At 38.0% G+C, this 57,671-nt stretch carries 53 protein-coding genes, 2 tRNA genes and 1 pseudogene (2 of these 56 cut by a window edge); 11 read left to right on the forward strand and 45 right to left on the reverse strand.

Features of this window, described 5'->3' with window-relative positions; all coding sequences use genetic code 11:
• Both CBG10_RS06905 and cls read right to left on the reverse strand, forming a co-directional pair.
• Positions 1–2,342, reverse strand: the 5' portion of a protein-coding gene (locus CBG10_RS06905; protein WP_094512119.1) for a PD-(D/E)XK nuclease family protein. 1,441 nt of this gene lie to the left of the window's left edge; 2,342 of the gene's 3,783 nt are visible here — the first part of the coding sequence; it begins with the start codon at positions 2,340–2,342; the stop codon falls past the left edge of the window.
• 114 nt (positions 2,343–2,456) lie between these two features.
• Positions 2,457–3,920: a cardiolipin synthase gene (gene cls, locus CBG10_RS06910; protein ID WP_094508128.1), complete on the reverse strand. Its 1,464-nt coding sequence runs from the start codon at positions 3,918–3,920 to the stop codon at positions 2,457–2,459.
• A gap of 97 nt (positions 3,921–4,017) precedes the next feature.
• Here cls and CBG10_RS06915 point away from each other — a divergent pair, with 97 nt between their 5' ends.
• Positions 4,018–4,644 carry a GNAT family N-acetyltransferase gene (locus tag CBG10_RS06915; protein WP_094508126.1) on the forward strand — a complete coding sequence of 209 codons (627 nt, stop codon included), beginning with the start codon at positions 4,018–4,020 and terminating at the stop codon, positions 4,642–4,644.
• 75 nt (positions 4,645–4,719) lie between these two features.
• Here CBG10_RS06915 and CBG10_RS06920 read toward each other — a convergent pair whose 3' ends face one another.
• Positions 4,720–7,638 (reverse strand): coiled-coil domain-containing protein, encoded by a 2,919-nt coding sequence (locus CBG10_RS06920; protein ID WP_094512120.1) that lies wholly within the window; start codon positions 7,636–7,638, stop codon positions 4,720–4,722.
• A 765-nt stretch (positions 7,639–8,403) separates the two neighbouring features.
• Between CBG10_RS06920 and menC the strand changes: the two genes are divergently transcribed.
• Positions 8,404–9,507, forward strand: a complete 1,104-nt coding sequence (menC, locus tag CBG10_RS06925) for an o-succinylbenzoate synthase (RefSeq protein WP_035151925.1) — start codon at positions 8,404–8,406, stop codon at positions 9,505–9,507.
• A gap of 69 nt (positions 9,508–9,576) precedes the next feature.
• On the opposite strand, the gene CBG10_RS06930 is transcribed toward menC, so the two are convergent.
• Together CBG10_RS06930 and CBG10_RS06935 are read right to left on the reverse strand one after the other, a co-directional pair.
• Positions 9,577–11,814: an ATP-dependent Clp protease ATP-binding subunit gene (locus CBG10_RS06930; protein WP_094512121.1), complete on the reverse strand. Its 2,238-nt coding sequence runs from the start codon at positions 11,812–11,814 to the stop codon at positions 9,577–9,579.
• Between the two features lie 117 nt (positions 11,815–11,931).
• Positions 11,932–12,153: a hypothetical protein gene (locus tag CBG10_RS06935; RefSeq protein WP_003669553.1), complete on the reverse strand. Its 222-nt coding sequence runs from the start codon at positions 12,151–12,153 to the stop codon at positions 11,932–11,934.
• 506 nt (positions 12,154–12,659) lie between these two features.
• On the opposite strand from CBG10_RS06935, the gene CBG10_RS06940 reads away from it, so the two are divergent.
• From CBG10_RS06940 to CBG10_RS06955, 4 genes are all read left to right on the forward strand, one after another.
• Entirely contained in the window at positions 12,660–13,847 is a 1,188-nt protein-coding gene (locus CBG10_RS06940) for an aminotransferase class I/II-fold pyridoxal phosphate-dependent enzyme (protein ID WP_094508118.1), read from the forward strand.
• A gap of 1 nt (position 13,848) precedes the next feature.
• Positions 13,849–14,844: a D-2-hydroxyacid dehydrogenase gene (locus tag CBG10_RS06945; protein ID WP_094508116.1), complete on the forward strand. Its 996-nt coding sequence runs from the start codon at positions 13,849–13,851 to the stop codon at positions 14,842–14,844.
• A gap of 67 nt (positions 14,845–14,911) precedes the next feature.
• Entirely contained in the window at positions 14,912–15,340 is a 429-nt protein-coding gene (locus CBG10_RS06950) for an OsmC family protein (RefSeq protein WP_019252088.1), read from the forward strand.
• Between the two features lie 150 nt (positions 15,341–15,490).
• Entirely contained in the window at positions 15,491–15,676 is a 186-nt protein-coding gene (locus CBG10_RS06955; protein WP_003665308.1) for a hypothetical protein, read from the forward strand.
• A gap of 188 nt (positions 15,677–15,864) precedes the next feature.
• On the opposite strand, the gene CBG10_RS06960 is transcribed toward CBG10_RS06955, so the two are convergent.
• The 10 genes from CBG10_RS06960 to CBG10_RS11225 form a co-directional block, all read right to left on the reverse strand.
• On the reverse strand, positions 15,865–18,015 hold the full coding sequence (locus tag CBG10_RS06960; protein ID WP_094512123.1) for a peptide cleavage/export ABC transporter: 2,151 nt from the start codon (positions 18,013–18,015) through the stop codon (positions 15,865–15,867).
• 275 nt (positions 18,016–18,290) lie between these two features.
• On the reverse strand, positions 18,291–18,452 hold the full coding sequence (locus CBG10_RS11210; protein ID WP_168353405.1) for a hypothetical protein: 162 nt from the start codon (positions 18,450–18,452) through the stop codon (positions 18,291–18,293).
• 41 nt (positions 18,453–18,493) lie between these two features.
• Positions 18,494–18,652 carry a hypothetical protein gene (locus CBG10_RS11215; protein WP_162859767.1) on the reverse strand — a complete coding sequence of 53 codons (159 nt, stop codon included), beginning with the start codon at positions 18,650–18,652 and terminating at the stop codon, positions 18,494–18,496.
• Position 18,653: 1 nt separating this feature from the next.
• Positions 18,654–18,821 carry a hypothetical protein gene (locus tag CBG10_RS11220; protein WP_153706895.1) on the reverse strand — a complete coding sequence of 56 codons (168 nt, stop codon included), beginning with the start codon at positions 18,819–18,821 and terminating at the stop codon, positions 18,654–18,656.
• Between the two features lie 226 nt (positions 18,822–19,047).
• On the reverse strand, positions 19,048–19,815 hold the full coding sequence (locus CBG10_RS06965; RefSeq protein ID WP_094512124.1) for a LytR/AlgR family response regulator transcription factor: 768 nt from the start codon (positions 19,813–19,815) through the stop codon (positions 19,048–19,050).
• Between the two features lie 7 nt (positions 19,816–19,822).
• Positions 19,823–20,635 carry a sensor histidine kinase gene (locus tag CBG10_RS11515; RefSeq protein ID WP_225361545.1) on the reverse strand — a complete coding sequence of 271 codons (813 nt, stop codon included), beginning with the start codon at positions 20,633–20,635 and terminating at the stop codon, positions 19,823–19,825.
• A 496-nt stretch (positions 20,636–21,131) separates the two neighbouring features.
• Positions 21,132–21,263, reverse strand: a complete 132-nt coding sequence (locus CBG10_RS11725; RefSeq protein ID WP_257496822.1) for a hypothetical protein — start codon at positions 21,261–21,263, stop codon at positions 21,132–21,134.
• Between the two features lie 26 nt (positions 21,264–21,289).
• Positions 21,290–21,478 carry a hypothetical protein gene (locus tag CBG10_RS11050; protein WP_136000786.1) on the reverse strand — a complete coding sequence of 63 codons (189 nt, stop codon included), beginning with the start codon at positions 21,476–21,478 and terminating at the stop codon, positions 21,290–21,292.
• Between the two features lie 99 nt (positions 21,479–21,577).
• The gene (locus CBG10_RS06975) at positions 21,578–22,972 is read right to left on the reverse strand and encodes a L,D-transpeptidase family protein (protein WP_094509198.1); all 1,395 of its coding nucleotides are present in this window, start codon (positions 22,970–22,972) and stop codon (positions 21,578–21,580) included.
• Positions 22,973–23,161: 189 nt separating this feature from the next.
• Positions 23,162–23,821, reverse strand: a complete 660-nt coding sequence (locus tag CBG10_RS11225) for a hypothetical protein (RefSeq protein ID WP_179225383.1) — start codon at positions 23,819–23,821, stop codon at positions 23,162–23,164.
• Positions 23,822–24,036: 215 nt separating this feature from the next.
• Here CBG10_RS11225 and CBG10_RS06985 point away from each other — a divergent pair, with 215 nt between their 5' ends.
• A complete protein-coding gene (locus CBG10_RS06985; RefSeq protein WP_094509196.1) occupies positions 24,037–25,383 on the forward strand; it encodes an Lreu_0056 family protein in 1,347 nt (448 codons plus the stop codon).
• Between the two features lie 194 nt (positions 25,384–25,577).
• On the opposite strand, the gene CBG10_RS06990 is transcribed toward CBG10_RS06985, so the two are convergent.
• The 4 genes from CBG10_RS06990 to CBG10_RS07005 form a co-directional block, all read right to left on the reverse strand.
• Positions 25,578–26,813 carry an ABC transporter permease gene (locus CBG10_RS06990; RefSeq protein WP_094509194.1) on the reverse strand — a complete coding sequence of 412 codons (1,236 nt, stop codon included), beginning with the start codon at positions 26,811–26,813 and terminating at the stop codon, positions 25,578–25,580.
• Entirely contained in the window at positions 26,800–27,498 is a 699-nt protein-coding gene (locus CBG10_RS06995; RefSeq protein ID WP_003675520.1) for an ABC transporter ATP-binding protein, read from the reverse strand. The genes CBG10_RS06990 and CBG10_RS06995 overlap by 14 nt, the downstream gene beginning before the upstream one ends.
• Position 27,499: 1 nt before the next feature.
• The gene (locus CBG10_RS07000) at positions 27,500–28,582 is read right to left on the reverse strand and encodes an efflux RND transporter periplasmic adaptor subunit (RefSeq protein WP_086142446.1); all 1,083 of its coding nucleotides are present in this window, start codon (positions 28,580–28,582) and stop codon (positions 27,500–27,502) included.
• A gap of 201 nt (positions 28,583–28,783) precedes the next feature.
• Positions 28,784–30,157 (reverse strand): NAD-dependent succinate-semialdehyde dehydrogenase, encoded by a 1,374-nt coding sequence (locus tag CBG10_RS07005; protein WP_094512126.1) that lies wholly within the window; start codon positions 30,155–30,157, stop codon positions 28,784–28,786.
• 300 nt (positions 30,158–30,457) lie between these two features.
• Between CBG10_RS07005 and CBG10_RS07010 the strand changes: the two genes are divergently transcribed.
• Both CBG10_RS07010 and CBG10_RS07015 read left to right on the forward strand, forming a co-directional pair.
• On the forward strand, positions 30,458–31,270 hold the full coding sequence (locus CBG10_RS07010) for a pyrroline-5-carboxylate reductase family protein (RefSeq protein WP_019251834.1): 813 nt from the start codon (positions 30,458–30,460) through the stop codon (positions 31,268–31,270).
• Between the two features lies 1 nt (position 31,271).
• Entirely contained in the window at positions 31,272–32,048 is a 777-nt protein-coding gene (locus tag CBG10_RS07015; protein WP_035156678.1) for a VOC family protein, read from the forward strand.
• A gap of 114 nt (positions 32,049–32,162) precedes the next feature.
• Here CBG10_RS07015 and CBG10_RS07020 read toward each other — a convergent pair whose 3' ends face one another.
• From CBG10_RS07020 to yycF, 13 genes are all read right to left on the reverse strand, one after another.
• On the reverse strand, positions 32,163–33,026 hold the full coding sequence (locus CBG10_RS07020) for a GRP family sugar transporter (RefSeq protein WP_003665279.1): 864 nt from the start codon (positions 33,024–33,026) through the stop codon (positions 32,163–32,165).
• 243 nt (positions 33,027–33,269) lie between these two features.
• Positions 33,270–34,442: an iron-containing alcohol dehydrogenase gene (locus CBG10_RS07025; protein WP_094508981.1), complete on the reverse strand. Its 1,173-nt coding sequence runs from the start codon at positions 34,440–34,442 to the stop codon at positions 33,270–33,272.
• A gap of 218 nt (positions 34,443–34,660) precedes the next feature.
• The gene (locus tag CBG10_RS07030) at positions 34,661–35,203 is read right to left on the reverse strand and encodes an NADPH-dependent FMN reductase (protein WP_019251837.1); all 543 of its coding nucleotides are present in this window, start codon (positions 35,201–35,203) and stop codon (positions 34,661–34,663) included.
• Between the two features lie 73 nt (positions 35,204–35,276).
• The gene (locus CBG10_RS07035; protein WP_094501663.1) at positions 35,277–35,489 is read right to left on the reverse strand and encodes a hypothetical protein; all 213 of its coding nucleotides are present in this window, start codon (positions 35,487–35,489) and stop codon (positions 35,277–35,279) included.
• 143 nt (positions 35,490–35,632) lie between these two features.
• Entirely contained in the window at positions 35,633–36,112 is a 480-nt protein-coding gene (rlmH, locus tag CBG10_RS07040; protein WP_011953354.1) for a 23S rRNA (pseudouridine(1915)-N(3))-methyltransferase RlmH, read from the reverse strand.
• Between the two features lie 468 nt (positions 36,113–36,580).
• Positions 36,581–36,745: an ABC transporter substrate binding protein gene (locus tag CBG10_RS07045; RefSeq protein ID WP_225359314.1), complete on the reverse strand. Its 165-nt coding sequence runs from the start codon at positions 36,743–36,745 to the stop codon at positions 36,581–36,583.
• 256 nt (positions 36,746–37,001) lie between these two features.
• Positions 37,002–37,499: a phosphatidylglycerophosphatase A family protein gene (locus tag CBG10_RS07050; RefSeq protein ID WP_011953352.1), complete on the reverse strand. Its 498-nt coding sequence runs from the start codon at positions 37,497–37,499 to the stop codon at positions 37,002–37,004.
• A 228-nt stretch (positions 37,500–37,727) separates the two neighbouring features.
• Positions 37,728–39,005: a S1C family serine protease gene (locus tag CBG10_RS07055; protein ID WP_094503720.1), complete on the reverse strand. Its 1,278-nt coding sequence runs from the start codon at positions 39,003–39,005 to the stop codon at positions 37,728–37,730.
• A gap of 103 nt (positions 39,006–39,108) precedes the next feature.
• Positions 39,109–39,915 (reverse strand): MBL fold metallo-hydrolase, encoded by an 807-nt coding sequence (locus CBG10_RS07060; RefSeq protein ID WP_094501657.1) that lies wholly within the window; start codon positions 39,913–39,915, stop codon positions 39,109–39,111.
• Positions 39,916–39,932: 17 nt separating this feature from the next.
• Positions 39,933–40,775 (reverse strand): two-component system regulatory protein YycI, encoded by an 843-nt coding sequence (locus CBG10_RS07065; protein WP_094503722.1) that lies wholly within the window; start codon positions 40,773–40,775, stop codon positions 39,933–39,935.
• Between the two features lie 12 nt (positions 40,776–40,787).
• Positions 40,788–42,083, reverse strand: a complete 1,296-nt coding sequence (locus CBG10_RS07070) for a YycH family regulatory protein (protein WP_019251844.1) — start codon at positions 42,081–42,083, stop codon at positions 40,788–40,790.
• A complete protein-coding gene (gene walK / locus CBG10_RS07075; protein WP_003665258.1) occupies positions 42,061–43,926 on the reverse strand; it encodes a cell wall metabolism sensor histidine kinase WalK in 1,866 nt (621 codons plus the stop codon). The genes CBG10_RS07070 and walK overlap by 23 nt, the downstream gene beginning before the upstream one ends.
• Positions 43,927–43,939: 13 nt before the next feature.
• Positions 43,940–44,647 carry a response regulator YycF gene (gene yycF / locus CBG10_RS07080; protein ID WP_029507856.1) on the reverse strand — a complete coding sequence of 236 codons (708 nt, stop codon included), beginning with the start codon at positions 44,645–44,647 and terminating at the stop codon, positions 43,940–43,942.
• 175 nt (positions 44,648–44,822) lie between these two features.
• Here yycF and CBG10_RS07085 point away from each other — a divergent pair.
• Positions 44,823–44,895 (forward strand) — tRNA-Lys (locus CBG10_RS07085).
• Positions 44,896–44,990: 95 nt separating this feature from the next.
• Here CBG10_RS07085 and CBG10_RS07090 read toward each other — a convergent pair.
• Positions 44,991–46,685: pseudogene (locus CBG10_RS07090) on the reverse strand (ABC transporter ATP-binding protein).
• Between the two features lie 87 nt (positions 46,686–46,772).
• The gene (locus CBG10_RS07095) at positions 46,773–47,207 is read right to left on the reverse strand and encodes a MarR family winged helix-turn-helix transcriptional regulator (protein WP_094512127.1); all 435 of its coding nucleotides are present in this window, start codon (positions 47,205–47,207) and stop codon (positions 46,773–46,775) included.
• A gap of 149 nt (positions 47,208–47,356) precedes the next feature.
• On the opposite strand from CBG10_RS07095, the gene CBG10_RS07100 reads away from it, so the two are divergent.
• Positions 47,357–47,429, forward strand: a tRNA-Lys gene (locus CBG10_RS07100).
• Between the two features lie 42 nt (positions 47,430–47,471).
• Here CBG10_RS07100 and CBG10_RS07105 read toward each other — a convergent pair.
• The 11 genes from CBG10_RS07105 to gyrA form a co-directional block, all read right to left on the reverse strand.
• Complete coding sequence (locus tag CBG10_RS07105; RefSeq protein ID WP_225361451.1) at positions 47,472–48,773, reverse strand: Fic family protein; 1,302 nt, start codon at positions 48,771–48,773, stop codon at positions 47,472–47,474.
• 377 nt (positions 48,774–49,150) lie between these two features.
• The gene (locus CBG10_RS07110) at positions 49,151–50,035 is read right to left on the reverse strand and encodes a PPK2 family polyphosphate kinase (RefSeq protein ID WP_179225353.1); all 885 of its coding nucleotides are present in this window, start codon (positions 50,033–50,035) and stop codon (positions 49,151–49,153) included.
• Positions 50,036–50,132: 97 nt separating this feature from the next.
• On the reverse strand, positions 50,133–50,459 hold the full coding sequence (locus CBG10_RS07115) for a hypothetical protein (RefSeq protein WP_094503729.1): 327 nt from the start codon (positions 50,457–50,459) through the stop codon (positions 50,133–50,135).
• 12 nt (positions 50,460–50,471) lie between these two features.
• Positions 50,472–51,674, reverse strand: a complete 1,203-nt coding sequence (locus tag CBG10_RS07120; protein WP_094503730.1) for an MDR family MFS transporter — start codon at positions 51,672–51,674, stop codon at positions 50,472–50,474.
• 119 nt (positions 51,675–51,793) lie between these two features.
• Complete coding sequence (dnaB, locus tag CBG10_RS07125) at positions 51,794–53,185, reverse strand: replicative DNA helicase (RefSeq protein WP_035152014.1); 1,392 nt, start codon at positions 53,183–53,185, stop codon at positions 51,794–51,796.
• A 33-nt stretch (positions 53,186–53,218) separates the two neighbouring features.
• Entirely contained in the window at positions 53,219–53,671 is a 453-nt protein-coding gene (gene rplI, locus CBG10_RS07130; protein WP_003665243.1) for a 50S ribosomal protein L9, read from the reverse strand.
• Positions 53,672–53,676: 5 nt separating this feature from the next.
• Positions 53,677–55,695: a DHH family phosphoesterase gene (locus CBG10_RS07135; RefSeq protein WP_094512128.1), complete on the reverse strand. Its 2,019-nt coding sequence runs from the start codon at positions 55,693–55,695 to the stop codon at positions 53,677–53,679.
• Between the two features lie 215 nt (positions 55,696–55,910).
• On the reverse strand, positions 55,911–56,147 hold the full coding sequence (gene rpsR / locus CBG10_RS07140) for a 30S ribosomal protein S18 (protein ID WP_094512129.1): 237 nt from the start codon (positions 56,145–56,147) through the stop codon (positions 55,911–55,913).
• Between the two features lie 33 nt (positions 56,148–56,180).
• Entirely contained in the window at positions 56,181–56,744 is a 564-nt protein-coding gene (gene ssb, locus CBG10_RS07145) for a single-stranded DNA-binding protein (protein WP_094512131.1), read from the reverse strand.
• A 37-nt stretch (positions 56,745–56,781) separates the two neighbouring features.
• Positions 56,782–57,078, reverse strand: a complete 297-nt coding sequence (gene rpsF / locus CBG10_RS07150) for a 30S ribosomal protein S6 (protein ID WP_003665235.1) — start codon at positions 57,076–57,078, stop codon at positions 56,782–56,784.
• Between the two features lie 201 nt (positions 57,079–57,279).
• Positions 57,280–57,671, reverse strand: the end of a protein-coding gene (gene gyrA, locus CBG10_RS07155; protein WP_094512132.1) for a DNA gyrase subunit A. 2,113 nt of this gene lie beyond the right edge of the window; only the last 392 of its 2,505 coding nucleotides appear in the window; the start codon falls outside the window, past its right edge; its stop codon occupies positions 57,280–57,282.

Below are 57,671 nucleotides of genomic sequence, written 5' to 3' on the forward strand. Positions count from 1 at the left end.
TCATCACGAATTTGCCGGCTAACTTCAACTAACCGGTTTATTGTTGCAAGCGGGGCACTAACAAAATCAATAGCATTCTCTTGTCCGGCCTTGCTAGTAGCTAATGGATATTCACGAACTGGTTGACCAAAGTAACGAGCCATATCATGCATATATGGCGATATACTGAGTTCCTTATCATCACTATCAGTTTGCGGTGCCGAGAAAATCAACCGTTCCTTAGCGTTCATAAAGCCAGTATAGTGGACAAATGGCTCATCAATCAGTTGGTCAATTGCCGTTCCAGGAAGGTATTGGAAATCTTCATCAAGATAAGTACTCAAAATATCCTTATCTTGGTCCGTTAGCAAACTATCACTTTCTTGCATCTCAGGCATCACATCATCAGTTGACCCAATCATAAAAACTACTTTTCGGTTTTCACTTTGGACAATTCCAGTTTCAGAGACTACCACTTGGTCTAACGTTGCCGGAATCTGAGAATACTGGGCCGCCGCAAAACCTGCCTGGAGCAATTCACTGAAATCTGCAAGGACCTCACTAGTTCCGTTCCGTAGTTCTTGTTGGCCCAAGATTTCCACATATTCTTGGAGAATTTGGCAAAAGGTAGTCCAGACTTGTTGTGGTTGGCGTGCGAGGTCTAAATCTCGGGTACTTTGGTATTGCTGCCAAGCATATAACCGGTCTGTAACTCCCATGGCAGCTAAGAACTGGTATAACGCAGTGGCAAGTTCTTGTCCTGTTTGCGCTTGTTTAAACTGGTCGAAAACTGGCAGTAAGTGGTTCGCAACAAAATCTTTTACCAGGGCTAACTGGTCATTTAATTTTTCTAAACGTGACTGTTCATACTTTGGATCTGTCAGGTTCGTTCCGGGCACCTGCCATAATTGCTTAATCTTTTCTGGATCATTAGTTGTCCAAGCATTTTTTCCCTCAATTGCCTGCTTAAGGCACCAATTCTCAGTAGTAAAAACTGCTGCTTGGAAATCACTTAGCCCCATCAGGTCACCAGTGCCTATCCGTGGAACAAGTAACCATGTCTTCAGCAATTGGATGATGTCTGCTGTTCGATAGCCTCGCTGCGGTAATTCTAATAGTGTTGTGAGCAGTGTTACTAGCGGATGGTTATCCATCAATCGTTCATGATCATTAAAAACTGGAATATTATGCGCAGCAAAAACCGGTTCAATCATTGTTTGATAGCCGTCAAGGTGGCGACTAAGAATAAGGAAGTCACGATAACGATATTTACCACTAGCAACTAATTGGCGAATCTGGGTAGCCACATTATTCAATTCAGTCATCCGATTAGTGGTTGTCATAAATTGAATATTTTGGGGGCAAGAAAGTTCTTCCCGCTCGCCGGGGCTAATTGGTTCGCTTGCATAACGCTTAAAATACGAATCAACTTGTTGTAATTCCGCATCAACGCGAGGAATCGTCGCAAACGCTACATTTTGCAAAACCTTCACTTCTTTTTGATGCATTTGGCCAAATTTCCATAAACGGTGAAATTGCATCGCGGAGGAATAAAACAGATTATTTTTAGGAGGAAGTTCCTGGGGATTTGGATGATTCTGGTCTGGGTAGCCACGATCAAGAGTTAAAGAAATAGTTGTCGATGCGGCATTCGTAATTAATGCATCCACTACCTGTTGTTCATTTGCAGTAAATTGAGCAAAACGGTCAATAAAAAAGTGCATCTTAGCAACTTCTGGTGATTTTTGAAGGTAAGACACTAATTGCCGGTACAACTCGTTATTACCAATGTATCGGTCACGCAACCGCTCTTCATAAGCATGATATATAATTTCAACATCATGCATTTTAGCTAGCCACGCCTGATTAGCTGCTGGGTCATTCGCGGACTTCACCTGGGAAATAATATCGGTTAAGTCATCGGCGGTTATGTTGGCATTTTTTAATTCTTCAAGCTGGGCTGTCATCTTTTGAATAAATCCAGCTTGTTTTACTTCGCTCGCATATAAACGGAGCTCACTTGCCTGTTCTTGAACAACTTGGGAAGTTAGCATCGCCATCCCAATTTTAGAAAGGTGTTGTTTTTGAAATGCTGGAGTATCTCGTAAAAGGTACCAAGCAAGCCGGCTAAACGAAAGTACCTGTACGCGTGAAGAGGCGAACCGGTCACTTCCGCTAAGTCCTTGACGATCACGAAGACCAGCAAGGACATTAATTTCAGTTTCAAACTTAATATGGTTAGGCACCAAATAATAAAAGCTCTCATCATCAGATGCATTCTTTATCTGGTCAACTAATTGATCAATCAACACTTGCTGATGATCCATCGCTGCTGTTCCTAAAACAAATCCCAGTGTTCCCATAATCTTTAATCCTTTCTATCGCTTAAATTGCTCCTCTAATTTTATCATAAAACGAACATATATTCTTTAGCTAAAAACGAGTAGGCATGTATTTCATTCCTACTCGTTTTATCATTATAAAATTGGGGACAGCAGACGTGACACCGTTTGCTTAAACTTCAACCAGCGCGGTTGCTCAGCAAACATTGCAGGTGTAATTACCCGGCAGTCGCGGATATCATTAACAAAAATCTGCTCAAGATCATCTACTGTAGTTTGATTATAAATAAAGGCATTGATTTCGAAATTTAATTTAAAACTCCGAAAGTCAAGGTTAGCAGATCCAACAGAGGCCATTCGACCGTCAATCATCATTGTCTTAGCGTGGAGAAAACCCTTCTGATAGTAATAAATTGTTACACCATGATTAGCAAGCTCACGAGCATAATACTGTGTTGCCCGATATACAAAGGCATGGTCAGGCATTGAAGGAATCATTATCCGTACATCGATTCCTGAATGAGCAGCCACTTTTAGCGCATCCAAAATACTATCGTCGGGGATCAAGTAAGGAGTTTGAATCCAAATATGATCCTGCGCTGCATTAATTAGCCGTAAATATCCCATTTTAATTTTTTCCAAAGGCGCTTCAGGACCACTAGAGACAGTCTGCAACGCAACATTCCCATGAACCCTAATTGGTTGGAAGTAAGGATGATAATGAACAATCTTATTTTTATCCTTTTTCATTGATGCATTCCAGTCGCCGATAAACCGTCGCTGAAGCCCATAAACGCCACCGCCGATAATTCGAAGGTGGGTATCACGCCATGGACCAAATTTAGAAACACGCCCTAGGTATTGATCCCCAATATTAAAGCCACCAACATAACCAATCTCACCATCAATAACAACGATTTTCCGGTGATCCCGGTAATTTATCCGAAAATCAAAAAAATTACTTCGTGACATCAGGAACGGAGCCGCATAACCACCGACTTCACGTAAATGATCATAGAAACTTGGCCAGACTCCCATCGATCCCCATGAATCATAGAGAACTCGCACTTCTACTCCCTCAGCCGCCTTTTGTTCAAGCAGAGTTCGTAACTCATTACCAATTTGATCATTATAAATTGTATAAAATTCAATATGGATACTCTTTTTCGCTGCGGCAATATCATCAAACATTTGCTTAAAAAGCACATTGCCATTTGTAAAAATATTAACGGTATTGTGCCGCGTCAAAAACGAGTCATCAATACTTTGAAAAAGCATGATGGTTCGTCGATAAATCTGAACGGTTTGGTCTTTGGGCTTCGGCATATTGATGAATTGCTGCTTTTGCTTTTCTAGTGCTTGTTTTAATTTTAGCTGCGTTTGTGATTTTATTCGGGCTAATTGTTTATGCGGTAATTTTCGCCCAAAGAAAGCATATAGAATAAAACCAACCCCAGGAATCAGCATTAACACCAACAGCCATGCCCAAGTTGCGGCAATATCCCGTTTTTCACGGAAAACAGTATAAATGGCTGCAATTTCATTGACGAGAATAACCAGTAGCAAACACCACCAAATAATTGTCCATGTTAATGCCATCGCTTATCCTCCATTCATCTCATTGCTTTTCATTCTAACGCAAACTACTTCTTTCTGAAATATAATCTCGCCTATTTTCTCCGCTGAATAAGGCTAAATGTCGTACAATAGAAATATTATTAATCAAGGGAGGATACTAATGGCAGAAATATATTTGCGCCGCGCCCAGACCCAAGACTTAGCGGCAATCATGAAGATAATTGATGATGCAAAGAACCTTCTAAAGAAAAATGGCAGTCCGCAATGGCAAAACGGTTACCCAAATCGAGAAACTTTTGCTCAAGATATTGCAACGCAAACAAACTGGGTATTAATTAATGGTAATAAAGTAGCGGCAACTGCGACTCTTCAGCTCACCCCAGAACCGACCTACCGTAATATTACACAGGGACAGTGGCAACAACCAGATGAACCTTACGCTACCATTCACCGGGTTACCATCAGCAGTAATTATCGCGGACAAGGACTTAGTAAATTGCTCTTTTCTAACTTGCTAACAGTTGGCCAAATGCAAGGAATTAAGAATTTTCGGGTTGACACTCACCGCAACAATAAAGCGATGCAACACGTTGTCGAAAATTTCAACTTTAAAAGACGAGGAATCATTAAAGTTAATGACCAAAATGATCCCGAGCGATTAGCCTATGAGCTAAACTTAGGAATCCATCATAAGCTTACTCGAATCAATAATAATTTTATGCAACCATTGATTGACAAGCTATAAGAATGACAGTTTAAAAATAACAAAGAGGTTGGGTGTTTCCCAGCCTCTTTGTTGTATTTATTTAACCGTTTCGGATTAGTTGTGGCGCTTCTTTGAGCTGTAAGTGATACCAAGTGTACCAAGTAATGCAGTGGCAGCTAAAGCAATAATTGACATAGAAGATTGATCGACCTTTTGTGATGATTCACTCTTCTTAGCAGGAGTTTGCTTCTTAGCAACAGTATCAGCTTTTACAACTGACTTCTCACTGTTGTCTGCTTTAGTGGCTTTATTATCAGCAGTAGAAGCAACCGGTGTTTGTGTACCATTATTTGTAGTAGCAGCAACTGCAGCAGTTTGTGCTACAACTGGAGCGGAACTTTCATTACTATTAGCAGTGTTTTCAGCAGCATGATTTACTGTAGCAACAACTGGTGCAACTGTAATTGGTGTTTGTGTAGCTGTCTTTACAATCAATGGTGCTGAAATTGGTTGAACGCGTCCAGTAGTTTCAGCTTGTAGACGGTTTGTAACCGTTGGGAAAGCAACAGTATCAACATTGCCGTCATTAGCTGCGTTCACTGCTGTAGGAAGAACAACAGTATTATTTGCTAACCGAACTTCATTAGCTCTCTTAGCGTCTTCACGTTGTTGAATAGCTGCTAATTGAACGTTGAATTGTTCAGCAAGTTTGTTATAAGCAGCCTTGTTTTCAGCCTTTAATTCAGCAAGAACAGCATCACCATGGGCAATAACTGCTTGGTGTTGATCTTGCAATTGCTTGATTTGTGGGTCAATGCTTGGAACAAGTTCATTAATCTTAGCATTAAGCTTTGCATTTTCAGTTTTCTTGATATTAGCGATCTTAGCGTCACGATCAGCAGCAAGCTTTTGTGCGGCTACTTGATCAGCCTTTACTAAGTTTTGGTAGGCACTGTCTAATTGAGCCTTGTAAGCTTGAAGGTCAACAGCTCCAGTAGCCTTAAGAGCAGCATCACGAACACTAGTTGCCTTAGTTACTGCAGCATCATAGTTAGCCTTTACTTGAGCCTTCGCATCATTATATTGTTGTTCAAGCTTATTTAAGCTAGCTTGGTGGGCACTAGCTAATGCATCAAGGGATTGTTGTGCTTGTGCCTTAGCATCAGCTAATTTTTGTTGTTCACTAGCAGTAGCTTTTTGCACATCAATAGCAGTTGGTGTAACTGTCTTTGTACCTGGTACCTTATTAACGTGATATTGAGCAGTCTTAATAGTATTTAATTGTGCATCAACAGTTGAAGTACCCCATACATTACGATTTTGAACTTCTTTAGTTAAGTTAGCATCATGATCAATGTTAAATCCGACATGATCAAATGTTACAGCATATGATGGGTTCTTGCGATCAGAAACACCTGATCCACTCTTAGCAGTCATTTCATCAGTTAGCTTTTGGAAGCCAATTCCCACAGTGCGAACACCAGCACGAAGAAGATTGACTGCATGTCCACCGATGTGTGTTGGGTTTACCAATTCACCATAGTACATACCCTGCATTGAGTTGTAGAGATTAATAGCGTAATTTAGAAGAGTTGGCGTTCCAGCTTGCATAGTAGTTAAGTTTTCATTAACGTCAGTGTAAACTGTCTTACCATTAAATTCGCTTGTTAAATTCTTTTGCAAGTTTTGGGTGACATTATTAATAATGCTACTATAAGTTGCTTCGGTAGGCATTCCACTGTCTTTAACAGTATGGCTATTATTATCAACATTGTACTTTGTCCGGTTAGCAACAACTTGGTTAGCAATGTCATCAGTAAAGTCAGTACTTACTAAATCAACTGGAGCAACGTTTACAAAGCCATCATTCTTATTAACCGCATTGTAAAATTCACGGTAGTTTTGGAAAACATTGTTACGGAATCCATTTTCCCATGAAAGAGCTAATGCCCGTAATACTTGAACTTGAGCAGCTGTTAATCCATCAGCAGAAACTTTTTCTGAATGATCATTTTTAGCATCGTAACTTAATAGACCTGGTTGGAAATCTAATGGCATCTCCGAAATATCATGTGGAGTTGATTCAGCAGCCTTGTTTGTAATTACTACACTATCAGGATATTCACCATAGTAAGTATTAGCAAATTCAGGATAAGTATAATCAGAAACAGGAATAGCACCATTATAGCCACGAACTTCTAGATGAATTCCGTATTTTGCTACATAATCAGGAACCTTAACATCTGTTTGTGGTTTAGCAACTCGGCCAGTAACAGCAACCTCATTAGTAGTTGCGACTTCATAAGGCTTGTTAGCATTAGTAGTTGCGGTTGCAAGAGATGCTTCAGCATTTTTAACATTTTCTGCATTAGTTGCTTGTTGAGCAGATAGCTTACCTTGATAAGTATCATTTTCCTTAGCAACAGCTGAGTTATAATTATTGGCAGCAGCCTGTGCTCGGCTTGTTTGCGTATTAGCTGCATCACTTAAAGCTTGTTGATATTGTGCATTGATATCAGCAACAGCTTGTTGATTTTCAGCAGCTTGACTAACAGCTTGTGCGTACTGTTGATCATTTGCTGCACGTTGAATGGCTTCGTTTTGTTGTTGTGCGTTAATTTGTTGTTGGTATTCAGCATTAGCAGCTGAAGTTTGTGCTTCAATAGAAGCAGCAGTAGAAGCTTGTGCTTGTGCAATAGCACCGGCTTGTTCTTGTTCTCGAGCAGCATGACTAGCTTTTAATTGATCAATTTGTGCGTTGGTTTGTGCAAGATCCGCAGCATTTGATTGCTCGTTGGCCGTAGCTTGTTGAGCTTCTTTACTATCATTAGCTGATTGCAATTGTGCAAGTTGCTGATCAGCAGTTGCCCGAACTTGGCTATAAGTAACTTGGTCGTTACTTACTTGTGCATTATTTTGACTATTATCAGCGTGTACATCTGTCGTTGAAGTGGTGGTAACGACACCTGCTGTCAAGATTGCCCCCGCAATCAAAGCAGTTGAACGCCAATTATTTGTATTCGAATTTCTCATTTTAATAAACCCCCGTTTATGAAAAAATATTCAAAAGAAAATAAATTATTCATGCAAGGTTTATTGCTTAATGACTTAACAGTTCCTACTATATCAAGGTTTTGAGGGATTACAAGCGCTCGAATTTTTCAAACGATCGTTTTTGCATTTTGGCTATTCACCTGTTAAGTGTCCATACTTATAAGCTAAATTACTATTCATTAATCGCGTGAACAAATTTTTGTTTATAGCAAAAATCCCGTCATTTCAATATTTGTAAACTAATTACACGATTAGTGAAATAAAGTTATTGTAAATCCAAATTCTTGTTTCCTAAATAACATTTAGAATTAAAAAAAAGTTTAAAAACTTTAAACCCGTTCCAGTGATAATTATAGGTCATTAAATCACCTTTTATTTACTGCTAAAAGCACCTAAAAATCACTAAATTTTGATTTAACATTTCTTTATTTTTGTCTTATTTAAAGACGTTTGGTGGCTAAAGCAGCAGTTATTTCTACTATATTTTGTCTAATTTTAGCTCATTATTTAACAAGTGGTAACTTCATAAATCCTTGATATATAGGCATTCATCCAGCTTACAATTCATAAGGGCCTATCGATTGAATTGTCTTTCGCCAAATAAACAGATGTGCTGATAAGTCAACGCTAGATTTAAGCTGATTTTAGCTTCATTTTCGCTCGTTTTATGCATATTATCATTTACAATTCTTCCTATTTACCCCAAACTAAAAGTAAAAGATTATATTAAGGAGCTGACTTTAAATGAGGGTCACGTCTGCAAGTCTCTATAAGATTAATTTACCCCTCCAGTCAATTTTTAGGACCAGTTTTGGTCAAATGAAAACAAAGGACTTTATCCTGGTTGCCCTTCAAGACGAGGATGGTTTCACTGGTTACGGCGAATGTTCCGCATTTAGTATCCCTTTTTATACTGAGGAATTCAGGGATAGTGCCTACCTCTTACTACAAGATGTTCTTATTCCGACATTACTCAATCAAGAAATTACTACACCTGCACAGCTAACCACGGCTTTTCACACAATTAAAAGGAATAATATGGCTAAAGCTGCTATTGATACTGCAATGTGGGATCTGTACGCAAAAAGAAAACACCAATCACTCGGAAAAGTAATCGGTGGCAACAAAAAAGAAGTGTTAGCAGGCATTAGTATCGGAATCCAACCCTCGCCTGCAATATTAGTGCAAAAGGTTCAGCAAGCAGTTAAGGCTGGTTACCAGCGAGTCAAGGTTAAAATCAATCCAGAAGCCGACTATCAATATCTCAAAGCAGTACGAAACGCGTTTCCACAGCTCATGCTAATGGCCGATGCTAATTCTGCCTATCAGTTAAAGGACGCTGACCGCTTAAAAAAGCTTGACGAACTTGGGTTACTAATGATTGAGCAACCATTAGAAAGCGATGACCTGCTCCATCACGCACGCTTACAGCAACAGCTAACTACTCCTATTTGTCTAGATGAAAGCATTAATAGTCTCGCTGATGCGCAAGCAATGTATCAACTCGGCAGCGGGCGGATAATTAACATCAAAGTTAGTAAGGTTGGCGGCTTGACTATTGCAAAGGAGATTCAAGCATTTGCGCAAAGCCATCATATAGATTGCTGGTGTGGGGGAATGCTCGGTTCTGGAGTTGCTCGAGCTGCTGATATTGCTGCCGCCTCACTCCCCGGCTATACCCTCCCAAATGATATTTCCGCCTCCCAGCGTTACTTTGCTCATGACATTATCAAACCCTTAATCAGTTTAAATAATGGGAGATTAAAAGTCCCTATTTCTCCCGGTCTTGGGTTCAATTTAGATTGGGACACCATTCATCGCTATACTATAGAAGAAAACAAACTTTAAAAGACAAAAAGCATGAACTAACCCCTTTGAGTTAATTCATGCTTTTCTAGTTCTTATTAAGAAGGAAAATTACTTTTCATCTTTCTTATCTTCGTCAGACTTCTTGTCTTCTTCCTTCTTATTGTCTTTTTCTTCATCCTTCTTTTCAGATGGTGAGGTATATTCTTTACTATCGTCTTTTGAGGCGTCCTTAGCGTCAACAATTACAAGTTGGCCATCCTTCATTTCAGCAACAAGGTTCTTTGCATCGAGGTGGTCAAGGTAGTAATCAGTTACCTTATCACGGATTTCACGTTCGATAACCCGACGAAGAGGACGAGCACCCATGGCTTCATCGTAACCTTCATCAATAAGGTATTGCTTTGCAGTATCAGTAACCTTAACGTCCATGCCCTTCTTAGCCAATGTCCGGTTAACTTCAGCAAGCATTAAGTCAACGATTTGCTTCAAGTCTTCCTTAGTCAAACTGTGGAATTCAACAATAGCGTTGAACCGGTTCAAGAATTCAGGACGGAAGTAAGTAGTCAACTTCTTAATTAAGTCTTCTTCATCTTCGTTCCGACCCATCTTGACTGGAGCATCGTTGGAGTAGCCGGCATTTGATGTAGCAATGATAACAGTATTCTTAAAGTCAATAGTGTTACCTTGTCCATCAGTTAACCGACCATCATCAAGTACCTGAAGCAAGAGGGTGATAACTTGTGGGTTAGCCTTTTCAATTTCATCAAGAAGAATAATTGAATAAGGGTGACGACGAACCTTTTCAGTCAAGGTATTACCGTTGTCTTCGTAACCAACATAACCAGCAGTAGCACCGATCATCTTAGATACGGCTGTCCGATCAGAGTATTCAGACATATCTAACCGAATGATGTCATCCTTGCTGCCAAACATATCAAGGGCTAATTGCTTAGCAAGTTCAGTCTTACCAACACCAGTAGGTCCAACAAAGAGGAAGCTACCAATTGGTGAATCACCTTCGTCAAATCCGGCACGGTTACGACGAATAGCACGAGCAACTGCTTCAACAGCTTTATCTTGGCCAATAACCTTGCCTTCAAGCCGCTTGTCCATGTCCTTTAGACGTTCAACGTCACTAGCACCAATCTTAGAAACTGGAATACCAGTCATTTGTTCAACTGCCTTAGCAACGTCTTCTGGAGTAGCAGTAACCTTGTCAGATTCAGAGTTTTCACTCAATTGCTTCTTCAAGTCAGCAATCTTTTCCTTGGCTTCTTGAGCTGTCTTGTAGTCTTCTTTCTTAGCAGCAGCCTTTTGCTTCTTTTCTTCTGCTTCGATGTCCTTTTCAATTGCCTTAGCGTCCCGTGCGGGGTGCTTTGCTGCAAGGTGAGCAGCAGTCATATCAATTAAATCAATTGCCTTGTCAGGTAATGCGCGTTGCGGCATGTATTGAACAGAATAATCAACAGCTGCTTGAAGAACGTCATCTGGTAATTTTACATTGTGGTGACGTTCGTATAAGTCACGAATGCCTTTAAGGATAGCAACCGTATCAGCCTTGCTTGGAGCGTTAACAGTAACAGAATTGAACCGCCGTGCCAATGCTGCATCCTTCATAATTGTATTACGGTATTCGTCTTGTGTAGTAGCACCGATAACTGTTAGTTCACCACGAGATAATGCTGGCTTAATAATGTCAGACATACCCTTAGAACCGCTAGCGTCACCAGTTGAACCAGCACCAATAATTTGGTGAATTTCATCGAAGAAGAGGATAATGTTCCCTGCCTTCTTGACTTCATCAACTAATTTTTGCATGTTTTCTTCAAAACTACCACGATATTGAGTACCTGCTTCAAGGCCAGAAATATCAATACTAATAATTTCCTTATCCTTAATAGCAGCTGGTACGTCGCCAGAAACAATTGCTTGTGCTAATCCTTCAACAACAGCAGTCTTACCAACACCAGCGTCCCCAACTAATACAGGGTTGTTCTTTGTCCGCCGGCTTAAAATTTCAGCTGTTTCTTGGATTTCCTTGTTCCGCCCAATAACAGGGTCAAGTTCATGTTCACGTGCTTCTTGAGTTAAGTTTCGACCTAACTTGTGTAAGATACTATCCTTACCAGCGTTAGGTTGAGGGCCAGGTTGGCCACCTTGTTGAGGATTTGCACCGCCTGGCAATTGACCAGTTCTACGATATTCAGCAAATTCTTCTGGTGTTACTTCACGACCATTGATTAGGTAACGCCGATTATCAGAATTGAAACCATTCATGCCACCCATTAATTGATTAAAGATGTCATTCATGTCGTTGTCAAATGGATTCATTGGGTTTTGAGCCATATGCAATCCCTCCTCAATTAAATATAATATTTTGTTTTCTAAGTTTCGTAGTCTAAGTATTCTAGAAGTTAAAAGTTAACGCATTTAACTTCCTATGGCTACAGCAAAGCCACAATCTCATTCGAGGTAATGCTCTTCTAGTTCTTTAAGGACCTCCCACATGCTCTTGTCCTGAGCACGAGCCAAGGCATCAAGATCACGCAGGTTAAGCGAGGTCGAACTAGACTGTGGTTTGTTAAACGATTTGTGTAAAGTCGTGTAGCCGTAACCGGAACGCTTGGAAACTTGATAAATGGTCAAGTGGTTAACTTCCAAATAATGTTTGATGTCGATCCGCATTGCTACCCACTTCCTTTACGATTAATATTATATCACATTTGTGGAGTAATACAACAAAAAAGACACCAAAAAAATTAAAAAAATTGTAGAATATAAATTTAATATTAAATTAAAGGCGAAATAATAATCACAAACATTTTTGAGCTTTATTATATTTACATTTGTCATTAATAAATAATTTTGTAATTAATAATTTTTCTCAATCAACCCTTGACAAAGATTAAAAAATAATTAGAATAATTAATAATCAGTTAATCAAAAGGAGGACACAATGATGAGCACTGCGACAATTCACTTGAATCAAGCGTATGTCTTCTGGTTTAGCGCGATTACCGTCCGCTAACCAGCAGTGATTTTATCATTGTGATGTTCCCGGATGACCCCCAAACATCCGAGAGCCTCTTTTATACTCATTCCAATCTGATCAAGAAGCCCTGGATGTTTTTCCTATAGCATTCAGGGCTTCTTTTTTTCTAAATCTACATATTATATAGGAGGAATTTATCATGCCAACTACTAAAAAAGAAATCCTTAGTCGTCTTAACAATAATTTCGCTAAACTCACTCCTGGTGGAATCCGCGAATTTGATTATCAGGTAAACTCAATCCCTGGCATCATTAAACTAACATTAGGTGAACCAGACTTTAATGTGCCAGCCGCAATGAAGCAGGCCGCAATTGATAGCATCAATGCCAATGATTCACACTATGCTCCGGGAAATGGGACCTTAGTACTCCGTCAAGCAATCGCTCACTTCATGCAAGATCGTTACCAGCTTGACTACGATCCAGAAAACGAAATTGCGGTTACAGTTGGCGCAACAGAAGGAATTTTCGCTTCTCTTTCAACTATTATTAATCCTGGCGACGAAATTATCATTCCAACCCCAACTTTCCCCTTCTACATGGCTGTCACAAAGATTCTTGGTGGAATCCCGATTGAAGTTGATACAAGCAGCGATGGTTTTGTCCTCACACCAGAAAGACTCAAAAGCGTACTAGAAGAACATCCTAACGCCAAGGGACTAGTTCTTAACTACCCCTCTAACCCAACTGGTGTTACTTACACCCAAGATCAAATTAAAGCACTAGCTGATACGGTTAAATCAACTAGCCTGATTGTAATTGCCGATGAAATTTACTCTGAACTTGTTTATGGAGCTACTCATACTTCCATCGCTAATTACATCCCCGAACAAACGCTAATTTTAAATGGTGCCTCAAAGTCACATGCAATGACTGGTTACCGAATCGGTTTTATCGCTGGTCCGCAAGAATTGATGAAATCGGTCAGTGCCATTCACGCGATGTTAGTGACCGCTGCTTCTAATCCAGCAATGGCCGCTGCAGTCGCCGCATTTGGTACTGACGAAGGAAAAACAGCTACTCAAGAAATGAAAGATGCTTATGAGCAACGACGAGACTTTGTTGTTAATAACCTCCAAAAATTAGGGTTCGAGCTGATTAATCCTCAAGGAGCCTTCTACGTTTTTGCCAAGATTCCTGAACAATATGGTAATGATGACCTTAAATTTGCGACAGATCTTGCCAATGAAGGAAAAGTTGCTGTGATTCCTGGTTCCTTCTTTGGAGCTGGCGGCCAAGGATATGTTCGAATTAGTTACGCCACCAGTATGGAAAATCTAACCGGAGCTCTTGATAACATTGCGGTCTTCATTAATAAGGAGGATTAACATGACGAAAATCTTGATGACTAGTGTGCGGGATGATGAACAAACCGCCATTAATGAATACGCAAAAGAACATAATATCGAAATCATCACAATGCCGAAATTGATTGACGATGCTGTTGAATTAACGGCCGATGTTGATGGACTCGTGATTCAGCAACGCAGTAAAGTTCCGGGTGATATTTATGAAAAGCTACATGCCAATGGGCTCAAACAGATTGCGACTCGGACAGCTGGTTTTGACATGGTCGACATCAAAAAGGCTAATGAAAATGGCTTAGTCGTAACCAATGTACCAGCATACTCACCGCGGAGTGTCGCCGAGTTTGCATTAATGCAGATTTTCCGGTTGCTTCGGAAAACTTACCGCTTTGATCACCAAGTCGCCGAAAATGACTTCCGCTGGTTTAGCGATGAACAATCAATTGAAATTCATACTGCCACGATTGGGATTGTTGGTGTTGGACGCATTGGCGGAACCCTGGCAAAGCTTCTTCATGCATTAGGTGCTACCGTTCTAGGATATGACACGAATCCGCGCACTGACCTCGATGGAATTGTCCAGTTCGTTTCTAAAGAAGAATTACTAAAGCAAGCCGATGTTGTTAGTCTCCACGTCGATTTAAACCCAGCTTCCAAAGGATTGTTGACTGCTAACGACTTTGCAATGATGAAACCAACTGCTGGTTTGGTCAATGCTAGTCGTGGTCCAGTCGTTAATACGGCTGACCTCGTCACAGCATTAAAAGCTGGTGAAATCGCCGCGGCCGCCCTCGATACCTTTGAAGGTGAAGAAACAGTTGCAGCTGCGGACCGCCGAGAAAAAGGACTTGATGATCAGCCCCTTGTTAAAGAATTACACGAAATGGATAATGTCATTCTTACTCCCCACATTGCCTTCTTTACTAATTTAGCAGTCAAAAATATGGTGGATATTTCACTTGATGATGTGATGACAATCCTTAATGGAGGAAAATCACCACATGAAATCACCTTATAATTGAGCACCCTCATTGACCAAAAGTATCGTCTCGATTACACTATGGGTATTAAAGGAGGGCACGGTTATGAGTAAATATAAAGTAACAGCAACTAAGACAACAACGGGGATGCAAGTTTCAGCAGGTACCCGTGGTTTTGAAATTACCTTTGATGAACCAGAAAGTACTAATACGGGGATGAATCCAGTAGAAATTCTCCTTGCATCATTTGGTGCCTGCCAGGCAATCACTGCCCAAGCATTAGCTAAAAAGCGTAACTTTGATTTACGAGCTTTTTGGGTAACAATCGAGGGTGATCTTGGTCGTGAAGACGTTGCTGATGGTAAAAATGTTCGTAAGTTTACTGAGATCCGTTACCAACCACACCTACGCAGCAACGAGTCTGATGAAGACATCAAGAAGTTTCTCGCTGACGTTGCCGCAAAGTGTCCCGTGGAGAACACCCTGACCTACGGAACAAAATTTGTTCAAGATGGATTTGTAAAAGTTGATTAGTTGAAAAAACGTCTTAGGAGTTTCCAAGGCGTTTTTTTAATAGTTAACCTATACGAATTCTGCAAGAAACTTAACGAATTTTGCAAAGTGTCCTTTAAATTAGATCTTTCATTATAATAAGGTACACATACTGTCTTAGGGGGAGAACTAATGAAAATTCATTTCAATAAGGACTTTTGGCGGGATGGTTTCTTTTATATATACTTATTACTTTTGTTTCTCTGGATTGCACCATTTTCAGATGGTTCGCTTCCATTAGATGAGTCGCTACTATGTATCTTCTTTATAATTTTTACTATCGGTTCGATGCTCGCAATTATGTTTAATAAAGACTGAAAAAGAGAGTGGGAAATAACCTCCTCGACAAGGCGGTTGGCTAAGCTAGGACGATGATTAGCACGGCACGGGCTGATTATCGTTCGTACTTAGACTCGAGCCTTGTGGTTATTTTCCACGTTATCTTTCTATTGTTCATAACAAGTAGTTGGGGCTGAGAGAAAACAAAAGTTTTCTCCCAGCCTCTTTTATGCATTCCACAAATTATAGTATTCTTGATGATGATTCAAAAGTTCCTGGTGAGTACCCTGTTCAATGATTTTTCCGTCGCGCATTACTACCACTTTATTGACTTTCTTAGCAATCGAAAGACGGTGGGCAATAAAAATCATTGTGCGGTCTTCAATTTCAAGCAAATTCTCAACGATTCTTTTTTCAGTAATTGGATCTAAGCTACTTGTTGATTCATCGAAAATTAAAACATGCGCAGAAGTTAGGAGTGCTCGTGCAATCGTCAAGCGTTGTTTTTGACCACCAGATAATGCAGTTGCTTCTTCATCTAGTTTTGTTTCATATTTTAAGGGCATCTCTTGAATATCATTATAGATTAACGCCAATTTACATGCATTATCGATTTCTTCAGCAGATACTTCACGGTCTAATCCCATTAGCAAGTTGTCTTTGATTGTTCCCGAAAATAATTGTGGTGATTGAGGTAAGTAATGTACATATTGTCTAATATCGCAAAGATTAATCTCTGTTGTTTTATGCTGATTAAATTCTATCTGCCCTTGAGTGGGTAAATAAAAACCAACTAACAACTTTGCCAAGGTCGATTTACCAGAACCGCTCAACCCTACAATTGCCAATTTGTCATTACAACCAATTTGAAGATTGATATCTTGTAAAATTGGGCGACTATATTCATATGAATAGTCAACATGTTGAATGTTTATAGGCCCTATTAAATCTGCTTGATCCCGAGAATTTGTATTCGACTTTTCGGTGTCAACTTGCAGCACTTCATTCAATCGATTATTCGCTACTTTAGCTTCTTGGAGTTTAGGTTGAAGATTAATAATATTTTGCAATGGACTGATAAAAAAGGCTAATAACGCATTAAAGGCCATCAATGTCCCAATACTCAATCTATCTTGAACTACTAAAACCGCCCCTTGAAAAAGAATGATTGTTACTAAACCGTATTGAATCCACATTTTAATCGCATCCTGAAAAGATTTAGTTTTAACATATGTTAGATTCTTTCGTAAGAAATCCGCAAATTGTTTTTCAACATTTTTATAACGGATATTTTCAAGTTGCAGCACTTTCAATGTCTCTACGCCTTTTAAATCCTCAATAATGGCAGAACTTAATTGAGCATTACTTTCCATCTGTTCCTGATCAAGTTTAGCAAACCGCTTATTAAAGGCATAAATAATAATGACATAAATCGGAATGGTACTAATTGTAGTTAAAAATAATGACCGATCATACAAGAAGAGAACAATTCCAATAATCACCATCACGCCAACGTCTAAGAACATTGAAATAATAGTGCTTGATAAGGCATCAATAATCTTATTAATGTCATTAAACCGCGAAGTAATTTCCCCCGTTTTTCTTGTGGAGAAAAATCTCATCGGTAAACGATAAACATGGTGAATATATCTAAGACTTATTTGTGACGTTAGTTTTTGATCCAGCCTAGTCAAGAGAACATCTCGCAGATAATTAAAAAGAGAATTAAACACATAAACTACTAATAAACTACCAGCAAGAATCGCTAAGCCATTAATACTTTTCGAGGGAATAAACCGATCAATAATTAATTGGAGATAGTATGAACCGACGATGCTGATGAAGGTAATTAATAATGCCGCAATGACAATTCCTGATATATCTTTTTTATAATTAGTTAATTGTCGAAACATCGTCATTAATCCAGCTAAAGGTTCTTTTTGTGGCGTATATCCCTTAGCAGGCGAAAAAAGTAAACTTACACCTGACCATAAACGACCAAATTCATCCCGCGTCATTTTTTGTACTTTCGTAGCAGGATCTGGATCAGCTACATAGATGTAATCTTGATCAGCCTTAAAAACGACACAGTAATGAAGTAAATCATCCTTAATCACATGCGCAATCAATGGGTAAGTAATTTCAGGATCATCAAACAATGATAGATCTGCTTGAATGGGAATAACGTCTAATCCAAGATGCTTTGCTGCTTTTACAAGTCCTAAGGCTGTAGTTCCTTGCTTAGTTGTCCGTGCTAAGTCACGTAATTTTGCGATTGGATAAACAGACCCAAAATTGTGCAAAATCATTGCTAAAGCGGCGACTCCGCAATCTGCCTCATCAACTTGAGCTACATAATGAGGATAATTGATTTTCATTCACCTTGCTTTCTAATTAGACAAAGAAATAAAGTCCAAAATTAATAATTATTCTGGGCTTTATATTCTTATAAGATACTATTTATTTTTAAATAAAATTCGTAGAGCTGCGAAAATACCAATGATTGTGCAAGCTATACATATAATTGTTTCATAAATGTTACTTGCCTTGGGAATTGCTAAGACCCAGAAGAATGTAACTATAATATAGATATAAAAATCAAGATTGGTGTAAAAATCGTGGTTAAATTTCATAATCATTAAGTTATAAACTATTAGTGAAATGGACTATCCTGATAGCTCGCATAATACGAACGCCGATGTTTAACAAGCGAATAAGCAACTTTTCCTGTTTGCCACGCAACACTCCAAGGAGTAACTCCCCATCCACCAGAAACTTCGCTTAATTCATTAAAGTTCAATTTACGGTAAGTCATTTTAATTACCTCCATCTCAAAATAACTATCCTTTATTATTCCTAATGAAACGGACTATCTTGGTAACCTTCATAACAAGATTGAGTCCATTTCTTTATAGAATTAATAATGTCTCCAACTAGTTCATTAACCTGCGAAGATAAGCTCCATCCACCAGAAACTTTGCTTAATTCATCAAAGTTCAATTTACGGTAAATCATTTTAATTACCTCCTAATACGATGAAGTTAGGATGATTTAAGAATGCACTAGGGTTGCGACGTTGTGTTCCAATGCATGATGCTCTTCCCCAACCATAGTAGTACCAAATGTTATGCTTAAATCCACCATTGATTCCCTCAAGTTCAGCAGTAGTAAGAATTTTCATCATAATTACTCCTCCTCGTAATTATTAATTTTAATAAATCAAGTTTTTCCCTACCTTGATTACACTATTAGTATATAGGCAAAAAAGCATTTTGGGAGTATTTTGCAAAATTCGTAAACCTTTCTGCATAATTCGTAGTAAAATCCTTGAAAACGTTTACTAAAATTGTTTGACAATAAAAAAGAAACCACGACAGCTTTTTGTCACAGTTTCTTTGAAAATAAAGTAGTTAGGGGTTTTCCTTTTCGAGAAAATCGACTAATGATTTTATTTTTCGATAACTAACAGTTACTTTAATTTCTCGATTCGCATCAAAGTAAACTATACGTTCTTTACGATTAAATTCTTGGATTGCTTTAGGATTAATAAGAGTACTCTGATTAACTTTCAATAAGTGTTTACTATCAACTTGATTTAGCTCACCATGATACTCAATTCGAATATCCTTTCCAACGATCCGTAACCGTCGATTTGTATTTTTTACTGATTCAATATAGTAAAGATTTTCCAAATCAACTTGTCGTTTTACACCACGAATAGGTTCATAAGTAATTTTTTCGTGGTGTTTTTGGTTACTACTTACATAATTCTGATAGCGAGCATATGCTTCATCAATATCAATCCGGAGTCGATCCGCAATCGATTCAATCTGTTTCCCCTTTGATATATAGTCGAATGGCTCAATTCGGCGCGAAACAGTATAAGGTAAATATTCTTGATAAGCAGTTACAAAGATAATTTCAGCAAATTCAGCTTTTTTGCGGATCTGCTCAGCAACATCAATCCCACTAAGTTGATTGTCTAGCTCAATGTCTAAAATCGCCAAATAAGCCTCATCTTTGATGCTATCAATCACTTCTTGCGGATCATTTGTCCGCAAATATAATTCTATGTCATAACTATTTGGAGTAGCGTTAATCAATTTTCGCTGAGAAACTAGACGCTCAGTATAATCAGCTTGATAATCATCATTTTCCAAAATAATTACTTTTAACATTTTATTCTCACTTTCCCTGAATAAAACAAGTCATCATAATTACCTTATCTTTAACTTCCGCTGAAAAAGAATAATGGTCATCATTTTCTACCAACTGGGTCACATTCGAAAGGCCAATTCCTTGATGCCCTTCTTTAGTCGAATGTTCAAATTTCAGTGCAGTATTAATATTAAGTTTTTGTTCAATCGAATTAGCAATTACCAATTCATAAACTTCTGGACTATGCTTAAGCAATGCAAACTGAATATATGGTTTAGCTTGTTTGAAGGTTGCTTCAATTGCATTATCCATTAAAATTCCGATAATTCTAGCAATTTTTATTTCTGAACCCGGCAACTCGTCGATCTCAGCATTAATTTCAAACGAAAACGGAATACCTTTTTCTACTATTTTATAAGCCTTTTCCTTAACAAGATTATGCAAGCCAGAGATTTTAATCTTATCTAATGCATTATCAATTTCACCATAATGCTTTTCAACTGTATCATTTTGAAGAAACGTTGCTAGCAATTTTTCTGCTTCCTTATCTTTGTGATCACGAATATAGCCTTGAACACTGAGAAGCATATTGCGTGTATCGTGACGTTCACGCCGAATCTCATTGTATTGTTGGTTCAATTGATTGGCGTTGGCAATCTGTGCTTGGTATTTATCAATGATTTGTTGCTGTCGTTGCGTTTGCTGACTGCTTTTAACGAAATTAATAAATCCGGTTGCACATACTACGATAATTATCAAATACATTATTAACAACAGCGAGGCATACTTATTTGCTACCCCGTCCTTTTCGGCAATAGCAGTTAACCACACATAAAGCATGAACAAAATTGCCGTAATTTGCCATAACCCTATCGGTCGAGGAAAATTAATTCTAATCCATCTCAATTTGGGACGAACTATTTTAATTGCTAAGATTGCAACTACAATAGTTATGATTAAATCATTAATTGGAATAAGCCATCCTAAAAGTGCTATATCTGTCTTTCCTTGTAAAAAAACGCATAAGTATAGTGATCTACTAAATCGAATAAAGATGCCATTACAATACTAATACACATCGCAAGAATACTATTTATAACTATATAAGAATTAGATTTTATTCTGTCAACTAACCAAAAATAAAATACTATAAGTACTGGGTATAGCGATCCTAACATAAAAAATACTATTGAGAAAAATATAATCATCAAGACAGCTAAAAAATCAATTATTACTAATCCTAATGAAAAGTCGCTAGTTACCAATTGATATATAAATATTATTTCAATAATATTTAATATAGATGACGTTAATCCTTGTCCTACAGTTAAATGAATCATCTTTTAATCCAATTTAAAACTGCTCTTTCCCATGAACGAGGACTTTTAAAGGCAAGTGAATACCCCCAACCACCTAATACTTTAGATAATTCTTTCCTTGATAAAAATTTATATGATTTTTTTAACATAATTACCTCCAATAAATAACAATTACCTATTTAACTACAAATTCAGCAATATTAGCCAAAACTAACATTCCCAAAAACACTAAAAAATTCAGTGGCCCTGCATGCAAAATACAATACAAGGCAATCAATCCGATATAAAAAAGGTTAATGATTACCAAATTTTTCTTCGTTTCTAAATCCAAATCCACCATATAACTAACACCTACTTTATCCATCCCTCTGATAATGCAAAAGAAATAATAATTGTTAAAACAAAGCAAGCAATTGCAATCATAATTGCGCGTTCAGCACTCGGGCGCACAACTTCTCCTCCTTTAGTAGATAACCACAGGCTCATTTTTATGTAAGTCACTAAAAGCTTGACCAGCTACGTCTGGATGCATGTTAATACAACCATGCGATCCACCGCCTTTAGCAAGATAAGCCTGTTTTGACCAATCGTGACGCCAACTTGCATCATGAAATCCACATCCACTATCAGTAAATGGTGACCAATATTGAACTTTGCTAGCGTATTTCGAACCATCATCGTTAAGGCCCCGAAGAACAGACGGTGTTTGCTGGTACATGATATACCAGACACCCTTCGGCGTCTCGTTATCTTTGTTATTGGTCCCACTAACAATGTCAGTGCTAAGAACACATTTACCATTCTTATAGAACCACGCATGTTGGTCGGCTAGTGAAACTTCAGCGTAAGTGTCCCCTATGCCGTTGTTGCTTGTGGTATTATACCCAGTTCCTTGTTGATTATAACCCTTACCATAAATATCATTTTTTGCATTTACTGTTTGCTTATTTTCAATCAATGCATTCGTAAGAGTCTTTCCAGCTTGTTTCTTACTGATCTTCCAACCATATGAACCAGCAGCCGTTGTTTTAATCACTGATCCACTGTGAGTTTTGAACTCAAATGATTTGCCAAGAGTTGCTTGGGTATTATTAATTTCATCAATCTTTGAATTAGTTGCTCCAGTGTCAAAGTGATATTTTCCATTTTGATATGTTGCTCTGGTAATAATCTCACCACAATTTAATTGATACTTTTTGTTTTGTACTTGGTATGTTACAGATCGTTTTGATAATTCTTCGAGCTTTGCTTTTTCATTCTGAACAGTTTTACTATTTGCAGAAAGCGGAGCTTTGTATACTGGCCTCAAGTAAATAGTTCCGCCAGCAATCTCATTCTCAACTTTATTATGCAAACCATCTAAACTGTATTGAGTACCACCAACTGCTGGTTTTACTTGTACTCGGCTATTTTCGTATACAGCGTAAGCATCAACAGGAGCTTTTCGACCATTATTTAATTCTGTTACCTTTTGACTGACTGCTTGATCAATCTTTGATACTTCATCTTGATTAACATTTTGAGGCTTAATCGCAATGTTCTTTGTCTTAGATGATGGGAAGAAAGTATACTGACTACGTAATGCATTTTTAATTTTTTGTTCGTCAGCACTACTAAACTTTGCTACTGATTGCTTATCCGTAAATACTAACTCATTGTTAACATAAATTTTTGGCGATTGTGGATTATCTTGTAACTTCTTTAATGCTTGCTTAACAGTCAATCCACCAACCGACACATTATCAATCTTAACGTTCTTATTAAAATGATGACGCTGGTGAATAGTCATGCAGCCAACCACCAGCACTAATAAGCCCAATGTGATTATTATTAGTTGTTTAATAGATAGTTTTTGCATAAAAGTACTCCAATAACATCCAAATCTTTAAGTATAATTTCTATACTGAATGATCACTTAGTAAACATATTCATTACGCTCATTCATTATATACTAAAGCGTAAACAATTAGTATATTTTACATTTTTCATAGTATTTTTACTAAAAAAAGCGTCTGGCAAAAATACCGGACACTTTTTAGTAACTAAACTATTTAGCAGTTGTAACTTGATATTGATTATTACCCTTAGCTTTGTAGTAAATAGTTTGGCCCTTGTAGGTTACAGAACCATTACCTTCCTTGGCATTTTTGTAAAATTCTTCAACAGATGTATTATTATCAATCACGCCCGCTTTTTGCGCAGCCCGGTAGCTAAAGTTCATCCCATCTTCCACTGTTACAGGTTGTTGAGTTGATACAGTTTGGGTTGTCTTTCGGCTTACTGTCCGCCGGTTATTTGTGTTGGCGACACTGCGGTTTCCTTTATAGTTATTAGTAGTAGTTTTAGGACTAGCAGTTTGACCAGAATTACTTACCGCCGTTGCTTGGGTTGTATTTTGACTTTGTGCAGGTTGGGCTGTTTGATTACCACTGGTTGCTGCGGTAGATGCAGAAGTTGCCTCGCTATCATTAGTATCAGCCACTGAAGACGAATCATCAGAGTCATCATCTTTAACTTTATCTGAACTATCTTCTTTGGCTGCTTTATGTTTTTTAGATGAGCTACTTGTAATCGTCTCTGTCTTAGTAGCCTTTTCACTAGCAACCTTCTTTGATGAAGATGGGTGTAGTAACATGTATCCGCCACATACCACAATAATTACAACTAGCAATGAAATAACCGTTAATTTACCCCTATTTTTACTCACCTTTTCCTATCTCCTAATATTTCATTCTAATTTATCTTTTTATTATACTCGATAATTTGATATTTTTTACATTTTGCAGAATTCGTAGCGTTTTCTGCAGAATCCGTTATCTTTTTGAGCTGTTTTTACTAAAAGGTAAAGAAATGGTAAAGAAACGTTTTCATCAATCAAAAAGAGCGTATAATGATGGCGATTAAAAATTGGGAGGGGTTAATATGAAAAAAATTAGCCTATTTAGTACTGCATTAGCGGTTATTGCTGGATTATCAATCGCCGAAAGTAACGCCAACGCAGCTCAACGCAGTAATAATAACACTAATGACGTTAATGAAGTTGGTTCACTCGTTTATTCAAATGCTTATGGGCAAGATTACGTTAACGATGCTCATAGTATTAGCGTATTCAAAGATAGCAACGGTCGCTATGGGATCGGCCAAGGAACCGCTGATAGTACTGCCTTCTTCAAAATTAATAGTGATGGAACCGTAACGATTTGGCAGTTAAAGAGTGATCCAAATACACCTACTTACAAGCAAGGCTATACTAAGAAGACCGTCTCAATTGCCAGTTTACAAAAGTCCGAAAATCAAACATCTTCGCAAAAAGCAACGATCAATAATGCTATTTCAGCAATTAAAAATAACCCATCAGTAACGCCAACACAAAGCAGCAATTCAACTGTTGCGGCTACCAGCTCGTCAACTACACAAAAGCCAACCAGCCGACAAGCATTGCTTCAAGATCAACAGGTCATTGATGATCTTGGAATACAAGCTTATAACAAATACTATGGAGATGACTATCAAAGTAATCATCTCAACGTATTTAAGGATAGCAATGGTCGCTACGGAATTGGTCAAGGAACGACTGAAAGCACCATGTACTACAAAATTAATAATGACGGAAAGACTATGACTATTTGGCGCTTAGCATCTAAACCTGGCACTTTAGTCGCTCAGCAGAAATACATCACTTCAACTATTAGCCTTAGTTCTTTAGGTTTCAATCCTGATAGTCAAAATATCAGTCAAACTACCACTTCTTCAAATGCCTCTAGTACACAAGGTACTGCTAGCCAAACAAGTTCAAGCGCCACTAATTCTAGTGCAACAAATAAGCAAACTACTCAAACTAGTTCAGCCAATAACTCGGTAATAACAAGCCCTAAGCAAACACCTGCAGAAACTAAACGAGTTGTTAAGAAAGCAAGTAAGAAGATTACTGTTCCTTCATCTCAAGGTAAGCAAATATTGTCTTATTATAAGGTAGCGGCGTTAGTTTACGCTAAGGTATTTGGAGTTGATCATCTTAATGAGCAGGGCTTAAAGCTAACCATGAATAAGAATCACTCACGCTTTATTCTTGGAAATGGTACGGCTGACAGTACTATTCTTTTCCGTGTAAACCAGGGTAAGAAGACAGTTACCGTTTGGACTCCGAATAATAATGATCAATCAATGACAAAGACTACTTATGACATTAGTGCTTTAATTAACGAATTCTATGCAACTGATGCACAACAAAGTCTAATTAATCAAACTGCACAATCGCTTAAAAAGTAATTTCAAAAAAGAGAGTGGGAAATAACCTTCTCGACAAGGCGGTTGGCTAAGCTAGGACGATGATTAGCACGGCACGGGCTGATTATCGTTCGTACTTAGACTCGAGCCTTGTGGTTATTTTCCACGTTATCTTTCTATTGTTCATAAAAGTAGTTGAGGCTGAGAGAAAACTTTTGTTTTCTCCCAGCCTCTTTTTATCTCAAGATATCGATCAAATTCTTATTAGCTGCTTGGCGTGCTGGCAAGATTCCAAAGATTAAACCAACAGCTGCCGACGTTCCAAATGCTAACAAGAAAGCATTAAGCGAAATATGGGCGTGAATATGAATGCCGCCACCACCAATCGCACTTGATAAAAGCGGTGCTAGTAAGTGCGCCAATCCTGCACCACCTAAAAAGCCTAATAATCCACCTGTCATGGTAAGAATTACTGCTTCCACTAAAAATTGCATCATGATGTTAAATGGCGTGGCCCCCACAGCTAAGCGAATTCCGATTTCTTGCGTCCGCTCAGAAACTGAAATATACATCATGTTCATTACCCCAATTCCGGCAATGAAAAGAGAAATCGCTGCAATAAAACTAATGAAAGTAGTAATGATACTCATCTGAGAAGAGAATTGCTTAAGGGCTTTTTCCATGTCTAGGTATTGATAGGATCCTTGGGTCGCTGCCGAACTATTATTTTTTAAGTATTTTGCGACTCTGCGGGAAATAGCACTGGCATTTACACCTTGGCTAAAGGTTAATTTAAGCGTATTTCCTTCTTTTGCACTATCTCCTTGATAGTAAACTTTTTTGGGTAAAAGTAAGTCAACACCATATGAGTTTTGATTTCCATCATCCGTGAACTGGGCCTGTGACTTATATACTCCCGTAACTTTATAGGTGACATTATTTACTGTTACAGTTGTGCCAAGCGCATTTTGTGCTGAACCATATTGCTGTCTAGCTACTTTTTCACTCATCAAGGCATTTGTATCCCCGAGTTCAAAAGTCCGTTTACTAAAGTTATGCCCTGCAATGAATTTCACGTCACGGGTTGGCTTCTTTAATAAACTCAAGGTCACTGATTTAGTCGCATCACCAATATCTGCATGTGTTGACAGATTATCTGATTCCTGCTCAATCTCAGCCTTTTTAATTTCACCACCAAATTGAGTATTAATATCAGCAACTTGTTCCTGAGTGAATCCATTGACGGTCGAATTAACATTATCAGGATTATAGACGATTTCAGTCGTTTGCTGGCCTTGCTTAGCATTATTACCGAACTTATCATACATCGTTTTCGTAATCCCGTCTCCAATTCCAAGGATAGCAATAACTGCAGCAATACCAATCATAATTCCAATAATCGTTAGGAAACTTCGCTTTTTATTTACTTTTAATGACTGGATAGCTGATTTGATCAACTCAATTGTCTGCATGATATTCACCGCCTTTACTGTCACTCACAATTCGACCGTCAATAATTTTAATTACTCGGTCACATTGTTCAGCGACATGAGGATCGTGGGTAACCATAATAATCGTTGTTCCTTCTTCATGATTCAATCGCTTAAAAAGATTCATAATTTCTTGGCTTGTTTCCGTATCGAGCGCTCCCGTTGGTTCGTCAGCAATTAAAAATTTCGGGTTCGTTGATATTGCCCGGGCAATAGATACTCTTTGTTGTTGACCACCAGACATATTTTTAGGGAATTGATCTTCATATCCGGCTAAACCAACTTGCTCTAAAACTTCAGAAACCCGTTCGCCAATTTCACGGCGTCGTTTTCCTGCATATAGCAAGGGTAATCCAACATTATCTGCAACGGTTGATCCACGTAGCAGTTTGAAATTTTGAAAAACAAAACCGACATTTTGATTTCGTAAATTTGAAAATTGCTTTCGCGAATAATCATGGATTGGGTGATTTTGGTAGAAGTATGTTCCCTCAAAATCATCATCAAGAAAGCCCACAATATTAATCAAGGTTGATTTTCCTGACCCAGATTCACCGATAATTGCTACTAATTCTCCTTGCTCAATGTCAACATTAATATCATGGAGAACATGAAAACGTTGGCTACCTTGACGGTAATATTTATTAATGTTCTTTAGCTTGATCATATTAATCAACCTTTGCATTATTTTTCAACTTACTGTTAGGGTTAGTCACAATCCGATCACCAGCATCAACGCCATCAGTCACAATATAAGAGCTGTTGACTGCCCGGCCACTAACATCTGTCTCGCGAACTCGGTTGTCTGAATCAACAACAAATACCTTCCCATGACGAACAGCTGATTTGGGAATCTGGACTCCATCTTGTTTAATAGAAGCTTTTGCTGTCTGCCCCGCCATAAATTTATTAGCACTAACATTAGCAGTTACTTCATATTTGGTATTATTTCCACTATTTTTAGTTGGAATTGTTGAAAGATAACTTACCTGAGTATTAGCAGTTCGATTTGTTGCTAAGGCCTTTACCTTTAGATCAGCACTTTGATGAAGTTTACTATAATCATATTCCGAGACTTGACCGACAAATTGAAGCGTATCTGAGTAAAGAGTAATTACAGGAGCATTTTGCTTTGATTGGTCAACCGTAACATAACCAGCAAAAGGTGCTGTTAATGTTTGATTAACCTTGCTCGAAGCGGTGTTAAGCCGTTGTTGGGTAGCAGCAACACTTGCTTGTGCGTCTGCATATGCATTTTGCGCTTCAGTAAGCTGATTGCGCAAGTCATTGTAACCTTCATCACCTTGCCCCATTCCATTCAACTGTTGACGTAAATTATTAATCGTCTGTTGTTGGGCATTCATCGTTCGTTGACTTTTACTAAGGTCCCCCTGCAGTTCAGCAACACTATCTTGTGTACTATCATTGTGCATGGTTAAGAGCGCTTCTCCTTGTGCAACGTGATCCCCATTTTTTACATTAAGATTTTGCAGGTTACCAGATGGTAAAGTTAGTGTTTGCGTCTGGACTGGTTCAATCTTTCCTGTCAGATTAAAATCTGATTGCTCAGTAACCCGTAGGATATTATATTCATTTTTTTCTGTTGCTTTTTCCTCGCTTGTATGCCGAATTGAAACCAATACAAGAATTATAATTACAATTAGGCCACCGATGCCAATCCACCGACGTCGACGTGTTGCAAATAATTGTCGTAATCGAGATTTATGATGGCTGTTTCTTTTCGCAGTCATATGAACGTTCCTCCAAATAACAATTTTATAGTTAGTTACTTATATGATTAAGTATATAAGTGATGGGATAAAATTGCAAGATTGTATTATTAATATTACATTAATCAAACTTTAATTTAAATAATTTCCCAGGAAATAAAAATAAGGGAGCTGCAAAATAATTTTCACAGTTCCCTTACCTTATATTTAATTTTAACCATTTTATTGTCGTACTTCGTAAATTAGATGCTTATTAGTAAATTCATCGATTCCGTAACTGCTGAGTTCACGACCGTAACCTGAATTCTTAACACCACCAAATGGTAATTCTGGTAATGAAGCCCAGCCGGCATTAATCCAACTCATTCCAGTTTCGATCTTCGCTGCTACTCGCTCTGCATGTTCGGAATCATTGCTAAAGATAGTGTTTCCTAACCCATAGCTTGAATTATTAGCTAATTCGATTGCTTCCTCTTCGGAACTAACCTTATAAACTGAAGCCACTGGCCCAAACATTTCCGTATCAAATATTGGGTTATCTGGGGTAATATCAGTTAAGATCGTTGGCATAAAGAATTGTCCTTCCATGTCAACCGGCTTATTACCATAGTAAACTTTGGCTCCGTTTTCTACAGCTGTATCGACTTGTTGTTGGAGTTTTTCTTTTGCTTTCTTAGATGATAGTGGTGCCAGAGTTGTTAATGGATCAAGGGGATCACCCATTTTAACTTTCGAGAACGCATCTTTCATCATCTTTAAGAAACGATCATAATCCTTTTCAAGTACAATAAAACGCTTTGATGATGTACATACTTGTCCTGCATTATACAGGCGAGCTGCTGGGGCAACTTTTTCGACAAGGTCCCAATCTGCATCGTCTAAGATAATAAAGGCATCATTACCACCAAGTTCCAAAGTGCTCTTCTTCAAATTAGCACCAGCCTCTTTAGCAACGGTTGCACCGCCGCGTTCAGAACCAGTAAGACAAACACCAGCTACCCGCTTATCAGCAATCGCCTTATTTACTTGGTCATATGAAAGGAATAAATTAGTTAAACTGCCAGCTGGAGCACCGGCTTCCTTAACAGCATCGGCAAATGCTTGGGCTGATGCTGGACAATTCGATGCATCCTTCAAAATCATGGGGTTTCCTGCAATAAAGTTGGGAATAAATACTCGGGCAATTTGATAGAATGGGAAATTCCAAGGTTCAACTGCAACTAAAATTCCCAATGATTGCTTCAAAACTTTGGCGCGTCCACTCGTTGTCGCAATAATTTTTGGTTGTAGAAATTCATCTGCATGGGCTGCATAATAATCACAGAAAGAAGCACAAAGGTCAACTTCGCCTTCTGCTTCGCTAATTAATTTCCCCATTTCCTTACTCATAATAGTTGCATATTCAACACGCCGTTCACGTAATATTTGACCTAACTTTAAAATTTGCCGTTTCCGTTCTTCAAGGTCATTATACTTCCGCCAATCTAAATATAATTGATGCGCCGTAGTCAATGTTTGTTCTAATTCTTCATCAGTTGTATTTTCAAACGTTTTTTCTACTTGGTTCGTAAATGGATTGATACTTTGATATGCCATTATGGTTCCTCCTTAAATAAACGCTTACATTTTACAACTATTTAATAGACCAATTCAACTAATATTACTCCGTCAAAATCCAATTATCTCATATTAAAAAGTTTGTTTTTTAACAAATAAAAGCCCTTTTATTATATTTCTAACTAACAATTTTATTATACAGCAAACGCTTTCTTGTTAATTTAATTTCAAGTAGACCAATTTGTGAATTTATTTTTTTGAAAGAAGTGTTTAAATTAGCGTCTTAGTTTGAAATACGCTACGATTAGGTTAGGTACATATAGAAAGGATGATGTTTCAATGACACTTAAGATTTACTCATTTGGTGGTGGTCAAATGGTGGAAGCAATGCTGCGGGCTGCACTGAAGAAAGGAGTAATCACTCCCGAAACAGCCGGCGTAACAGATATTTCGAGCGATCGAGTTAATTATTTGACTGATACTTATCATATTCAAGCAAGTCAACGCCCCGATTGGACGGCCGTTGAGAATGCTGACCTTGTTATTCTGGGAGTGCGTCCACAAGATAACTGGCAAGAAATCATGAAAGAACTTGTCGCCCACCACTACCAAAAGGACGTGCTTTCAATTATTGCTGGCGTAACAGTTGCGCAACTTTCATCACAAGAAGATCTTTTTGCAATTACGCGGATCATCCCCAATACTTTGACTGATGTTGCCATGGGTTATAGCGGTGTCGTTAAAAACGATCGAGCTAATCAAACTGTCATTGAAGACTTTCTAAATAGTTTTGGAAAAGTCGATTACATTGATGAATCCTTGCTAGATGTATTTACTGGATATGGCGTGGCCGGACCAAACTATATCTATAACTTTCTAATTAGTTTTACAAACGCAGGCGTGCTTGCCGGAATGCCTCGCCAACAAGCAAACAAACTTGCTCTTGAGAATTTACGCGCAGCCGCTGCATTTGTAGAACAAAGTGGTAAACATCCTGCCGAATTACTTGATATTAATAATTCTGCTGGCGGAGTGGGGATCACAGCTCAGCACGAGTTAGACAAAAGCTCTTTTTCAGCCGGAATCGAAAATGCTGTCCTTGCTGCTGTTAAACGAACAAAGGAATTAGGCAAACAGAATAAGGGTGATTAAAATGACAGAAACGTTAAATTGGGATCATACAATGGTCGATGTAACTAATCTGCAAGATGCAATTGATTATTTTAACTCTAAAGGGCTAGCCTTTACCCCTGGTGGTCATCATGAATATTGGGGAACAAAAAACGCACTAGATTATTTTGGGCTTAACTATATTGAACTCTTAACAGTCGCCAATAAGGAAAAAGCTAAGGCATTTCCATATGAAAACAACTCAGCAATTCATGATGCTGTTGAGGATTATTTTGCTGGCATTCAGCGAATCACAACAATTGCTATTCGGACTGATAACATCGAAGAAACCCACCGGCGATTAAAGGGACTGGGCCTTAATGTCGGTGATATTACTGATGGAAAACGGGTTGATCCTGCTGGCAAACTCATTCAATGGAAGATTTTCTATGTTGATGACGAACTTGTTAATCATTTGCCTGCCCCATTCTTTATTCAATGGAGTGAAGATGATGATAAACGTCGCGAAGACCTAAAGAAACAGGGATTAATCAAATTCCACCCAGCTGGCGACCTCTTTGTTAAACAAGCTATCTTTAATGTTAGCGACCCAGAAGAAGCAGCTAAGCAATGGTCAGCCCTCTTACAAGCAGAAGTAGTGAGCGAGGGTGATACCTATACAATCAATATTGGAAATAAGCAACTTGTCTTCACGGCTGGCGTTGAAAACCGATTATTTAAACTTATCTTTCACGGCGCAAAGCAACCTGAAAAACTCCAACTTGGACAAATTAGGTTTGATCTACTTGATAAGAAATAGCACAATATAACCTGGGAAATAATATAAGACTAAAAAAACGCGTAAAATCGGTTAAAAAGCTGATTTTGCGCGTTTCCTCTCTCATTTATTGATATTACCTAAAATCTTCAATAATTAATTAGCAATTACTGTTAAAATACTACCAATTACAATTAGGATAATTCCAACTACTGTATATATCATTTCTCGCTTGGTCTTGGTTTCATGCAAAAGTAGGATACCACCAAATGTTGAAATAATAACATTCATTTGACCAAAAATTGAAGCAGTCACTACTCCAAGAGCTTTACCAACAAAAACATAGGCAAAGTTACCAATCCCCCATGAAAGTCCTCCTAAAATATTTAAGTATTGTTCTTTTTGCTTAAATGCTTTAGCGTTACCCGAACAAATAGTATAAATTACTGAACCAAGTAAAATTCCTAATACTTCTGGTAGGAAAATACCCTGACTACTTTCATGAGCAACCTGTGGCATTTTAGGAAAAATCGAATAAGCACAGTAACCAATTGTTGTTACTAATAAAAATAATACCCACTTAGTCGAAACCTTTTTATCCGATGTTCCGTCCGAAATCGAGGTTAAAACAGCCCCAATAATTACAACTACACACGCTGTCAACCCAATACTTAATGCTCTGGCTCCTTGCCATTCATCAAAGAAAAAGATGCCGACAAACGACGTCATAACTAACACAAATGCTGAAGAAAGGGGCATCGTATTTGAAACTCCCATATGTTTAAACGAGATGAACTGACCAACCTGTCCAATTGTCCATAAACAACCGATCGCTAGCGAGAACCAAAAAGCAGTTACACTGACGGTTGGTTTTGTTATCAAATATGCAATAATTCCCACAATTGAAGCTCCAGCACCGATTCCAAACATTTGATTAACTGGTGAACCACCAATTTTACCAGTAATTAATGGCATCGCACCCCAACCAATTGCTGGAATTAAAGCAAGTAAATATATCATTTTCTCTTTTCCTCTTATTCTCTCTTAGAATAATTTTTATTATAGTTTCAAAAGAATGCGCTTGCAAGTAACTTTGTGAAAAAAATTCAAAATATTAAGAATTAAAAGTAGACAAAAAAAGAGGGGGACAGAATTAGCTTGGCTAGTTCATAGTCCCACCTCCGTAAGGTTGGCTGGCAGTTTAATACGTAAAACAGTAAAGAGACTGAGCTGATTTCCAGCCTCTTTGTGTTTATTTAATTATTAGTAGATGCCATCGTAAGCCTTTTGATAAAGCTTTACAATATCTTCAACAGTACCCTTACGTGGGTTAGAGAAGGCATTACCATCCTTGAGGGCATTCTTAGCCATCATTTCAAAGTCTTCTGGCTTAGCACCGATTTCCTTGATTGATGATGGAATACCAACAAGCCGGCACATTTCACGCATACCGTCAATTGACTTTTGAGCGGCTTCGTAAAGGGCAAGACCAGTAGTATCAAAGCCCATTACCTTAGCCAATTCAGCAAACCGTTCTGGACATGCGATTAAGTTATATTCTTCAACAGTGGTCAAGAGCAAGGCACAGCAAACACCATGAGGAGCATCATATTGACCACCGAGTTGGTGAGCCATCGCGTGAACATAACCTAAGTTGGCATTATTGAAGGCCATTCCAGCAAGCATTTCAGCTTCAACCATCTTAGTCCGTGCTTCAATATTGTGACCATTAGCAACTACTTCTGGTAAAGCAGTTTGAATCAATTGAATAGCCTCTTTACATTGACTATCAGTAATTGGGTTATGGTCAACAGAAACGTATGGTTCAATAGCTTGAACAAACGCATCACAACCAGTAGCAGCAGTAATGTCTTTTGGAATATCAAGCATCAACATTGGATCGTTGAATGATACCAATGGAATGTTACGCCATGAAACAACAACAAACTTCAAATGAGTCTTTTCGTTAGTAATAACAGCATGACGAGTTAATTCAGAACCAGTTCCGGCAGTAGTATTAACAGCCATTAATGGTGGAAGTGGATTCTTTAATGTTTCAATTCCAGCAAGTTTGGAAATATCATCACCGTTAGTCAAAACAATTCCGATACCTTTACCACAGTCGTGAGCAGAACCCCCACCAACGGTGATGATTGAGTCACAATTTTCATCTTGGTACATCTTTTTACCAGCTTGAACGTTCCGGATCTTAGGGTTAGGTTCAGCGCCAGTAAATACGGCATAGTCAACGCCAGCCTTTTCCAATGAAGCAATGGTTTGCTTTACAGGACCATTGTCAATCTTGGATAAACCTTCAGTAGTAACAATCAATGGCTTGTGCATATTGAGCATCTTTGCACGATCACCAATTTTAGCAATAACACCAGGACCAAAGAAGTTAACGCTTGGCATTAAGAAATCAAATTGTCTATTCATTAAAAACACCCTCCTCATGGCATTTGAATACGATTCCATTATCATGCAAGCGCTTTATTTTTGCAATAGAAACATTTTGATTTTTTATTCATTATCGCCTAATTTATAATAATAATCTTGCCTAATCTGCTACAATATCACGATGTTTGTCATGATTTTCACAAACTGAACCAATTTTCTATTAGTGTTCCACAATAATTTGCTACTTTAATCACAAACTAGCTTAATTCATTTTCAAAGGCAGTCTTTAATAACGCTGCTTGCGTATTATAAGTATTCAACTTCCGATCAGCGGTCGCAGTTGAATCATCTGGCAGCAAGTTAATTTGTAAATCAACAGGAAGAGCCGCCATCTTTAAGCCGGTTACGACTAATTTCATTGCAATTTGTGCTTGCGAGCCGCCATGTCCACCGAATGTTACTAAACTAACCGGCTTTCCTTGCCATTCTTTTCCTAAGTAATCAATGGCATTCTTCAAAACTGCTGGATAGCCCCAATTGTATTGTGGAAAAACAAACACAAAACCATCATAGCTTTGAACTAATTCACTCCATTTACGCGTTTTTTCGTGAACATATAAGCCCAAATAAGGAATTTTAGGTTCATCCATCATTGGTAAATTAACTTCTTTTAGGTCGATGATGTCAAATTGCACTTTTGTACTTTTCTTTAATTGAACTTTTAACCAATTTGCTACTTGCATGCTCCGCCGATTTGGACGAACGCTGCCGACAATAATCCCAACTTTTTTCATTATCATTGCCTCCTTTTAATACCTTCATTTTAATAGCTTTTTTGTAAAGGTGAAAGAAAAACGAGGACCTGAGCTAATCTCAGTATCCTCGTTTCTTATGATAAAATGACCAATCAATTTTATATTTCGGTCTCTTGAATTGCCACCAAGTTCGTAATTGTTTTGCCCGAAACTGGTAACGTTCAAATTCATCATGCTCAATTCTTTTTTCATTAGGTAATGTTAGTCGTGATTCATTCACTATCCTTGCACTTGCTTTTCCTTGCATCATAAAAATGCATAAGCTAGCTATTACCCCTAAAAGAATTATTTGAGAACCTCGTATGCCTATCTTAAATCAAACCCTTTAATTTTTATGCCATTACACTTCATAATTAATACTATACCATCGCCAACAACAATAAATAATAATCTAGCCAAAACTCAAGAAATTCTTTATTTATGATATGGAAGCCCGTTAATAATGGTAAAAGCACGATAAATTTGTTCGCTTAAAACCAAACGCATTAATTGATGAGGCAAGGTAAAACGTCCAAACGAGATTTGTGCATCTGCTCGTTTTAATACTGCTGGACTTAAGCCTAACGACCCCCCGATCACAAAAGTAATATCACTGTGACCATAAGTTGTTAATTTATTGATCTCTTTTGCGAACTCTTCAGAAGATCGCTCTTTACCCTTAATCGCTAAAGCATATACATATTCACGATCTTTGATTTTATCAAGAATTCGTTCCCCTTCTTTTGCCATTACTTCATCCATTTCTGCCTGGCTTAAAGATTCAGGTGCTTTTTCATCAGGAACTTCAACAATTTCAAATTTGCAATAACGTCCAAGTCTTTTAGCATATTCCGCAATTCCCGCTTTAAAATACTTTTCTTTTAGCTTACCCACACCAATAATTTTTATATTCAAGATATCCACTACCTTCCACAGTTTATCCACAAAGTTATCCACAGGCCAGTATTATTTTTTCTACTTTTCCCGAATGTTCGGTTAATTTTTTATCGAAAAAGCGTTTTCTTAAAAAACACTTATCCACAGTTATCTACAAGAACAGTCGTTCAGCCACAACCCTTTTATCCCTTGCGCCCGTAAGCATTACCGATTAAGCAATCCACAGAATTCCACTTATCCACAAGCGCACATTCAACTTGTGGATAAGTTTTGAACAACAAATTTTATTGATACACCAACATTTATAAAATTAATTTAAATTTACTAGTAGTTATCCACCGACTTATCCACAAGCAATTTCACATTACTATTTTAACGTATTTCTAACGATTTACAACACAATCTGTGGTAAATATACAACGGAATGTCACCTAGCGAATATTATCTTCTTTAATTTTTCTTATTATTCGGAAATTTCCCACTGTCTTACTTAAAGACTGTTCCGTGTTGTTCTGCTTCTCGTTGAAAATCTGCTGGAACTTTTATCCCTAATTTACAAGCCTGCTTTAAATTAAGAACCGGTTCTCCCTGATGGTAATTATTAACAGCCATCTGCCCTGGTCTTTCACCTTTCAAAATACGGGCTGCCATTTTTCGGCACTTCCACTATTTATCCAGTGGAATGGAAAAAGCCTGTACTTGAAATCCGTACAGGCCTTATTTGTACATGATAAAGCAGCCAGTACAGATATAATCTGTGAATAAATCCAGGTCATATCTGTACTACAGCTTCCCTGAGTTATCGGCTTTGCTAACTATGATTTAATTGTAAAGTTTGATAACTCATTTGCTTTACTCCTCTAAACAAATTATGTTCCTTTTAATGATAAAAGTATTTAATTTTTAATCAAGCGTACTGGTGGGCAATCTTTCCACAAACAGCCGCCACAATCGCCGCAAGAATATCATCAATAAATGTATTTACATGAACCTTATCATGGTCAAACTTGGCAATAATCCCACTCTTAACCCGGTCAAAGTAACCGAAGTTTGTCGTGCCAATTGTTCCATAAATATTAGCAATTTGTAAAGCTAGGGTTTCATCTACCCCAAACACCCCAGCATCATTTCTTATAATACCTGCTAAAGGTTCATCTACTTTTCCTTCTTCGGTTAACCGATCAAGTTCAAGTGCTACCATTGCACTATTTAATAATTCACGCTTATGCATCGTATCAATTAAAAATTTTTGACATATTTCCAACGTCAAATCTGGTTCAAAGCCCTTTTGTGTCTCATACACAATCTTCGCAAGCTCTTCTAAGTTTACTCCGCGTTCTTCTAAACGATGTACTACAAATTCATATGCCTTTGTATCTGGGTATTTAAACCGTGGATTATTCATTTTACCCACCATCCTTTATATTGATAACTAATATTATACCCCTTTTAATTAAGAGGCTTTTAATGAAAAGGGAGCGAGACAGAAGTCACTCGTGACTTCGCTTTTCGAGCCCCCGCAAGCAACAATAGGCCTCCAACGTTCGGTTTTACCGGGCATTGGAGGCCATTGGTGTACTGCGTCATTTGTCTTTTATGAAAGTAATTTGGCTTATGTCACAGTCCCAATTCATTAATTATTATCTTGTTGGGAGTCATCAGTTGACGTTGTATCAGCACTCTTTGTTAGATGCAAGGTTGCGGTGTGTTGTTGACCATCACGGTAGTAAGTGACTTTAGCGTTTTGTCCAACCTTGTATTTATATAAGGCTGCCTTTAATGAACCCGCATCTGTAATTTGAGTGTCACCAAGTTTTGTAATGACATCATATTTTTTCAATCCAGCAGTATCAGCAACTGAACCACTATTCACATCCATAATCACTACCCCTTTGCTTACGCTTGTTGGTAGTTTTAAGACTGATTGCTGTTGATCAGAAGTAACATTACTAAGATCCACCATACTAATTCCGAGTGATGGACGAGTTATTTTACCATTCTTAATCAACTGGTTAATAATTGTCACAACTTCATTACTTGGAATGGCAAAACCAATTCCTTCAACTGAAGAGCCTTGTGTATCAGAAGCAAGTTTCATTGAATTAATTCCGATAACTTGACCTGCCATATTAATTAATGGACCACCTGAATTACCAGAGTTAATAGCGGCGTCTGTTTGGATAACCGATGTCAAAGTTCCATCAGTACCGGCTTTTAATGTCCGATCTTTTGCAGAAATAATTCCTTTCGTTACTGTATTAGCATATTCACTTCCCATTGGTGAACCAATTGCTAGCACATCCTGACCAGGAACAATCGAATTAGAGTTACCAAAGGACGCAACTGTTTTAACATTTGCAGCGTTAATCTTCAATACAGCTAAGTCGGTTGCAGAATCAGCCCCAACTAAATCAGCGTTAACTTTTTTACCATTGCTTAGAATTACTTGGAGCGCGTTTGAACCTTTGACAACGTGGTTATTAGTTACAACATAAGCCGAATTGCCACTCTTCTTGTAAATAACTCCCGATCCTTCACTAGCGGTTTCTAATTTATTATCGCTAGACGAATCACTGCTGCTGCCGTTACTACTGTTGCCATAACCAAAAATTCCTAGCGTCCCACTTGATTGCTGAACTTTTTGTTTATTGATAACACTAACAACGGCTCCTTGAACGGACTTATAAGCTTGGGATGCCTCTCCGTTTAAGTCGGCCTTATTCTTATTAACCTTCGTACCACCAGACTTATTAGATCCAGCTGGAACTCGTGTACTTGTTACTTCTTCATGGTGTTGTACCAGGTTATTAATTCCTAAGGCAATTCCACCACCAATAAGACCAGCAAATAAGCCGACAACAATTACGCCTAGCCACAAACGATCTTTAAAAGCTTGTTTTATCCTATTCATCAATTAAACCCTCCACTAAGTTAAAGAATCACTATCTTCAAATTACAATTTAAATATGAAAAATCATTGAATAAAGTCGATAAAAACCGTGATATTTCCTTTATTATAACGTCATTAGCTTGCTTGGTTCTTCTGGTTCAGCATCTTGCAATTTAAAATCATGATCGACGCCAAAGTCATGCTGCTCCATCAAACTTGCAACTGTTAAATGGGCTAGCGAGCGCATGTTGTTATGTTGACTACGGTGACCAAGGAAAATCTCTTTGGTTCGTCGGCCAACAACACTCATCAATGCATCCGCACCTTCTTCATTGGAAAGGTGGCCCTCATCTCCCAAGATCCGCTGTTTTAATGGCCATGAATAAGGACCCATCCGCAGCATTTCTGTATCATGATTGCATTCCATTACATAAGCATCTGCATTTCGAATAGTTCCCGCAACTCGATCAGAAACATAACCAGTATCCGTAATAATACAGAAAGTCTTATTACTGTGATGAACTTGGTAAAATTGTGGTTGCGCCGCGTCATGGGATACAGCAAAACTTTCAATATCCATATCTCCCAAGTCCTTAACAGTATTTGGTGCAATAATATGTTTTTGTGCTAATGGGATTTTACCAACTTTATTAGCCATTGCCTGCCAGGTACCTTCATTGGCATAAACATCCATCCCATAACGGCGTGCCAAGACACCAACACCATGCGTATGATCACTGTGTTCATGTGTTACAAAAATTGCATCGACATCCTTTAATGATCGATCAATCTTCTTCATTAAATTTTCAATTCGCTTTCCACTTAAACCAGCATCAATTAAGATTCGGTGGTTGCGCGTTTCCAAATAAGTTACATTCCCAGTACTCCCGCTCGCAAGTACACTATAACGTAATGGATCCGTTTCTGTCACTTAAAGTTCCTCCTCAATTACTTATTATTTAACGAGTTCGTATTCACACTATCTGGCGTTTCCTTCATAACTGTACTATTAAATGCGTTAACTTGTAATTGTTGAATTGCTCCTGAGTTTTTAGTTTTGATTTCAACAGTCCACGTTGGCACATAGACTGCTTTATCATCAGTAGTAGTGTTAAGGAGCTTAGAATAACTGAGCACCGACCACCTAATGCGGGAGTTATTAGGAATCTGATTATGTTTATACAACCAGGTAATTGCTCGGCGCTGGCTAATCGTATTTGACCGTTGCCGGAGAATTTCAACATCTTGCAAATAAGTCTGCGTATAACCTGTTATCTCATGGTCAGAGTTTATCCGAAAACGAATTTGCCCATCATTTGAAAATAGCGGCTTTCCTTCTAGCATTTGCGTATAAACAAGGGTATTTTTGTCCGATAATTCCTTGTTATAACGATAATGATTTCCCAAACTTACCATCTTTTTATTTTTTAACAGCTGGTCGACACGCCGAATATCATTATTTTTAGTCGTTTTAATTGGCTTATCAAACTCACTAGTCAGTGTTCCTGAAGATAGACGAAAATTTTGATTACGTAATTTCCCGGCTTCCTGTTCTAAGATTCCACCATCCGATGATTTTTTCCCAGCAATATAATATCCGGTTTGCTGTTTGTTAGAAAGGTCGCCATAACTAATCGAGTCATTGCGCATTTCTTTTAACACTGTTGATTGGCGATTTTGCTGACCATTAGAAACGGTAAATTTAGTTTCTAAGATTAATGAACTTCCAACAAAAATATCAAAAAGCAAAAAGGCAAGGATAAAGATCCATTGAATACGTTTAAAATTCATTCTTTAACCCTCCTACTTTTCTAACTCGGTATATTCAACCCAGTGGCCGCGATACTTAATGAAATATGTTGGCACTAACTTTACAACATGACTATCTTTATCAGTTTTCCAAATGTATCCGACACGCAAGTCCTTGATGTCACGCATCCGGTTGGTTCCATGTAATTGATTAATCACATCTGCACTTGATGGGAGCTTGACCATCTGGTGATCAATTGGCAATGGCACTTGAAGACTATAAAGACTTAGCCAGAAGCGTTCATTCCCGCCACTTGTGGATTCAAGCGTTACTTCCCCATAACCATCACTATTGAAAATTGGAAAGCTATTAACATAAGCCCGATAATTTAACCGACGACCATGCTCACTCACCTCATCATAGCGCAAATTATCAAGCGGAATTCCAATTGTCGTCAACTTATTATAGAAGTGTGGGAAAATCTGGCTTGTTGATTCCCGATCGTCCTTACTAAGGTAGTTTTCGTATTTAAGCGTTCCATTTTGGCGATTAAATATCAGCCGACGATTGGTTCCATCCGTATAGGTAGTCTCGTTGCCATTCCGATTTGCCGTAATTGTTGTGTGTTGGTTAGTACTCATTAGACTAGCACTAAGGGTATCAATGTTTTGCGCAGTGATTTGGTACCCTAATGCTGGTAATTCAAAGGATCGCGGATACATCATTACCGCTACTCCGTTAATAATTTTATGGTCAACCGGGGTCCGATCCATTGACTTTAAGAGTTGCCGAATGCGATTAAATTTTCCTTTCTCTACCCGTACTTGATACACACTATAATGGTGGTCACCAAGTAAGTAAATCTCATGTTGCCCATTTAATGGGATAACAATATGGTCAATCTGATTAACTCGGTCAGTATCAATTGACTGGGAAAATGTTTCGTTGAAGACTGAGCTTGGTACCTCATCAGGATATGTCAGCATTAACGAGTTCCGCCGTCGCAAATAACTCAAATAAACATCACTATTATTTTGTTTGACAACATTTGTCCGGCCTAATTTCCAATCCTCTAACTCTTTTTTTACGCTCAGAATTAAATTAGCTTTAGGGCTATAAAGTTGATTCTGAGTTCCTTTTTCATTTGTCTCAACTGCTTTAGTTGGAAGATAAACATCTCCCATTGATTGCGGCGTATATTGTTGAGATTGTTTATTATTGAAATTTTCGTGTCGTGCTCCCTCAAAAGGAAATGGGTTGGTCCAGACAATCCATGAAATGAATAAACTAAGAAGCACAACAACCGTTAAGGCGATTGCTTGCCAATTACTTTTCAGCTTCTTCATCATCCCAGTCTTCCTCCTCATAAGGTACATATGGCAAGGAAATATAGAATGTTGAACCCTTGCCTTCTACACTATCAACCCAAATTTGTCCACCAAGCATATTGATAACTTCCTTGGAAATAGCTAGTCCCAGACCTGTTCCCCCTTGCTTCCGGCTTCTTGCCTTATCAACGCGAAAGAATCGATCAAAGATACGTCCAAGATCTTTTCGTGGAATCCCTAAACCTTGGTCAGAAATACTTAAAATAACATGATTATGCGTCTCCAGTAAGCGGGTTGTAATTACACCACCATCTGGAGAATACTTAATCGCGTTATTCATAATATTATCAATTACCTGGGTAAACTTATCGGTATCAATCTCAACCCATAAATCTTTCTTAGTAAAGTATCGTTCAATGGTATACTTTTTCTTTTTTGGATCTTCTTCTTTTTTAATAATCATATCGAAACGATCCAAGATATAGTTAAATAACTCATTAATATTTACGTATTCCAGATTGAGCTTCGTTGTCCCTGCATCCATCCGTGATAGACTCAACAGGTCATTGATCATTCGAATCATCCGGTCCGTCTCATCCTGGACAACCTTTAAGAACTGAGGGGCAATTTCTTTATCCTGCCAAGCACCATCACTTAATGCCTCGACATAACTTCTAACACTTGTTAATGGAGTCCGCAACTCATGCGAGACGTTTGAAACGAATTGCTTCCGTTCCCGTTCTTCTTTTTGTTGACTCGTTACGTCATGAAGGACACAGACAAGCCCACTGACAAAGCCAGATTCACGTTGAATTGGTGAGAAATAGGCGTTTAAGATCAAATTATTGCCAGAATTTGACATATCAATAATCATCTCACGCTGTTCACCATTTACTAGTTGCCGAACGGTATAGTCATGACGAATATCCAACACATCAATGATTGACTTACCAATTAAATCATCTTCATTTTCGACACCTAGTAACTGTAACGCCATATTATTTACAATGGTCACATTCCCTCGCCGATCAGTGGCTAAAACCCCATCTGACATATGGGATAAAATGCTATCAAGCCGCCGCCGCTCAGAATCGCTCGACTCCTGTGCCTCTTCAACTCGGACAGAAAGATTATTAACTGCCCCTGCCAATTGTCCTAACTCGTCATTTCCCAATACTTTTACTTGACCAGAATAGTCCCCCCGGGCAATTCGTAATGTTTGTTTCCTCATTTCTTCAATTGGGCGGGTAATTTCCTGGGAAATAATAATTGCCAAGATCAGACTCAAGACAATAGTAATCATCGCCGCGGATAAGTATACCAACGTAATATTGTTAATATTAGAGTAGACACTTTCCAGACTAGCTCGCAGGTAAACAGCTCCGACAACGTTATTATTACTGTTATCCACAAGGGGAATCACATTGACATAGTAGCGCGTGTGATTTGAATTATCGTACAAATTTTCGGTATGCGACCTATTATTTAATAAGGTTGCTTTGATTGCTTGGTCAGTTGTTTTCTGACCGATTGCACTCCGATTATCAGCGTTGCTTGTTCCCCGTACAATACTCTTACTATCAACCACGCGGATTTCAGAAATGTTATTGTTATTAACTTCTGAAAGGATTTGGTTAATTTGTTTGTTTGCTTTTTTAGTATTTGATCGTGATAGCTGCTCTGCTAAAGAATTATCAACGTAAGACGGTAATTCAATGGTTTGCTTAAACGTATTAAGGTTTTGATGCTCTAATTGACGCACAAAAACCGCCCCAACGCATTCAAGTGTTAACATCAAAATTAACACGAATACGAGAGCGATTTTAAAGCGAATCGATTGATAAAATTTTAACTTGCTGTTCACAATGGTTCAGCCTCTAATTCTGATCAGGATTTGCTAGGTAATAGCCAACACCACGCCGGGTAATTAACCATTGTGGGTGACTTGGGTTATCTTCAATCTTTTCACGAAGTCGACGAACGGTCACATCAACTGTCCGTACATCTCCAAAATAGTCATAACCCCATACAGTTTGAAGAAGGTGTTCACGGTTAATGACTTGTCCAATATGTTGAGCTAGATAATGGAGAAGCTCAAATTCACGATGCGTTAAATTAATATTTTCGCCCCGCTTAGTTACTGTGTAGGCTTCAGGATGAATCGTAAGGTCGCCAATTTGAATATCGGTATTATTTTCTTCCTCTGCTGGTGCCTTCAGAGTTGCTTGACGCCGTAAATTAGCCTTTACTCGTGCTACTAGTTCGCGGTTGGAGAATGGCTTAGTAACATAATCATCGGCCCCAAGTTCAAGCCCTAGCACTTTATCTAGTTCTGAATCTTTAGCGGTTACCATAATAATCGGCATGGTATGCTTAGCTCGCACCCGCTTGGCCACTTCAAGTCCATCGATCTTCGGTAGCATTAGGTCGAGAATAATTAAATCAGGATTTTCTGCTTCAACTTGTTGTAAAGCTGCTTCGCCATCATAAGCTACGACAACTTCATACCCTTCTTTTTCAAGGTTAAATTTGATGATATCAGAAATTGGTTTTTCATCATCAACAACTAAAATTTTCTTTGCCATATCAATGATTCCCTCCGTTGGGTTAATTGATTAATTACTTTAAATCTGCTATATATCAGTGCCTCTATTATAGCACAGGGAAAAGTTCCATAAATATTTTCTAAAAACTTATGAAAAATATTTGACATTTGATCAATAACGGGTTAAAATATTTAAGTATTCTGTTAAAGGATATGGGCAGTTAGCTCAGCTGGCAGAGCAACGGACTCTTAATCCGTGGGTCCAGGGTTCGATCCCCTGACTGCCCATCAGAGGTTTACAGCGATTGGGATTTGATCTCAGTCGCTTTTTTCATACTTAAAATAAAGACTGCGAAAATCTTGTCCTTTCGCAGTCTTTATTTTTATTTAAACTGATCCTTAACATACTGTGCATATAGTGGTGTTGTCTTTAATAATTCTTGATGGGTTCCTGCACCAGATACTGTTCCATTTTCGATAAAGTAGATTTTATCGGCATCGACAATCGTACTCAAGCGATGCGCAATTACTAGTGTCGTTCTTCCCTGCATTAAGTCTCCCAATGCTTTTTGAACCATCGCCTCCGATTCAGCATCCAAGCTAGCAGTGGCTTCATCAAGCATTAAGATTTTTGGATCGCGGAGAAAAGCTCGTGCAATCGCTATTCGTTGCCGTTGTCCCCCAGAAAGTTTGATCCCTCGTTCACCAATTTCGGTTTCTAATTGATCTTCCATCTCACTGACAAAACCATCTGCATAAGCCATTCTCAACGCGTCCCAAAGTTCCTCATCCGAGACTTCTCTTCGTAACCCATAAGTTAAATTATCACGAATAGTTCCTGGCATTACCGCGGCATCTTGACTTACGAGACCAATTTGTTCACGCCACTTGGCTAAGTCTACATTTTCGATATTCTCTTCACCGATCAAAATTTTTCCACCTGTTGGCTGATAGAATCGTTCAATCAATGAGAAAATAGTTGACTTTCCTCCACCAGATGGGCCAGCAAAAGCTACCACTGCATTGGGTTTGGTTTCGAAACTAACATCTCGTAAGACTGGCTTACCCTCCTCATAAGCAAAGTCAACATTCTCAAATTTCAATGGTGCGCTCGCAATATCTTTTTCGGCTTTATCAGCAACAAATTCTTCTGGTTCAGCTAAAATTTGTTGGATACGTTCCGTGGCTCCGCTAGTCTTTGCCATATTATTGAAGAGCTGACTAATTACAACAATGGGACTAATAATTTGAAAAAGATACATTAAGAATGAAACCAAGGCGCCCATTGTCATGGCACCATTCATAACGCGAATTGCTCCGTAACCAAGAATCTTTTGTAATTGGTTGCGTTACTGAGTTAATCAACACTTCTTTTCTCCCGACATGATATAAATTGTCGATGCGGCGATTTCCTTTTGCCAGTTCATGTTCTTCACCGTTTGAAGACTTAACTAATCGGACCTCACCCAATACATCGGTTAAATCACTAGCAAATTTTGCTAATTCATCTTGTCGAACCCGACCAATCTTACGCGACTGATTCATCACTGGTAGCATGACTAAAATCACTAAAGGAACCGCCACAAACATCAACAATGTCATCCGCCAATCCATTGCTAACATAATAACCAGTGCACCAACGAATTGTAAAAGCGATGTCATTGCATTTGGTAATGTTGAAGCAAGTAAATCCTTCACCTGTGACGTATCATTAACTAATCGTGAACTGATTTCACCTGTTTTAACATCATCAAAATATTTACAGGTATTTTTAGTAGTTTTTGCCACAATTGTTTCCGTAATTTAGAAACAACATTTTCACCAAAAATTCCTAATAATAACCCTGATAACGCACTTGTAATTAATCCTGCTATAAAAATTACAACTGTTAAAATTGCCAATGTTGGACTAATACTCTTAAAATTATTAATTAGCTTTTGCGCTAGTTGAGGAACAAATAGGTTAGCACCCGTGGAGATAAAACCTAGTAAGATTCCCACAAAAAGCTTAATATACTGCGGATGTAATTGATTTATTAAACTAAAGAAACTTTGAAAACTAAATTTATTTCTGTTCAAAGCATAAGCCCCCTAACAGTTAAGCATCTAACTTTTAATGATGATGAATATTTAAATACATAGATATCTAACTGTCGAGAGTCTAACTTACTTTTTTAGATTGTTATTAATATTAGTCATCCCTTTAACTATTGCATCAATATCTCTTTCATCGAGGCGGGCAATAATCTGCAAATAAGCTTGATCAAATATTTCTTTAACCTCATTAGTTTTTTCTTCACCTTTTTTGGTAAGAAAAATACGCTTAATTCGTGCTGACTCTTGATCCGCCTTCCGGACAATATACCCGTCGCGTTCAAGATTTTTCACCATACTGGTAACACTAGCATTCCGTAAATGGAAATGGTCACCTAGTTCTCGTTGAATAAGCCCAGCATGTTTTTCTATATAAAAAAGTGTATGAGCTTGCTGTGGAGTTATATCTAATTCAGGGGCAAGTTCAGTATAAAAATGCTTCATGTTAATCATATAGTTCCGCAATAAACGGTTCATCTGCTCAAATTTATCTTTTTTTAATGCCATGAAATTACTCCCAATTTTAATTTTATTGTTAATTATAACAATTAGACATCTAATTAAAATACAGATCTGAAAATTTATTAAATAAATTCAGAAAAACACTTGCGAAAATGACCGGAAGTTGATATTATTATCTATGTTGTCAAAGACATGGGCAGTTAGCTCAGCTGGCAGAGCAACGGACTCTTAATCCGTGGGTCCAGGGTTCGATCCCCTGACTGCCCATCATGTAAAAAAGACCACCGAGTAATCGGTGGTCTTTTTTTGTTATAAAATTGTAATTACATGTTGTTTAGGACGCTTCGAAACAGTTTCAATTGCGCCAAGTGCTTCTAATTCTTCAATGGCTGCCTTAGTCTTTGTCATTGGATAACGGCGATTACTCTTCTTCAAAGTTTCAATAATATCGTTATCTTTAATTCCTAAATCTAACTGGTTAGTAAATAGCTTTGATTGTGCAAGAAGATATAGAATATTACAATACAAACTATCAGACGTTGTAGCTAATTGATGATGGTGTTCATTGACCCACTGACTAATAATTTCATTGGCTTTATCAAGCTTTTCACGAGATTGACTCAAAATCTTAATTACTTTTTCCTGCTGACTAACAAGTATCATTAATAATTTTTGAATAAAAAATGTTAAATCAGCTCTATTTTCCGCATTATCGGCATCCTTAAATACCTTATAGTATTGCTGAACATTATTATGAATTGCAGTAGCCACAGAAAAGCCAGTAAATCGATCAAATTTGTTAGCAATATATGACGACAAAAGATAACGCCCCATTCGACCGTTACCATCAAGAAACGGATGGGTATTTTCAAAGAAAAAGTGAGTTACAAGAGCTTTATATATTGAAGGGGTATCATCATTATTCATATATTCAATTAAAGCTGTAAGGGCACTCTTGATTGCAGTTTCCGTGGTTGGCGGTCGATGAACTGTTTTAATGCCATCCCCGATCGAAAGTACTTCGCTATTAGGAAGCTTATCACGAAATATTTTTCCGTTAGGCAGTCGATCTTCATTAAGTTCGCCTTTTAACAATGAATCATAGATTTTTCTATAGTCTTGAAGAACATTGATTTCAACTTTTTTCCCTGATTGTGTGCGCTGGTACATTTTTATAGTTGAACCAAGCCTTTTCTTTGATATATGATCATCACCATTTATTTGGTGGTTATTTTCCTGAATAACAGTACTAATTTCAACACGACTCGTTTTTACACCTTCAATATCATTAGTGTAGAAAATTTCAGAGAGTAATAATGAATTCAAAAACTGATTAATCGCAACTTGGGGAAGCGTTACAGAAATATCCTCAATCATATTAGAATTACGCCTAAGCTGATCTGCCAGGTTTTGAATTTCCGGTAATGGAAGATAGAAAATTGGATATTTACTTGTCTGTGCACCATCGCGATAGTTAAGAAGAGGAAACAGAGTTGTCTTCTGGCTTGTATACCCGTTCAGTCGACTCTGATACTCACTTTCAATTGCTGCCGGGTCATTCGTCTTATCTTCAATAAAATACTTATATTTAGATAATGGTATATATTTCATTATTTATCTTCCCTCCTTAAAGCTAAAAAGCTATTTTTTGGTGTTATTATATTAAAATACTAACATAATAACCCTTGAAAATCGATTTTTGGGGGTTATTATCATTAGAAATTCATATATAAATGCTAAAAACCAATTTTTGAGGGTTTATATACTTAAACATATATTTTTTGAATGAACAATCTAATTTAACTAATAACGATGAGTAAATTAATATGTCCATTTGGTGAACAGTTCAATGCAAAGAACTTGGCCTTACCTGACAAACACTTTAACATTCTAATTCTTTGTTCTACATTAGCAATCTACTTCTTTACTCACAAGTGCATCTTTAAACCACGTAAATAAAAAGGACGTCATTCGAACGTCCTTTTTATTTACTTATCTTCTGCTATTAGTTCTTTTCGTGCTTGGCGTAAGCTCATTTCTTGTTCTGGCGAAACCTCAGGATAAGCTAATGGCAAACTATTAATCTTCTTTGTCAAAATATCAGATACAATTAAACGCGAATACCACTTATCATCAGCCGGAATAACATACCATGGATTTTCCTTTGTGGCGGTAGCATTAATCGCCTTTTCATATGCCTTTTGATAATCGTCCCAATATTGACGTTCGCGAATATCAGCTGCAGAAAACTTCCAATTCTTTTCTGGCGTATCAATCCGTGCTAAGAAACGCTTCTTCTGTTCTTCCTTTGATACGTGGAGGAAGAATTTTACAATTAAGTAACCGTTCCGTGTTAGATAACTTTCGTACTGGCGAATGTCTTCATAGCGACTATCAAAGAATTTGTTATTAACATCATGAACAGACTCAATCCCTGGAATATTAGATTGCAAAATTAAAGCAGGATGAACGCGTGAAACAAGAACATCTTCATAATAAGATCGATTGAAAACACCAATATCACCACGCATTGGCAATTCACGATTGATTCGCCAGAGATAATCATGACGTAATTCGCGGCCTGTTGGTTGTTTAAAATTAGCCACCTTAAACCCAACTGGATTTACGCCCGCAAAGATATGCGAAATCATACTATCTTTTCCTGCCGCATCCATTGCTTGAAATACTACTAAAACACCATAATGACGCCGCGCATACATCATCTTTTGCGCATTCTTGATTGACTTTATATTTTTCTTGATCTTCTTTTTAATCTTCTTAAGGTCATCAGCAGAATCTTTTACCTTAGTTGGTGCCGTCTTAATATCAAAGTCTTTTCCAGTGTAACGATATTTCTTGGTTTTCATCAACATTCACCTCATTGCTTTTAATTTGATTTCAACTACCATCATAGCAAATCTCTCAAGTTTTGGTTAATAAAAACGGATTTAAAAAAGAACCATGAACATTTTAGTCCACAGTTCTATTATTTATAATATTCTTTTCTGTTAGCTGATATTTACTACATTTCAATTTGCTAATTTTATGCTCGTGCCCATCATTAACAATAAATTCATCAACAGCCCCACACTGCTCACAAACTACCACAATTTGGTACCGTTGCGAGTCATCATTGTTTGTATCCATCCAATTTCTTTCTGCAATTACTAATGGCTGTTCATGGCACTGATAACAAGAAATTCCAAGTTCACATTCTTCCCTAAAAGGATCTCCTGTTTTTCCTACCATTCCATAACGGTCTTCACCATGTACATTATCAAAATTATTGTAAAACATCTGATCACTTCTTTAATATTCAACTACTTTGGCACGCTTTATCTTAATAACAAAGACTACTATTATTTCCATTACAAAAATCGAAATCGCACAAATAATAAAGAGGATATGATAAGAGGTCGCTTCAATCATCAATCCACCAAATAGAGGACCAATTGCCTTTCCCAAAGAAGAAAATGCGTTCAAAATTCCCTGATACTTTCCTTTAACAGCAACCGGTGAAAGGCTGTTTACAATGGCAGGTATCGTTGGCAGCGCAGTGGCTTCACCAATTGTCAAAACGATCATTGCTGCCACAAACCAACTATATGAGTGAGCGTAAAGTAAGAGGACAAAGGAGAAACCAATCGTAAACATCCCAATAAACACTTGCGCATATGGCCGATTAACCCAGCGATTAAGCCAGGTAATTCCTAATTGGAAAACAACAATTAAAATCCCATTTAATGTCCACAAAAGACTATATTTCGTCATTGAGATTCCTTGATCAGTCATGAAAACTGATAAGTTACTTGCCCATTGTTCATACATTGTCCAGATTACAACTAAGGCAATGAAGAAGATCCAGTTAATCCATAAGTTAGCTTGAGGCATCTTAATATTACCTGTCTTAGTCTCTTCTTTATCTTCTACATCTTCCGTCTTTGCAACTGTCTGTTGACTATCCTTAAAGAAAAAGATAACAACAAGTGAGAACATTGTATAGAGAATTGTGGTAATCAAAAACATCGGTGAAACATTACCATCTGCATACTGGTAAAGCGGACCGACAATAGTAGTTCCAATCACCATCCCCAAGTTATTGGCAAAATACAACATATTAAAGACATAACGTCCATCTCGGCCTGAACGGGTCGCAAAAGAATTAACCATTGTGATAATCCAACCATTAAAAAATCCAATAACTGTTAAAAGAATTCCATATATTGGCCAGCCATTGAAGAAAATCATAATAGCCATTACGATGGTCGCTAGCAGTGTCCCGCCAATCATTAATTTCCGCGGGTTAGCTCGGTCAAATAACATTCCGCTAATATAACTTCCGACAACATTTGCTCCCGAATAAAAGAGTAAAACAATTCCCGATACAGTTAATGACTCATGCAACTGATCGTGAATATAAATTGTTGTTAATGGCCAGACAAAACTATTCCCAATACTTCCAAGGAACATTCCGAATAAAAGCCATTTTAATTCTACGCCTTGACGGTTCATTGTTTACGCCTCCTCAATTACTATCATACCGTTTATTTTTTTAAACATTTTTAATGTCTTAAGCGCACTAAAAGGGCTACCTCAGTTTTTACTGAAATGCCCTCTTAGAAATTTAGTTTTTAATTATTATCTTCAGGGATATAAGAAATCGAAGTGAACTTATTATAGGATTTTGCAAATAATAATTTAACTGTCCCCCGTGGACCACTACGATTCTTTTCGATAATGACTTCAACTTCACTGGCATTTGATCCATCGTCATCCTGATTATTTCCCTGGTTATTATTATCATCTGAATCTTCATCGTGCTCATAATAGTCATCACGATAAAGAAAACTAACAATATCTGCATCCTGTTCAATCGATCCAGATTCACGAATATCAGATAAAACCGGGCGCTTGTCTTGTCGTTGTTCAACTCCCCGTGACAACTGTGATAGGGCAATAACCGGAACTTCTAATTCCTTTGCCAGCTTCTTTAGTTGTCGAGAAATCTCTGAAACTTCTTGCTGCCGGTTATCAGGATTACTCCCTTCAATCAACTGAAGATAATCAATTACGATCAATCCTAAGTTACCTTTTTCCTTTGCTAAGCGTCGACAACGAGCCCGAATTTCTGCTACCTTGATTCCCGGTGTATCGTCAATATAGATACTTGCATTACTCAAGGCTCCAGTAGCAATAAATAAACTTTGCCATTCATCTTGCGTAAGCTGTCCAGTTCGTAAGTGATTAGCGTTAATGTTTCCTTCAGCACAGAGCATCCGGTTTGCTAAGGACTCCGCACCCATTTCAAGACTGAAAATTGCGACCGTATTATCGGTTCTAGTTGCAACGTTTTGGGCAATATTCAAAACAAAGGCAGTCTTCCCAACAGCAGGCCGCGCCGCGATAATTACCAACTCGTCTTTATGAAGACCAGTCGTCATCTCATCTAATTGAGCATACCCAGTTGAAAGTCCAGTAATCTCTGAATCTTGACTAGAGAGCTCACTAACATGGTTAATCGACTCTTGTAAAACATCACTAATACTTTTAAAACCAGTTTGACGACTATTTTCCGAAACTGACATAATTTCTTGCTCAGCCCGGTCAAGTTGATCTTCAATTTTGTCATTTCCTGCATAGCTATCATTGATAATCTTGGTTGCTGTATTGATCAACCGTCGTGAAATTGCCTTATCATGAACAATCTTTGAGTAATAGACAACATTAGCAGCCGTCGGAACCGCTGTTGCAAGTTCAGCAATATAAGCAACTCCACCAACATTTTCCGTTTGATTATCCTGATCAAGGACATTTTTCATCGTTAACGGATCGATTGGCTGGTCCGCATCATTTAGTTGGACCATCTTTTCAAAAATGATTTGATGAGCCTTCCGGTAAAAATCTTGCGGCTCAAGATATTCCATCGCATCAGCCAACGCGTTTTTACTTAAAAAAGCAGCTCCAAGAACTGCTTTTTCTGCTTCAATATCGCGTGGCTCTTCTTGCACTGGTGCATTATCCATGACGATACCGCTCCTTAAATCTATTAACCCTCATTACTTTTCAGCAATGTGAACACGAATTTGAGCTTCTACTTCTGGATGAAGTTTGATTGGCACATTTACGTAACCAAGCGCCTTAATTGGGGCTGCCAGCTCAATCTTTCGCTTATCAATTTTAAGGTCAAATTGTTTTTGTAAAGCAGTTGCAATTTGTTTTGTTGAAATTGAACCAAACATCCGACCGTCTGTACCGGCTTTTCCGCTTAATTCAACAACTGTATTATCATCTTCAAGAATCTTCTTCATCCGCTTGGCATCAGCTAATTCTTCAGCAGCATGTTTTTCTTCAGCACGCTGTTGACCCTTTAGTTGGCTCATCGCCGCTTTAGTAGCTTGTTTTGCTAATCCACGCTTAATTAAGTAGTTTTGAGCATAGCCATCTGGAACTTCCTTAATTTGACCACGCTGACCACGGCCCCGTACATCTTGTGTAAAAATAACTTTCATTATGATCACTCCTCTGTATCGTCTTGCTCTTTATCAGGTTTAGTTAGAATATCAACTAACTCTTGCTTGACCTGCGTAATATCTTTATCACTGATTTGTGTAGCAGCATTTGCAAGGTGACCGCCACCACCCATTTTTTCCATGATTACCTGGACGTTGACGTTTCCCATTGAGCGTGCTGAAATTCCGATCTTGTTATCAGCACGTTCAAAAATTACAAATGAAGCTTCAATTCCACTCATTTGGAGCAACATATCAGCAGCCTGGGCAGCCGTGACAGGATCATAAACCTGTCCCTCTTCGCCCGTACATAATGCTATTTTATCATTTATTTCCGCTCTTGAAATCAAATGATTACGCATCATGAAAGTTTCTGGATTTTCTTTCATAAATGATTGAATCATTAAACCATCGGCACCAGCAGAACGCAAGTAACTAGCTGCATCAAAAGTTCGCGTACCAGCACTCTTGGTGAATGATTTTGTGTCAACCTGAATCCCTGTTAGCATTGCCGTTGCTTCAAGCTTGTTAAGTCCCTTTCCTTCGCGTGGTTGGTATTCAAACATTTCCGTAATTAACTCACAAGTTGATGAGGCATATGGTTCGATATAAACAAGCAATGGATTTTCAGGAAAGTCCTCGCCACGACGGTGGTGGTCAATGATAACAAGTCTGTTTTGCATTTTATCATATAATTCAGGGGCAATGGTAATTCCCCGCTTAGCATGATCAACCATCACTAATAAACTGTTATTCGTCGCTTTTTCTAACGCTTCGACCGGTGAAATAATATGGTCTTTAATTGTCTGATAATTATCAATCTCACGCATCAAACGTTGAATATCAGAGTGTGGATGTTCGTCATCAATCACAATCCAGCATTCTTTACCGTTCATTTCCGCAATCCGTCGAATCCCCAAACAAGCACCGATTGAATCCATATCTGGATTGGTATGGCCCATCACAAATAATTGATCTGATTGGGCCATTAATTCTTGTAATGCTTGACTGATCATCCGTGCTCGTACCCGGGTTCGTTTTTCCATCGGGTTAGTCTTTCCACCATAGAAACGTGCTTCCTGATCTTGAGCACGAACAACAACTTGGTCTCCACCACGACCTAACGCGAGGTCAAGGTTATTTTGTGCTGTATCAGCAAGTTTTATCAAATCATTTTCGCCATAAGCAATTCCTACGCTAAGGGTAACTGGCGAATTTTGCTTAGATGTATTTTCACGGATAACATCAAGAATCTTGAATTTCTGCTTTTCAAGTTCTTTTAATGAAGCTTGATGACCAATAATCAAGTAGTTATCATCATCAATGATCTTCATCAATAAGTGATTAGCAACTGCCCAATCGCTTATTTGTGAAGTTACGTAATTATGAAGATTAGAGACATCAGAATCACTCATTCCTTGAATCAGTTCATCATAGTTATCAAGGTAAATATTACCAATAAAGATTTGTTCATCCTTATATTGTGCACTAATCTGTTCATATTTTGTAATATCTAATAAATAAACTACCTGTCCGTGATGCTGAACCAAAAATTCAAATTGATGGTCACACCAGGTTACTACTTGCGTTTGCTTATCATCCGCATGATTTTTTATTAATTCCGCTAATTTTGCATCAACATCTGCAATCGGCTTTCCTACAACAATTTCAAGATTAAAATAACGCGCCATATATGGATTAATCCATTCAACTTCATGACGCTTATTTAACATAATCATTCCCATAGGCATTTCCAGTAATGCTTCTTGTTGCCCACGTTGGACTTTATACGTTAATTCATTTAAATATTCACGAGCATCGACTACTAATTTTCTTAACCGCCGAATACTAATAGCTCCACCAGTAACTGCGATTATTAAAACAATTAGTCCAATAACCCAGTTATCCATAAACCCTAAAATAAGCCCAATAATTGTTAAAAGCATTATATAGCAGACATTCCAGCGAACGGCTGGGTGTTCAAAATAAAACTCCCAGTTCTCACGACTGAAAATTTTTCGCATGCTAGTCCTCCTAAAAATAGCTTTAAATTATTAATTGGATAAATCTATCATATCACATCAAGTACTTAGTCAATAGATTATATCATCTAATGATAATTAATACATAAGAATATTAATATAGCAGTCGAAAAACTCTAGAAAAGGTAACAATAATTTAAAATAATAAAGAGGCTGAGTAAACCTCGGCCTCTTTATTATTTTTATTCTTGCGGAAACTAGTCTTCTGCAACGAATGGCAAAAGACCCATGATCCGTGCACGCTTGATAGCGATAGTTAACTTACGTTGGTTCTTAGCACTAGTACCAGTAACCCGACGTGGTAAGATCTTACCACGTTCAGAAATGAACCGACGTAATAAATCAGTGTCTTTGTAATCGATGTATTCGATGTGGTTTGCGGCGATGAAGTCGACCTTACGACGACGACGTCCGCCCCGACGTTGTTGTACCATGAAATTACCCTCCTATTCTGAGTAAAAATTTATTTAGAATGGTAATTCGTCATCAGCTAAATCAATGGATTGACCACCATCATCACTGCTTCCAGGGAACTGGTTGCCAGCATTTTGATTGGAATCGAAACCATTGTCCATACTTGGTGACGGATTACTTTGAGGAGCATTATTTCCGGGTTGTGGTTGACTGCCATATTGTGGAGCCTGAGCACCAAACGATTGTTGGTTATTGTTAAACGGTTGTTGCATCCCTGATTGGTTCATACCACCATTTTGACGAGGTTCTAACAATGCAAAATTATCTACAATAACTTCGGTAACATATACACGGTTACCCTGTTGGTTTTCATAATTTCGGGTTTGAATACGCCCTTCAATTCCAACAAGTGAACCCTTATGCGTAAAGTTACTAAAGTTTTCAGCGGATTTACGCCAAATAACGCAATTGATAAAATCAGCATCACGATCACCATTTTGGTTTCGGAATTGCCGATCAACAGCTAACGTAAATGAAACAACTGCTGTCCCGCTGGTTGTGTACCGCAACTCGGGATCTCTTGTTAAACGCCCAGTTAAGACTGCACGATTAAGCATAGATCTTTCTCCTCTCTTTACTTTATTGACAAATTAATTAAGCATCAAGCTTAACAATCATGTGACGTAGGATATCATCACTGAACTTAGCTAAACGATCAAATTCGTTTAAAGCTTGATCTGAATCAGTAGTTAAGTTTACCACGTGGTAAGTACCTTCAGTGTACTTAGCGATTGGGTAAGCAAAACGACGAGTTGACCAATCCTTTGAGTCAGCGATAGTTGCACCATTGTCCGCCAAGATCTTGTCGAAGCGGTCTACCAATTCGCTCTTTGCAGATTCTTCGATATCAGGACGAATGATGTAAGTAATTTCATATTTGCGTGTTTCCATGAATGTTACACCTCCTTATGGACTCTGGCTCTTCTCGCTATTTGAGAAGAACAAGGAAAGTAGACGTCATTACGTATACTCACAGACATAAAATATAGCATAAAATTCTATTTAAAACAAGGAACATCTAATAAGAAATCCTAAATGTTGCGGTCACTATAACTATATATACGTAAAATATCTACTTTCTCACTTTATTTTTTAATTTTCTGTTGGTTGGCTTTCCTCTTGGGAGGAATTACTAGTTGCTTCCTCAGTCTCTTCATCTACTTCTTTATCCACCTTTGCAATCGTAGCAACACGGGCACCATTATCCATCTTAATTAAGTGGACACCAACAGCAGAGCGTCCAGTTTGCGATACACTTTCAATGTCAAAACGAATAATTACTCCCTGGTCGGTAACTAACATAATGTCTTCATCACCATTGACAGTTGTTAAACCAACTAACGGACCATTCTTTGCAGTAACGTTGACTGTCTTAACCCCTAGTCCGCCACGTCCTTTGATTGGGTATTCAGAAGCAGGAGTTTGCTTTCCAAAACCATTTTCACTAATTACAAGAACCTTACTATCAGGATTAAGAGGGGCAG

This window comes from Limosilactobacillus reuteri, assembly GCF_002254085.1.
Taxonomy (GTDB): Bacteria; Bacillota; Bacilli; order Lactobacillales; family Lactobacillaceae; genus Limosilactobacillus; species Limosilactobacillus reuteri_K.

Excerpts from the sequence above, each read along its gene's own strand:
- cls (WP_094508128.1), bottom strand. The coding sequence starts at position 3,920 with ATGGCATTAACATGGACAATTATTTGGTGGTGTTTGCTACTGGTTATT.
- CBG10_RS06915 (WP_094508126.1), top strand. The coding sequence starts at position 4,018 with ATGTCGTACAATAGAAATATTATTAATCAAGGGAGGATACTAATGGCA.
- CBG10_RS06920 (WP_094512120.1), bottom strand. The coding sequence starts at position 7,638 with ATGAGAAATTCGAATACAAATAATTGGCGTTCAACTGCTTTGATTGCG.
- menC (WP_035151925.1), top strand. The coding sequence starts at position 8,404 with ATGAGGGTCACGTCTGCAAGTCTCTATAAGATTAATTTACCCCTCCAG.
- CBG10_RS06930 (WP_094512121.1), bottom strand. The coding sequence starts at position 11,814 with ATGGCTCAAAACCCAATGAATCCATTTGACAACGACATGAATGACATC.
- CBG10_RS06935 (WP_003669553.1), bottom strand. The coding sequence starts at position 12,153 with ATGCGGATCGACATCAAACATTATTTGGAAGTTAACCACTTGACCATT.
- CBG10_RS06940 (WP_094508118.1), top strand. The coding sequence starts at position 12,660 with ATGCCAACTACTAAAAAAGAAATCCTTAGTCGTCTTAACAATAATTTC.
- CBG10_RS06945 (WP_094508116.1), top strand. The coding sequence starts at position 13,849 with ATGACGAAAATCTTGATGACTAGTGTGCGGGATGATGAACAAACCGCC.
- CBG10_RS06950 (WP_019252088.1), top strand. The coding sequence starts at position 14,912 with ATGAGTAAATATAAAGTAACAGCAACTAAGACAACAACGGGGATGCAA.
- CBG10_RS06955 (WP_003665308.1), top strand. The coding sequence starts at position 15,491 with ATGAAAATTCATTTCAATAAGGACTTTTGGCGGGATGGTTTCTTTTAT.
- CBG10_RS06960 (WP_094512123.1), bottom strand. The coding sequence starts at position 18,015 with ATGAAAATCAATTATCCTCATTATGTAGCTCAAGTTGATGAGGCAGAT.
- CBG10_RS11210 (WP_168353405.1), bottom strand. The coding sequence starts at position 18,452 with ATGACTTACCGTAAATTGAACTTTAATGAATTAAGCGAAGTTTCTGGT.
- CBG10_RS11215 (WP_162859767.1), bottom strand. The coding sequence starts at position 18,652 with ATGATTTACCGTAAATTGAACTTTGATGAATTAAGCAAAGTTTCTGGT.
- CBG10_RS11220 (WP_153706895.1), bottom strand. The coding sequence starts at position 18,821 with ATGATGAAAATTCTTACTACTGCTGAACTTGAGGGAATCAATGGTGGA.
- CBG10_RS06965 (WP_094512124.1), bottom strand. The coding sequence starts at position 19,815 with ATGTTAAAAGTAATTATTTTGGAAAATGATGATTATCAAGCTGATTAT.
- CBG10_RS11515 (WP_225361545.1), bottom strand. The coding sequence starts at position 20,635 with ATGCTTTATGTGTGGTTAACTGCTATTGCCGAAAAGGACGGGGTAGCA.
- CBG10_RS11725 (WP_257496822.1), bottom strand. The coding sequence starts at position 21,263 with ATGTTAAAAAAATCATATAAATTTTTATCAAGGAAAGAATTATCTAAA.
- CBG10_RS11050 (WP_136000786.1), bottom strand. The coding sequence starts at position 21,478 with ATGGATAAAGTAGGTGTTAGTTATATGGTGGATTTGGATTTAGAAACG.
- CBG10_RS06975 (WP_094509198.1), bottom strand. The coding sequence starts at position 22,972 with ATGCAAAAACTATCTATTAAACAACTAATAATAATCACATTGGGCTTA.
- CBG10_RS06985 (WP_094509196.1), top strand. The coding sequence starts at position 24,037 with ATGAAAAAAATTAGCCTATTTAGTACTGCATTAGCGGTTATTGCTGGA.
- CBG10_RS06990 (WP_094509194.1), bottom strand. The coding sequence starts at position 26,813 with ATGCAGACAATTGAGTTGATCAAATCAGCTATCCAGTCATTAAAAGTA.
- CBG10_RS06995 (WP_003675520.1), bottom strand. The coding sequence starts at position 27,498 with ATGATCAAGCTAAAGAACATTAATAAATATTACCGTCAAGGTAGCCAA.
- CBG10_RS07000 (WP_086142446.1), bottom strand. The coding sequence starts at position 28,582 with ATGACTGCGAAAAGAAACAGCCATCATAAATCTCGATTACGACAATTA.
- CBG10_RS07005 (WP_094512126.1), bottom strand. The coding sequence starts at position 30,157 with ATGGCATATCAAAGTATCAATCCATTTACGAACCAAGTAGAAAAAACG.
- CBG10_RS07010 (WP_019251834.1), top strand. The coding sequence starts at position 30,458 with ATGACACTTAAGATTTACTCATTTGGTGGTGGTCAAATGGTGGAAGCA.
- CBG10_RS07015 (WP_035156678.1), top strand. The coding sequence starts at position 31,272 with ATGACAGAAACGTTAAATTGGGATCATACAATGGTCGATGTAACTAAT.
- CBG10_RS07020 (WP_003665279.1), bottom strand. The coding sequence starts at position 33,026 with ATGATATATTTACTTGCTTTAATTCCAGCAATTGGTTGGGGTGCGATG.
- CBG10_RS07025 (WP_094508981.1), bottom strand. The coding sequence starts at position 34,442 with ATGAATAGACAATTTGATTTCTTAATGCCAAGCGTTAACTTCTTTGGT.
- CBG10_RS07030 (WP_019251837.1), bottom strand. The coding sequence starts at position 35,203 with ATGATAATGAAAAAAGTTGGGATTATTGTCGGCAGCGTTCGTCCAAAT.
- CBG10_RS07045 (WP_225359314.1), bottom strand. The coding sequence starts at position 36,745 with ATGGCAGCCCGTATTTTGAAAGGTGAAAGACCAGGGCAGATGGCTGTT.
- CBG10_RS07050 (WP_011953352.1), bottom strand. The coding sequence starts at position 37,499 with ATGAATAATCCACGGTTTAAATACCCAGATACAAAGGCATATGAATTT.
- CBG10_RS07055 (WP_094503720.1), bottom strand. The coding sequence starts at position 39,005 with ATGAATAGGATAAAACAAGCTTTTAAAGATCGTTTGTGGCTAGGCGTA.
- CBG10_RS07065 (WP_094503722.1), bottom strand. The coding sequence starts at position 40,775 with ATGAATTTTAAACGTATTCAATGGATCTTTATCCTTGCCTTTTTGCTT.
- CBG10_RS07070 (WP_019251844.1), bottom strand. The coding sequence starts at position 42,083 with ATGATGAAGAAGCTGAAAAGTAATTGGCAAGCAATCGCCTTAACGGTT.
- yycF (WP_029507856.1), bottom strand. The coding sequence starts at position 44,647 with ATGGCAAAGAAAATTTTAGTTGTTGATGATGAAAAACCAATTTCTGAT.
- CBG10_RS07095 (WP_094512127.1), bottom strand. The coding sequence starts at position 47,207 with ATGGCATTAAAAAAAGATAAATTTGAGCAGATGAACCGTTTATTGCGG.
- CBG10_RS07105 (WP_225361451.1), bottom strand. The coding sequence starts at position 48,773 with ATGAAATATATACCATTATCTAAATATAAGTATTTTATTGAAGATAAG.
- CBG10_RS07110 (WP_179225353.1), bottom strand. The coding sequence starts at position 50,035 with ATGTTGATGAAAACCAAGAAATATCGTTACACTGGAAAAGACTTTGAT.
- CBG10_RS07115 (WP_094503729.1), bottom strand. The coding sequence starts at position 50,459 with ATGTTTTACAATAATTTTGATAATGTACATGGTGAAGACCGTTATGGA.
- CBG10_RS07120 (WP_094503730.1), bottom strand. The coding sequence starts at position 51,674 with ATGAACCGTCAAGGCGTAGAATTAAAATGGCTTTTATTCGGAATGTTC.
- dnaB (WP_035152014.1), bottom strand. The coding sequence starts at position 53,185 with ATGGATAATGCACCAGTGCAAGAAGAGCCACGCGATATTGAAGCAGAA.
- rplI (WP_003665243.1), bottom strand. The coding sequence starts at position 53,671 with ATGAAAGTTATTTTTACACAAGATGTACGGGGCCGTGGTCAGCGTGGT.
- CBG10_RS07135 (WP_094512128.1), bottom strand. The coding sequence starts at position 55,695 with ATGCGAAAAATTTTCAGTCGTGAGAACTGGGAGTTTTATTTTGAACAC.
- rpsR (WP_094512129.1), bottom strand. The coding sequence starts at position 56,147 with ATGGTACAACAACGTCGGGGCGGACGTCGTCGTCGTAAGGTCGACTTC.
- ssb (WP_094512131.1), bottom strand. The coding sequence starts at position 56,744 with ATGCTTAATCGTGCAGTCTTAACTGGGCGTTTAACAAGAGATCCCGAG.
- rpsF (WP_003665235.1), bottom strand. The coding sequence starts at position 57,078 with ATGGAAACACGCAAATATGAAATTACTTACATCATTCGTCCTGATATC.